Annotated in this window: 59 protein-coding genes (1 of these 59 cut by a window edge); 38 read left to right on the top strand and 21 right to left on the bottom strand. The window is 71.3% G+C overall.

Annotated features, from left to right (window positions below; genetic code table 11):
- The first annotated feature begins 45 nt into the window (after window positions 1–45).
- Both ACT4N7_RS06665 and tatB read left to right on the top strand, forming a co-directional pair.
- Window positions 46–1,575, top strand: a complete 1,530-nt coding sequence (locus ACT4N7_RS06665; protein ID WP_444827705.1) for a S1C family serine protease — start codon at window positions 46–48, stop codon at window positions 1,573–1,575.
- 45 nt (window positions 1,576–1,620) lie between these two features.
- Window positions 1,621–2,022, top strand: a complete 402-nt coding sequence (tatB, locus tag ACT4N7_RS06670) for a Sec-independent protein translocase protein TatB (RefSeq protein WP_444827706.1) — start codon at window positions 1,621–1,623, stop codon at window positions 2,020–2,022.
- Window positions 2,023–2,034: 12 nt separating this feature from the next.
- Here tatB and ACT4N7_RS06675 read toward each other — a convergent pair whose 3' ends face one another.
- Window positions 2,035–3,180 carry an Mrp/NBP35 family ATP-binding protein gene (locus ACT4N7_RS06675; protein ID WP_444827707.1) on the bottom strand — a complete coding sequence of 382 codons (1,146 nt, stop codon included), beginning with the start codon at window positions 3,178–3,180 and terminating at the stop codon, window positions 2,035–2,037.
- A 137-nt stretch (window positions 3,181–3,317) separates the two neighbouring features.
- Between ACT4N7_RS06675 and ACT4N7_RS06680 the strand changes: the two genes are divergently transcribed.
- Window positions 3,318–3,770, top strand: coding sequence for a MarR family winged helix-turn-helix transcriptional regulator (locus tag ACT4N7_RS06680; protein WP_444827708.1), 453 nt, complete (start codon window positions 3,318–3,320; stop codon window positions 3,768–3,770).
- On the opposite strand, the gene ACT4N7_RS06685 is transcribed toward ACT4N7_RS06680, so the two are convergent.
- The 4 genes from ACT4N7_RS06685 to ACT4N7_RS06700 all read right to left on the bottom strand — a co-directional run bounded on the left by ACT4N7_RS06685 (window position 3,767) and on the right by ACT4N7_RS06700 (window position 7,512).
- Window positions 3,767–4,306 (bottom strand): DUF1003 domain-containing protein, encoded by a 540-nt coding sequence (locus tag ACT4N7_RS06685; RefSeq protein WP_444827709.1) that lies wholly within the window; start codon window positions 4,304–4,306, stop codon window positions 3,767–3,769. The two genes, ACT4N7_RS06680 and ACT4N7_RS06685, sit on opposite strands and share 4 nt — an antisense overlap.
- Window positions 4,299–5,564, bottom strand: coding sequence for a magnesium transporter MgtE N-terminal domain-containing protein (locus ACT4N7_RS06690; RefSeq protein WP_444827710.1), 1,266 nt, complete (start codon window positions 5,562–5,564; stop codon window positions 4,299–4,301). Before ACT4N7_RS06690 ends, ACT4N7_RS06685 begins: the two co-directional genes overlap by 8 nt.
- 17 nt (window positions 5,565–5,581) lie before the next feature.
- On the bottom strand, window positions 5,582–6,529 hold the full coding sequence (locus ACT4N7_RS06695) for a helix-turn-helix domain-containing protein (protein WP_444827711.1): 948 nt from the start codon (window positions 6,527–6,529) through the stop codon (window positions 5,582–5,584).
- A gap of 128 nt (window positions 6,530–6,657) precedes the next feature.
- Window positions 6,658–7,512, bottom strand: coding sequence for an aminoglycoside phosphotransferase family protein (locus ACT4N7_RS06700; RefSeq protein ID WP_444827712.1), 855 nt, complete (start codon window positions 7,510–7,512; stop codon window positions 6,658–6,660).
- Between the two features lie 101 nt (window positions 7,513–7,613).
- On the opposite strand from ACT4N7_RS06700, the gene ACT4N7_RS06705 reads away from it, so the two are divergent.
- The 6 genes from ACT4N7_RS06705 (at window position 7,614) to ACT4N7_RS06730 (ending at window position 12,264) form a co-directional block, all read left to right on the top strand.
- The gene (locus ACT4N7_RS06705) at window positions 7,614–8,690 is read left to right on the top strand and encodes an HpcH/HpaI aldolase/citrate lyase family protein (RefSeq protein ID WP_444827713.1); all 1,077 of its coding nucleotides are present in this window, start codon (window positions 7,614–7,616) and stop codon (window positions 8,688–8,690) included.
- Window positions 8,683–9,552: an HpcH/HpaI aldolase/citrate lyase family protein gene (locus tag ACT4N7_RS06710; protein ID WP_444827714.1), complete on the top strand. Its 870-nt coding sequence runs from the start codon at window positions 8,683–8,685 to the stop codon at window positions 9,550–9,552. Before ACT4N7_RS06705 ends, ACT4N7_RS06710 begins: the two co-directional genes overlap by 8 nt.
- 163 nt (window positions 9,553–9,715) lie before the next feature.
- A complete protein-coding gene (locus ACT4N7_RS06715; protein ID WP_444827715.1) occupies window positions 9,716–9,904 on the top strand; it encodes a hypothetical protein in 189 nt (62 codons plus the stop codon).
- 105 nt (window positions 9,905–10,009) lie between these two features.
- A complete protein-coding gene (locus ACT4N7_RS06720) occupies window positions 10,010–11,206 on the top strand; it encodes an acyl-CoA dehydrogenase family protein (RefSeq protein WP_444827716.1) in 1,197 nt (398 codons plus the stop codon).
- 47 nt (window positions 11,207–11,253) lie between these two features.
- Window positions 11,254–11,775, top strand: coding sequence for a general stress protein (locus ACT4N7_RS06725; RefSeq protein ID WP_444827717.1), 522 nt, complete (start codon window positions 11,254–11,256; stop codon window positions 11,773–11,775).
- Between the two features lie 123 nt (window positions 11,776–11,898).
- Complete coding sequence (locus ACT4N7_RS06730) at window positions 11,899–12,264, top strand: peptidase inhibitor family I36 protein (protein WP_444827718.1); 366 nt, start codon at window positions 11,899–11,901, stop codon at window positions 12,262–12,264.
- Between the two features lie 99 nt (window positions 12,265–12,363).
- Here ACT4N7_RS06730 and ACT4N7_RS06735 read toward each other — a convergent pair whose 3' ends face one another.
- The 3 genes from ACT4N7_RS06735 to ACT4N7_RS06745 form a co-directional block, all read right to left on the bottom strand.
- Window positions 12,364–13,014, bottom strand: coding sequence for a GNAT family N-acetyltransferase (locus ACT4N7_RS06735; protein ID WP_444827719.1), 651 nt, complete (start codon window positions 13,012–13,014; stop codon window positions 12,364–12,366).
- 350 nt (window positions 13,015–13,364) lie between these two features.
- Window positions 13,365–14,204: a chromosome partitioning protein ParB gene (locus ACT4N7_RS06740; protein WP_444827720.1), complete on the bottom strand. Its 840-nt coding sequence runs from the start codon at window positions 14,202–14,204 to the stop codon at window positions 13,365–13,367.
- Window positions 14,194–14,862, bottom strand: a complete 669-nt coding sequence (locus ACT4N7_RS06745) for a metallophosphoesterase family protein (protein WP_444827721.1) — start codon at window positions 14,860–14,862, stop codon at window positions 14,194–14,196. The genes ACT4N7_RS06740 and ACT4N7_RS06745 overlap by 11 nt, the downstream gene beginning before the upstream one ends.
- Before the next feature lie 168 nt (window positions 14,863–15,030).
- Here ACT4N7_RS06745 and ACT4N7_RS06750 point away from each other — a divergent pair, with 168 nt between their 5' ends.
- The 6 genes from ACT4N7_RS06750 (at window position 15,031) to ACT4N7_RS06775 (ending at window position 20,477) form a co-directional block, all read left to right on the top strand.
- The gene (locus tag ACT4N7_RS06750) at window positions 15,031–16,116 is read left to right on the top strand and encodes a hypothetical protein (protein WP_444827722.1); all 1,086 of its coding nucleotides are present in this window, start codon (window positions 15,031–15,033) and stop codon (window positions 16,114–16,116) included.
- 18 nt (window positions 16,117–16,134) lie between these two features.
- Window positions 16,135–16,986, top strand: a complete 852-nt coding sequence (locus tag ACT4N7_RS06755) for a hypothetical protein (RefSeq protein WP_444827723.1) — start codon at window positions 16,135–16,137, stop codon at window positions 16,984–16,986.
- Window positions 16,987–16,989: 3 nt separating this feature from the next.
- Complete coding sequence (locus ACT4N7_RS06760; RefSeq protein WP_444827724.1) at window positions 16,990–17,847, top strand: ESX secretion-associated protein EspG; 858 nt, start codon at window positions 16,990–16,992, stop codon at window positions 17,845–17,847.
- A gap of 125 nt (window positions 17,848–17,972) precedes the next feature.
- A complete protein-coding gene (locus ACT4N7_RS06765; protein ID WP_444827725.1) occupies window positions 17,973–19,295 on the top strand; it encodes a WXG100 family type VII secretion target in 1,323 nt (440 codons plus the stop codon).
- Between the two features lie 16 nt (window positions 19,296–19,311).
- Complete coding sequence (locus ACT4N7_RS06770) at window positions 19,312–19,641, top strand: hypothetical protein (RefSeq protein WP_444827726.1); 330 nt, start codon at window positions 19,312–19,314, stop codon at window positions 19,639–19,641.
- Entirely contained in the window at window positions 19,641–20,477 is an 837-nt protein-coding gene (locus ACT4N7_RS06775) for an ESX secretion-associated protein EspG (RefSeq protein WP_444827727.1), read from the top strand. The genes ACT4N7_RS06770 and ACT4N7_RS06775 overlap by 1 nt, the downstream gene beginning before the upstream one ends.
- A gap of 199 nt (window positions 20,478–20,676) precedes the next feature.
- On the opposite strand, the gene corA is transcribed toward ACT4N7_RS06775, so the two are convergent.
- Complete coding sequence (corA, locus tag ACT4N7_RS06780) at window positions 20,677–21,759, bottom strand: magnesium/cobalt transporter CorA (protein ID WP_444827728.1); 1,083 nt, start codon at window positions 21,757–21,759, stop codon at window positions 20,677–20,679.
- 392 nt (window positions 21,760–22,151) lie between these two features.
- Between corA and ACT4N7_RS06785 the strand changes: the two genes are divergently transcribed.
- Together ACT4N7_RS06785 and ACT4N7_RS06790 are read left to right on the top strand one after the other, a co-directional pair.
- Window positions 22,152–22,655, top strand: coding sequence for a MaoC family dehydratase (locus ACT4N7_RS06785; protein ID WP_444827729.1), 504 nt, complete (start codon window positions 22,152–22,154; stop codon window positions 22,653–22,655).
- 19 nt (window positions 22,656–22,674) lie between these two features.
- Entirely contained in the window at window positions 22,675–23,787 is a 1,113-nt protein-coding gene (locus ACT4N7_RS06790; protein WP_444827730.1) for a DUF2332 domain-containing protein, read from the top strand.
- A 6-nt stretch (window positions 23,788–23,793) separates the two neighbouring features.
- Here ACT4N7_RS06790 and ACT4N7_RS06795 read toward each other — a convergent pair whose 3' ends face one another.
- Entirely contained in the window at window positions 23,794–24,216 is a 423-nt protein-coding gene (locus ACT4N7_RS06795; protein WP_444827731.1) for an NUDIX hydrolase, read from the bottom strand.
- Window positions 24,217–24,359: 143 nt separating this feature from the next.
- On the opposite strand from ACT4N7_RS06795, the gene ACT4N7_RS06800 reads away from it, so the two are divergent.
- The 6 genes from ACT4N7_RS06800 (at window position 24,360) to ACT4N7_RS06825 (ending at window position 28,001) form a co-directional block, all read left to right on the top strand.
- Complete coding sequence (locus ACT4N7_RS06800) at window positions 24,360–24,524, top strand: hypothetical protein (protein WP_444827732.1); 165 nt, start codon at window positions 24,360–24,362, stop codon at window positions 24,522–24,524.
- A gap of 18 nt (window positions 24,525–24,542) precedes the next feature.
- A complete protein-coding gene (locus ACT4N7_RS06805; RefSeq protein ID WP_444827733.1) occupies window positions 24,543–25,106 on the top strand; it encodes a PH domain-containing protein in 564 nt (187 codons plus the stop codon).
- A 45-nt stretch (window positions 25,107–25,151) separates the two neighbouring features.
- A complete protein-coding gene (locus tag ACT4N7_RS06810; RefSeq protein ID WP_444827734.1) occupies window positions 25,152–26,015 on the top strand; it encodes a PHP domain-containing protein in 864 nt (287 codons plus the stop codon).
- A gap of 1 nt (window position 26,016) precedes the next feature.
- On the top strand, window positions 26,017–26,643 hold the full coding sequence (locus tag ACT4N7_RS06815; RefSeq protein WP_444827735.1) for a MarC family protein: 627 nt from the start codon (window positions 26,017–26,019) through the stop codon (window positions 26,641–26,643).
- 138 nt (window positions 26,644–26,781) lie between these two features.
- Window positions 26,782–27,588: a RecB family exonuclease gene (locus ACT4N7_RS06820; RefSeq protein ID WP_444827872.1), complete on the top strand. Its 807-nt coding sequence runs from the start codon at window positions 26,782–26,784 to the stop codon at window positions 27,586–27,588.
- Window positions 27,585–28,001: a hypothetical protein gene (locus tag ACT4N7_RS06825; RefSeq protein WP_444827736.1), complete on the top strand. Its 417-nt coding sequence runs from the start codon at window positions 27,585–27,587 to the stop codon at window positions 27,999–28,001. The genes ACT4N7_RS06820 and ACT4N7_RS06825 overlap by 4 nt, the downstream gene beginning before the upstream one ends.
- A 66-nt stretch (window positions 28,002–28,067) precedes the next feature.
- Here ACT4N7_RS06825 and ACT4N7_RS06830 read toward each other — a convergent pair whose 3' ends face one another.
- From ACT4N7_RS06830 to ACT4N7_RS06840, 3 genes are read right to left on the bottom strand one after another with little or no spacing between them, the layout of a single operon-like run.
- A complete protein-coding gene (locus ACT4N7_RS06830) occupies window positions 28,068–28,946 on the bottom strand; it encodes an alpha/beta fold hydrolase (RefSeq protein ID WP_444827737.1) in 879 nt (292 codons plus the stop codon).
- Between the two features lie 34 nt (window positions 28,947–28,980).
- The gene (locus ACT4N7_RS06835; RefSeq protein WP_444827738.1) at window positions 28,981–30,312 is read right to left on the bottom strand and encodes an Rv3212 family protein; all 1,332 of its coding nucleotides are present in this window, start codon (window positions 30,310–30,312) and stop codon (window positions 28,981–28,983) included.
- A gap of 4 nt (window positions 30,313–30,316) precedes the next feature.
- A complete protein-coding gene (locus tag ACT4N7_RS06840; protein ID WP_444827739.1) occupies window positions 30,317–32,146 on the bottom strand; it encodes a DEAD/DEAH box helicase in 1,830 nt (609 codons plus the stop codon).
- A 330-nt stretch (window positions 32,147–32,476) separates the two neighbouring features.
- Here ACT4N7_RS06840 and ACT4N7_RS06845 point away from each other — a divergent pair, with 330 nt between their 5' ends.
- The gene (locus ACT4N7_RS06845) at window positions 32,477–33,148 is read left to right on the top strand and encodes a ferritin-like fold-containing protein (RefSeq protein WP_444827740.1); all 672 of its coding nucleotides are present in this window, start codon (window positions 32,477–32,479) and stop codon (window positions 33,146–33,148) included.
- A gap of 101 nt (window positions 33,149–33,249) precedes the next feature.
- Window positions 33,250–33,474: a DUF3107 domain-containing protein gene (locus ACT4N7_RS06850; protein WP_444827741.1), complete on the top strand. Its 225-nt coding sequence runs from the start codon at window positions 33,250–33,252 to the stop codon at window positions 33,472–33,474.
- 58 nt (window positions 33,475–33,532) lie between these two features.
- On the opposite strand, the gene ACT4N7_RS06855 is transcribed toward ACT4N7_RS06850, so the two are convergent.
- The gene (locus ACT4N7_RS06855) at window positions 33,533–33,853 is read right to left on the bottom strand and encodes a DUF4873 domain-containing protein (RefSeq protein ID WP_444827742.1); all 321 of its coding nucleotides are present in this window, start codon (window positions 33,851–33,853) and stop codon (window positions 33,533–33,535) included.
- 11 nt (window positions 33,854–33,864) lie between these two features.
- Window positions 33,865–34,602, bottom strand: a complete 738-nt coding sequence (locus ACT4N7_RS06860) for a TetR/AcrR family transcriptional regulator (protein WP_444827743.1) — start codon at window positions 34,600–34,602, stop codon at window positions 33,865–33,867.
- Between the two features lie 66 nt (window positions 34,603–34,668).
- Here ACT4N7_RS06860 and ACT4N7_RS06865 point away from each other — a divergent pair, with 66 nt between their 5' ends.
- The 3 genes from ACT4N7_RS06865 (at window position 34,669) to ACT4N7_RS06875 (ending at window position 37,345) form a co-directional block, all read left to right on the top strand.
- Window positions 34,669–35,580 (top strand): AurF N-oxygenase family protein, encoded by a 912-nt coding sequence (locus ACT4N7_RS06865; RefSeq protein WP_444827744.1) that lies wholly within the window; start codon window positions 34,669–34,671, stop codon window positions 35,578–35,580.
- 57 nt (window positions 35,581–35,637) lie between these two features.
- Window positions 35,638–36,537: an alpha/beta fold hydrolase gene (locus tag ACT4N7_RS06870; RefSeq protein WP_444827745.1), complete on the top strand. Its 900-nt coding sequence runs from the start codon at window positions 35,638–35,640 to the stop codon at window positions 36,535–36,537.
- A gap of 499 nt (window positions 36,538–37,036) precedes the next feature.
- The gene (locus ACT4N7_RS06875; RefSeq protein ID WP_444827746.1) at window positions 37,037–37,345 is read left to right on the top strand and encodes a hypothetical protein; all 309 of its coding nucleotides are present in this window, start codon (window positions 37,037–37,039) and stop codon (window positions 37,343–37,345) included.
- A 53-nt stretch (window positions 37,346–37,398) separates the two neighbouring features.
- Here ACT4N7_RS06875 and ACT4N7_RS06880 read toward each other — a convergent pair whose 3' ends face one another.
- A complete protein-coding gene (locus tag ACT4N7_RS06880) occupies window positions 37,399–38,901 on the bottom strand; it encodes a S8 family peptidase (protein WP_444827747.1) in 1,503 nt (500 codons plus the stop codon).
- 168 nt (window positions 38,902–39,069) lie between these two features.
- On the opposite strand from ACT4N7_RS06880, the gene trpS reads away from it, so the two are divergent.
- Window positions 39,070–40,095 carry a tryptophan--tRNA ligase gene (gene trpS, locus ACT4N7_RS06885; RefSeq protein ID WP_444827748.1) on the top strand — a complete coding sequence of 342 codons (1,026 nt, stop codon included), beginning with the start codon at window positions 39,070–39,072 and terminating at the stop codon, window positions 40,093–40,095.
- A 70-nt stretch (window positions 40,096–40,165) separates the two neighbouring features.
- On the top strand, window positions 40,166–41,176 hold the full coding sequence (gene yhjD / locus ACT4N7_RS06890) for an inner membrane protein YhjD (RefSeq protein ID WP_444827749.1): 1,011 nt from the start codon (window positions 40,166–40,168) through the stop codon (window positions 41,174–41,176).
- Here yhjD and ACT4N7_RS06895 read toward each other — a convergent pair.
- Window positions 41,173–42,468 (bottom strand): serine hydrolase, encoded by a 1,296-nt coding sequence (locus tag ACT4N7_RS06895; RefSeq protein ID WP_444827750.1) that lies wholly within the window; start codon window positions 42,466–42,468, stop codon window positions 41,173–41,175. The two genes, yhjD and ACT4N7_RS06895, sit on opposite strands and share 4 nt — an antisense overlap.
- 90 nt (window positions 42,469–42,558) lie before the next feature.
- Here ACT4N7_RS06895 and ACT4N7_RS06900 point away from each other — a divergent pair, with 90 nt between their 5' ends.
- The 3 genes from ACT4N7_RS06900 to ACT4N7_RS06910 are packed head-to-tail and all read left to right on the top strand — an operon-like array spanning window position 42,559 to window position 44,355.
- Entirely contained in the window at window positions 42,559–42,795 is a 237-nt protein-coding gene (locus ACT4N7_RS06900) for an SCO4848 family membrane protein (RefSeq protein WP_444827751.1), read from the top strand.
- 1 nt (window position 42,796) lies between these two features.
- Complete coding sequence (locus ACT4N7_RS06905) at window positions 42,797–43,135, top strand: hypothetical protein (protein ID WP_444827752.1); 339 nt, start codon at window positions 42,797–42,799, stop codon at window positions 43,133–43,135.
- 38 nt (window positions 43,136–43,173) lie between these two features.
- On the top strand, window positions 43,174–44,355 hold the full coding sequence (locus ACT4N7_RS06910) for a saccharopine dehydrogenase family protein (protein WP_444827753.1): 1,182 nt from the start codon (window positions 43,174–43,176) through the stop codon (window positions 44,353–44,355).
- Here ACT4N7_RS06910 and ACT4N7_RS06915 read toward each other — a convergent pair.
- The 4 genes from ACT4N7_RS06915 to ACT4N7_RS06930 all read right to left on the bottom strand — a co-directional run bounded on the left by ACT4N7_RS06915 (window position 44,348) and on the right by ACT4N7_RS06930 (window position 47,764).
- On the bottom strand, window positions 44,348–45,304 hold the full coding sequence (locus ACT4N7_RS06915; protein WP_444827754.1) for a ribose-phosphate diphosphokinase: 957 nt from the start codon (window positions 45,302–45,304) through the stop codon (window positions 44,348–44,350). The two genes, ACT4N7_RS06910 and ACT4N7_RS06915, sit on opposite strands and share 8 nt — an antisense overlap.
- A gap of 98 nt (window positions 45,305–45,402) precedes the next feature.
- Window positions 45,403–46,494 carry a fatty acid desaturase family protein gene (locus tag ACT4N7_RS06920; RefSeq protein WP_444827755.1) on the bottom strand — a complete coding sequence of 364 codons (1,092 nt, stop codon included), beginning with the start codon at window positions 46,492–46,494 and terminating at the stop codon, window positions 45,403–45,405.
- Window positions 46,495–46,609: 115 nt separating this feature from the next.
- Window positions 46,610–46,744 carry a hypothetical protein gene (locus tag ACT4N7_RS06925; RefSeq protein ID WP_444827756.1) on the bottom strand — a complete coding sequence of 45 codons (135 nt, stop codon included), beginning with the start codon at window positions 46,742–46,744 and terminating at the stop codon, window positions 46,610–46,612.
- 18 nt (window positions 46,745–46,762) lie between these two features.
- Entirely contained in the window at window positions 46,763–47,764 is a 1,002-nt protein-coding gene (locus ACT4N7_RS06930; protein ID WP_444827757.1) for a phosphatidylglycerol lysyltransferase domain-containing protein, read from the bottom strand.
- A 205-nt stretch (window positions 47,765–47,969) separates the two neighbouring features.
- On the opposite strand from ACT4N7_RS06930, the gene ACT4N7_RS06935 reads away from it, so the two are divergent.
- The 5 genes from ACT4N7_RS06935 to ACT4N7_RS06955 all read left to right on the top strand — a co-directional run.
- A complete protein-coding gene (locus tag ACT4N7_RS06935) occupies window positions 47,970–48,926 on the top strand; it encodes a diacylglycerol/lipid kinase family protein (protein WP_444827758.1) in 957 nt (318 codons plus the stop codon).
- A gap of 9 nt (window positions 48,927–48,935) precedes the next feature.
- Complete coding sequence (locus tag ACT4N7_RS06940; protein WP_444827759.1) at window positions 48,936–50,393, top strand: MmgE/PrpD family protein; 1,458 nt, start codon at window positions 48,936–48,938, stop codon at window positions 50,391–50,393.
- Window positions 50,394–50,512: 119 nt separating this feature from the next.
- Complete coding sequence (locus ACT4N7_RS06945; protein ID WP_444827760.1) at window positions 50,513–52,138, top strand: aldehyde dehydrogenase family protein; 1,626 nt, start codon at window positions 50,513–50,515, stop codon at window positions 52,136–52,138.
- A 26-nt stretch (window positions 52,139–52,164) separates the two neighbouring features.
- On the top strand, window positions 52,165–53,304 hold the full coding sequence (locus ACT4N7_RS06950) for an acyl-CoA dehydrogenase family protein (protein WP_444827761.1): 1,140 nt from the start codon (window positions 52,165–52,167) through the stop codon (window positions 53,302–53,304).
- A 35-nt stretch (window positions 53,305–53,339) separates the two neighbouring features.
- Window positions 53,340–54,130 carry the 5' portion of an aspartate aminotransferase family protein gene (locus ACT4N7_RS06955; RefSeq protein ID WP_444827762.1) on the top strand. Its footprint extends 493 nt past the window's final position, so 791 of the gene's 1,284 nt are visible here — the first part of the coding sequence; it begins with the start codon at window positions 53,340–53,342; the stop codon falls past the right edge of the window.

The raw sequence follows: 54,130 nt of genomic DNA on the forward strand, positions 1-54,130 counted from the left end.
GGCGCCCCCCCCCACTTCACTGTCCACCCGGCATCCTGGACCTCGATGAACCAGCAGAACACCGACCCCGGGTCCGACGCCGCGCGCAACGGCTTCGGCCCGGTCGACCGCGAGCAGCGGATCGGCCCCCGGCCACTCGACCGGCCTGCTGTCGACCCGTCGACAGCGGCGGTTTTCGGTCGGCCCGCCGGCGTCGAGGGCGCGTTCTCGCCCACCGCCGCCGCGCCGGTCTCGATCGGCGAGCTGAAGACCGCCCCGCCCACGCCGGAGTCCCTCGCTGGTGCCTTCGGCAGGCCGCCGGGACAGCGCGACGTCGTCCTGCAGCGTCCGCCCGCGGTCGCGGGTGGCGGCTCGCTGTGGTCCGACGACACCACCCCCGACCCGTGGCGCGACCCGGCGGCGGGCGCCGTCATCGGTCCGCCCGCGGTGGAACGGACCCCCGAGGGCGACGCCAAGTCCGCGAAGAGCGCCCCCGGGTCGCTGCTCAGCCTGCCCGAGGTGCTGTTCGGCAGGCGGGTCAAGCCGCTGGCGCTGGGCGTCCTCGGTCTCGTCGCCCTGCTCGTCGGCGCCGCGGGCGGCCTGGTCGGCTGGTTCGTCGCCCGGAGCAGCGACGGGCTCACCAGCGATGTCACGCTGGCTCAGGCGCAGGCTGCCAAGGAGCGCCCGGCCGGATCGGTCTCCGACATCGCCGCGCGGGTCCGGCCCGCCGTGGTGTCGATCGAGGTCAAGCTGGAACAGGGCGGCGGCACCGGCTCCGGCGTGCTGATCGACGGCGCGGGCTACATCGTCACCAACTGGCACGTCGTCACCCTGGAAGGCCGCGCCGACGCGTCGGCCAAGATCACCACGGTGTTCACCGACGGCACCCGAGCCGAGGCCAAGCTCGTCGGCACCGACCCGAAGACCGATCTCGCGGTGATCAAGGTCCAGGTCACCAACCCGACCGTGCTGCAGTTCGGCAACTCCGACGACCTCCAGGTCGGCGACTCGGTGATCGCGGTGGGTTCCCCCCTCGGCCTGACCGACACGGTCACCGAGGGCATCGTCAGCGCCCTGCACCGTCCGGTCGTCGCGGGCGGCGACAACGGCGAGGCCCCGATCACCTACGACGCCATCCAGACCGACGCGGCGGTCAACCAGGGCAATTCCGGTGGTCCGCTGGTCGACTCCACCGGGGCGCTGGTGGGCATCAACTCGGCGATCCGCAGCAGCGCGGGCAACACGGGCAGCGTCGGCCTCGGCTTCGCCATCCCCGCCAACGACGCCAAACGCATCGCCGAAGACCTCATCCGCGACGGTCAGGTCAAGCACGCCGAACTCGGCGCGAACGTCCGGTCCGTCTCGGCGGAGACGGCCGAGGGCGCCCAGGTCGTCAACGTCACCGACGGCGGCGCCGCGGCGGCGGCGGGCATCATCGAGGGTGATGTGATCCGCAAAGTCGGCAACCGTCAGGTGCGAAACGCGGCGGAGTTGACGGTCGCCGTCCGCCAGCACCAGCCTGGCGACGTGGTTCCAGTCGTGCTGGCCCGGCAGGGGCAGGAGCTGACCGTTCAGGTGACTCTGCGGTCGGACTGACCGCTACTCTGGAGTTGTCGCTGGCGTCGTTCGGAGGTACTGAGGGTGTTCGAGAGCATCGGCTGGGCTGAGATTCTCGTCCTCGGCATCGCCGGCCTGTTCATCCTCGGACCGGAGCGGTTGCCCGCCGCCGCGGCGTGGGTCGGCCGCACCATGCGCAAGGTCCGCGAATACGCGACCGGCGCCCGAGACCAACTCAAAACCGAACTGGGCCCCGAGTTCGATGAACTCCGCAAGCCCCTGCAGGACTTGCAACAACTCCGCGGCTTCGACCCGAAACAGTTGGTCGCCAACCAACTCTTCGGCGATGACGACCAGTCCAACGGCACCAAACCCAACGGTTACGCGGCCACCCAGCCCGCCATTCCCCAGCCCGCGATTCCCAAGCCCGAGGAACCCAGGCTGACCACGAACGAAAAACCCCCCTTCGACCCGGACGCAACCTGAGTGTTCGCCGCACTAGCGGTTGGCTGGTGAGACGGACAGCATTCGGCCTGCCAAGCCTCGTGCTCGCACCGACAGTGTCCCGGCGATCTCCGTCAGCACCTTTGCCGCCGCCGCGTCCGGCTGGGACCGCACCAGTGGTTCGCCGGAATCGCCGCCCTCGCGCAAGCTCGGGTCCAGCGGCACCTGCCCCAGCATCGGCACGGTCGATCCGACTGCCTTCGACAGGGAATCCGCGACCATCTGGCCACCGCCGGAGCCGAAGAGCTCCATTCGGGAACCATCCGGCATTTCCAGCCAGGACATGTTCTCGATGACGCCCGCGATCCGTTGCCGGGTCTGCAAGGCGATGGCGCCCGCGCGCTCGGCGACTTCGGCCGCCGCTTGCTGCGGTGTGGTGACGACCAGGATTTCCGCGTTCGGGATCAACTGTGCCACCGAGATGGCGATGTCTCCCGTACCCGGCGGCAGGTCCAGCAGCAGGACGTCGAGGTCGCCCCAGAAGACATCGGCGAGGAACTGTTGCAAGGCCCTGTGCAACATCGGTCCACGCCAGACGACCGGGGTGTTGCCGGGGGTGAACATGCCGATCGAAATGACCTTCACGCCGTGGGCTTCCGGCGGCAGGATCATTTTCTCGACTTTGGTGGGCTTGCCCGTCGCGCCGAGCATGCGGGGGATGGAGTGGCCGTAGATGTCGGCGTCGACGATGCCGACCTTGATGCCCCGTGCGGCCATGGCGACCGCGAGGTTGACCGTCACGCTGGACTTGCCGACGCCGCCCTTGCCGGAGGCGACGCAGTAGACGCGGGTCAGGGAGCCGGGTTCGGCGAACGGGATGCGGGGTTCCTCGGCGTCGCCGCGGAGCGACTTGCGCAAGGTGGTGCGCTGTTCATCGTTCATCACGTCGAGTTCGACGCGGACCGCGCGTACGCCGTCGAGGGCGGCGACAGCGGCTGTCACGTCCTTGGTGATCTTGTCGCGCAGGGGGCAGCCCGCGACCGTCAGGAAAATGGCCACGTCCACGCCGCCGTCGGGGTGCACCGTGATGTCCTTGACCATGCCGAGGTCGGTGATCGGCCGGTGGATCTCGGGGTCTTCGACGCCCGCCAGGGCCTTGCGTACGGCTTCGACGCTGGGAACCTGCTCGGTAGTGGTCACCACCCCATGCTACGGCCGGGTAGCACCCGCCCGACGTGCGGATGGCATGCACAATGTCCCGTTGTCAAGGGCGCCGCGTGGGGCTTTGTCAGGGTTCCGTAACATCGTCACCCCGCCGGGGCTTTCGAGGAGGAACCTTGACCGTGCCGGACCTGTCCGCCCGGCCCACCCGTGACGAACTCGCCGCGTGGCGCACGTTTCTGCGGGCCCATGCCCGCATCACCCGTTTTCTTGAGGCCGAACTGGTCGCCGAGCAGCGGCTCTCCCTCGGTGGCTACGACGTGCTGGTCCAGCTCGCCGAGGCGCCGGAGCGCAGACTGCGGATGGCCGAGCTGGCCGACGCCGTGCTGCTGTCCCGGTCCGGGGTGACCCGCCTGGTCGACCGGCTGGAACGCGCGGGCCTGGTCGCCCGCGAACGCGTGGCGGGCGACGGGCGCGGCGTGGTGGCCACGCTCACCGACCAGGGCCTCGACGTCCTGCGCACCGCGTCCCGCACCCACCTCGCGGGCATCGTGCGGCACTTCGTCGCCCGGCTCGACGGCGATCAGCTCCGCAATCTCGGCGACCTCTGCGGCAAGCTGGTCGACTAGCTCGACACCTCGTTCCAGCGCGGATCGTCGCGCAGTTCGCTCGGCGACGACCGGGGCTTGGTCTTCTTGGCGGCCTTGAGATCGACGCGCAGCTTGTCGAGTTCGCCGCGCAGGTAGTCGCGGGTGGCCACCTCGCCGATGGCGATCCGCAGCGCGGCCAGTTCGCGGGCCAGGAACTCGGTGTCGGCCTTGGTCTGTGCCGCCCGCGCGCGGTCCTCGTCCAGCGACACCCGGTCCCGGTCGTCCTGCCGGTTCTGCGCGAGCAGGATCAGCGGCGCGGCGTACGCGGCCTGGGTGGAGAACGCCAGGTTGAGCAGGATGAACGGATACGGGTCCCACCGCAGCGACAGCGCCGTCAGGTTCAGCGCGATCCACACCAGCACGAGCAGCGTCTGCCAGAACAGGAACTTCCCCGTGCCCAGGAACCGGGCCAGCCGCTCGGAGAACCGGCCGAACGCTTCGGGGTCGATCGCCAGCCGCAGCGTGCGCGGCCGGCGCGGCTGGTCGAGGCGCCTGCGGTAGGTGGGCTCAGGCATCGGCGTCCTCCGATCTGTCCCGCTCGCGCCAGCCGTCGGGCAGCAGGTGGTCCAGCACATCGTCGACGGTCACCGCGCCCAGCAGGTGCTCCTCGGCGTCCACGACCGGCGCGCACACCAGGTTGTAGGTGGCGAAGTACCGGGTGACCTCCACCAGCGAGTCGGTTGGCCGCAGGCTGGTCAACTCCTTGTCGACAGCCCCGGCGACCAGGTCGGACGGCGGTTCGCGCAGCAGCCGCTGGATGTGGACGCAGCCCAGGTAGCGCCCGGTCGGTGTGGCCGACGGCGGCCTGCTGACGAACACCATGCTGGCCAGCGCCGGGGTGATGTCCGGGTTGCGCACCCGCGCCAGCGCCTCGGCGATCGGCGCGTCCGGTGCGAGCACGATCGGCTCGGGGGTCATCAGCCCGCCCGCGGTGTCGAACGAGTACGCCAGCAGCCGCCGGACCGGCGCGGACTCCTCGGGCTCCATCAGCTCCAGGAACCGGTTCTTGTCCGGCTCGGACAGCTCGGCGAGCAGGTCGGCGGCGTCGTCGGGGTCCATCGCCTCCAGCACGTCCGCGGCCCGCTCCTCGTCGAGGTGCTTGAGGAGCTGCTTCTGGGTGTCCTCGGGAAGTTCCTGGATGACGTCGGCGAGCCGCTCGTCGTCGAGTGCGTCGGCCACCTCGTAGCGGCGCTTCATCGGCAGATCCTGCACCGCGGTGGCCACGTCGGCGGCGCGCATGGTGTCGAACACCGCGAGCAGTCGGTGCGCGGCCTGCGGCTGCTCGGTCAGCTCGGTGATCCCCGGCGCGCGGATCTCCGACCAGCTCAGCACCTGGATCGGCCCGCGCCGCGCGAGCCGCCCGGTGCGCTCGCGGATGGCGATCCGGCCGAGCACCCAGTCGCGGGTGCGGGTCGGCTCCATCGCGGTGTCCACCACCACGGCCTGCGCGCCCGTCGCGATCACCTCGACCCGCGCGTCGAGGAGCTGGCCGACGACCAGCACCTCGGTCGGCCGCTGGGTGAAATGCCGCATGTTGACCGACCCGGTGGCCAGCGTGATCGCGTTCGGGTCGATCGCGTTGACCCGCAGCATGGGCACGAAGATCCGCCTGCGCGTCGCGAGTTCGACCACGATGCCGAGTACGCGCGGCGGCTGGCCGTCCACCCGCAGCCCAGCCACCAGGTCGCGGATCTTGCCGATCGACTCGCCGTCCGGCCCGAAGACCGGCAGGCCCAGCAGTTGCGCGACGTAAACCTTGCTGATGCCCGCCACGACGGTCAGGCTAGCGCTCAGCGCAGGACGTCGCCGTTCTCCGTGCGGGAGTAGAGCACCGACCGGCGGTCGCGGAGCTTGGTGACCAGACCGGAGCCGTGCAGCACGGACAGGTGGTAGGACACGGTGGCGGGCGCCAACCGGTGGCGCCTGCTCAGGTCGGTGGTCGAGCGCGGCACGTCGAGGTCGTGCAGCAGGCTCGCCCTGGTCGAGCCGAGCAACTGGGCGACGCCGCCGCGGCGCGTCGGGTCGGCGCCGCCGAGCCCCCGCACCGGGAAGCTGAGCACCCCGTCGACGGGCTCGCAGAGCTGCGCCAGCAGCCGGGGCCAGGCCAGCACGGACGGCGCCAGCACCAGATCCTGCCCCCGGTAGTGCACGACCTCGTCGTACCCCTTGTGCACTTCGAGCACCGTGCCGGTCCAGCGCACCGACGCGTGCAGCGAGCCCAGCAGCGCGCCCACCCCCTCGGTGGCCATCACCCTGGCGCGCAGCGCGAGGTCCGCGTCGAGCCGCTCGCGCAGGCTCGACCAACCCTCGGCCATCGCCATCGTCCAGAATCGCGCCAACCCAGCCGCCGCCCGGCGCGCGAACGTGCCCGCCTCGACAGCCCGCAACACCTGCGCGTTCGGCGTCCCGGTCGCGGCTATCTGGTGCGCCACGGTCTCCGCGGTCCCCGCCGCCACGGCTTCCAACTGGGTCCCCCACACCCGGTCCGCGCGGGTCGCGGCGGGCTGCGGGGTGAACAGGTCGGGGGAGTACCCGACGCCGTGCGCGGGCAGCGTGTGCGCGATCAACCGGACATCCGGGTCGCGCAGGGCGAACCGGGCGGCGGCGCCGGGGTCGCCGAACACCGGGTGCCTGCGCCCGTCCACGGCGAGGGCCAGCAAGGACAGGGCCTCGACGGCGGGGGAGAGCGACAGGCGCACGCGGGCGAGCGTGGCGGCGTCGAGATGGGCGGCGATCACCCGTTCAGCGTAGGCGGGGTTCGACGCGGTTCGAATCGTTTGGGTGCGGCGGTGCCGATGCGGTGTGCTGGTGCGGCAAGACCGACTGGGGGTACGGCCGGGGCGGAGGGGACCGCCCCGGCCGTGCTTTATGCCAGGGCCCGCGCGATCGCGGGGCCCGCCGGGTCGCCGTCGGACCACAGCCAGAAGTCGACCGCGCGGACGAACGCCCAGCGCCGCGCCCGGTCCGCGTCGAGCCCGGCGGCGGCCACCAGCGCGTCGAGCCGGGCCGCGGGGTCGGTCTCGGCGAAGCGGTTCCACAGCAGCGGGACCAGTCCGAACTCGGGCTCGCCCGCGATCGGCTTCGGGTCGATCACCAGCCAGGGTTCGCGCTCGCCGCGCAGTACGTTCGCGTAGTGCGGGTCCTCGTTGACCAGCCGCGAGTCGGCCGGCGGCCAGAGTTCCGCGCAGTAGGCGACGGCTTGCGCCATCAGGTCGCCGGGCACCGGGTGGCCCTGCTCGGCGTTGTCGTGGGGCAGTTCGTGGCACCAGCGGGCGGCGACGTCCCGCACGGTCCGCATGCCGGGCGGCGCCGGTCGGTCGAGGCGGCGGAACAAGCGGGCGACGACCTCGATCGCCTGCTCGATCGGGGCGTCGAGCAGACTGTGGTGCGGGTCGAGGCGCTCCAGCAGCATCGCCCAGTCGGCAGGCTCGTGCGCCAGCAGCCGCACCGCGCCATCACCGTCCCAAAGGGACAGTGTGAGCGCCTCGTGCGCGCCTTCCTCGTGCGGCCACGGCAGTTTCAGCATTGCGGGCGTGCCATCCGCGCGGCGTACGGGCAGCACCACCGCGACGTGGCCGTGCAGCGGCGGGCCGTCCGGGGTCAGCGTCCAGCGATCCAGGCAGCGGGCCGCGAGATCGGGCAGGCCATCGACCCAGCGTCGCCCGGCGTCGCCCTCGCGGTCGGCGAGATCCGCGGCGAACTCGGCGGGCACGATCAGCATCGGCGGCGTCCCAACATGTCGCGGTGGCCACAATGGCGGTCCGGTTCGGCCCGTGGTCGACTACAACTCAGGCTGGTCAACCCGTAGCGAACGGAGGCTCGATGCGCTCGCCCAAGGACTTCTTCCGCCCGCTCGCGGTAGGTGCGCCCGAACCGGTGCGGGAGATCCCGTTCCGGCCGTCCAGGATGATCCATTTCTTCGACCCGAGCAACGAGAAGATGGCCGCGAAGGTTCCCGACATGGCCGCGCAGGCCGACGTCGTGCTGGGGAACCTGGAGGACGCGATCCGCGCCGACCGCAAAGAGGCGGCCCGCGCCGGGCTGGTCCGCATCGCCCGCGCCACCGACTTCGGCGACACCCAGCTCTGGACCCGGATCAACAGCCTCGACTCGCCGTGGGTGCTCGACGACCTGATCACCCTGGTCACCGAGATCGGCGACAAGCTCGACGTGATCATGGTCCCGAAGGTCGAGGGCCCCGCCGACATCCACTACGTCGACCGGCTGCTCGCCCAACTGGAGGCGCGCGCCGGGCTCGACCGGCCGCTGCTGGTGCACGCCCTGCTGGAAACCGCGAGCGGCGTCGCGAACGTCGAGGAGATCGCCACCGCCAGCCCGCGCATGCAGGGCATTTCACTCGGCCCGGCCGACCTCGCCGCGAGCCGCCGGATGAAGACCACCCGCGTCGGCGGCGGCCACCCCGGCTACCTGGTGCGCTCCGACCCGACCGGCGACGACCTCACCGAGGGCCGCACCACCTACCAGCAGGACCTGTGGCACTACACCGTGGCGCGCATGGTCGACGCCTGCGCGGGCGCCGGAATCCTGCCCTACTACGGCCCGTTCGGCGACATCGCCGACGTCGTCGCCTGCGAGGACCAGTTCCGCAACGCCTTCCTGCTCGGCTGCGTCGGCGCGTGGAGCCTGCACCCCAAGCAGATCGCCATCGCCAAGAAGGTGTTCTCGCCCGCCCCCGAGGACGTCGGCTGGGCGCGCCGGGTGATCGAGGCGATGGGCGACGGCACCGGCGCGGTCATGATCGACGGCAAGATGCAGGACGACGCCACGGTGAAGCAGTGCCGCGTCGTGGCCGAACTGGCCGATGCGCTCGCCCTGCGCGACCCGGACCTGGCCGAGGCGTACGCGGCGGCGACCAAGGAGGCCCTCGCCCATGGCTGAGGTGACTCCGCGCCGGTCCGTGCTCTACATGCCCGGCGCCAACGGGCGCGCCCTGGAGAAGGCCAAGACCCTGCCCGCCGACGCGCTGATCCTCGACCTGGAGGACTCCGTCGCCCCCGACGCCAAGGCCGAGGGCCGCAAGCGGGTCTGCGCGGCCGCCGCGTCCGGCGAGTACGGCGGCCGGGAGCTGACCATCCGGGTCAACGGCCTCGACACCGAGTGGCACGCCGACGACATCCGCGCCGCCGCCGAGGCGGGCCCGGCCGGGATCGTGGTGCCGAAGGTCGACTCGGCCGCCGATGTGCACGCCATCGAGCGCGCCATGGAGGCCGCGGGCGCCCCCGACCACACCGCGATCTGGGCGATGGTCGAGACCCCGATCGCCATGCTGCACGCGCACGCCATCGCCGCCGCGAGCGAGCGGCTGACGGTGCTGGTCATGGGCACCAACGACTTGGCCAAGGAGTTGCACGCCGAACACGTGCCCGGCCGCGCGCCGCTGCTCGGCGGGCTGTCGCTGGCCCTGCTCGCCGCCCGCGCCACCGGCAAGGTCATCCTCGACGGTGTCTACAACGACGTGCGGGACCTCGACGGATTCGCCGCGGAGTGCGTCCAGGGCAGGCAGTTCGGTTTCGACGGCAAGACGCTGATCCACCCGGGCCAGCTTGAGCTGTGCAACCGGATCTTCGCGCCGTCCGAGGCCGAGATCGCCCACTCGGAACGGGTCATCGAGGCGTTTGAGGCCGCCGCCCGCGAAGGCCGCGGCGTGGTGACCGTCGACGGCCGCATGATCGAGAACCTGCACGTCGACAACGCCCGGCGGATCCTCGCGGTCGCCGCCGCCATCGGGGACCGGGACTAGGAACCCCGGACTGAACCCGCGTCTCGTTACCTGGTCACGAGAACACGAAATGGTTACGCAGCAGGTCGGGGACGTGACAGGAGGTAGAAGGTTGCGGTGACATAACGCACAGATCACGGGATTGGCTTGCGTTGCCCCCACCCGTTCGGGTGACGCTAGGGCCATGGGCAGACACCGCGATACCTCTTCGGAGGGCCGAAGTCTCTTGGGTCTGTTCGGCGGCCGCCGCAGGCAGCCGGACGACCTGTTCGACCGCAGCTTCCGCTCCTGCCGCGGCTGCGGCGCCGATGTCTACATCCTCGCCGAGGACTGCCGGGGCTGCGGTGTCGCCCTGGAGCTGCGCGCCGGTTGACCCGCGGTGTCGTTTCCCGCAGTGGTCCTGCGCACTTCCGTGAAGCAAACGGCCGTTAACCGGTAGATACTCTCCGGTAACTCGCCGTCTCGTAAGGGAGCTCGCATGGCCCGCCTCGCCCAGACCGCCGGACTGACCGACATCCAGCGCGAGATCCTCGCCACGGTCAAGGACTTCGTGGACAAGGAGATCATTCCCCACGCCCAGGCGCTGGAGCACGCCGACGAGTACCCGACCGACATCGTCGAGGGCATGAAGGAGATGGGGCTGTTCGGCCTCACCATCCCGGAGGAGTACGGCGGCCTCGGCGAGTCCCTGCTGACCTACGCGCTGATCGTCGAGCAGATCGCGCGCGGCTGGATGAGCGTGTCCGGTGTGATCAACACCCACTTCATCGTGGCCCACATGGTCAAGCAGCACGGCACGGACGCGCAGAAGCAGCACTACCTGCCGAAGATGGCCACCGGCGAGGTCCGCGGCGCGTTCTCCATGTCCGAGCCCGACCTCGGCTCCGACGTCGCCGCGATCAAGACCCGCGCCAAGCGCGACGGCGACGACTACGTGGTCGACGGCGCCAAGATGTGGCTCACCAACGGCGGCAGCTCCAACCTGATCGCGCTGCTGGTCAAGACCGACGAGGGCGCGGACAAGGCCCACCAGAACCTCACCACGTTCCTGGTCGACAAGCCCGAGGGCTTCGGCGAGGTCGTGCCCGGCCTCACCATCCCGGGCAAGATCGACAAAATGGGCTACAAGGGCGTCGACACCACCGAAGCGGTCTTCGACGGCTTCCGCATCGGCGCCGACAAGGTGCTTGGCGAGACGCCCGGCAAGGGCTTCGCGCACATGATGGACGGCGTCGAGGTCGGCCGGGTCAACGTCGCCGCCCGCGCCTGCGGCATCGCGATCCGCGCGTTCGAACTGGCCGTCGAGTACGCCCAGCAGCGCAAGAGCTTCGGCAAGGCCATCGCCGAGCACCAGGCCGTGGCGTTCAAGCTCGCCGAGATGGCCACCAAGGTCGAGGCCGCCCACCTGATGATGGTCAACGCCGCCCGACTCAAGGACTCCGGCGAGCGCAACGACGTCGAGGCGGGCATGGCGAAACTCATCGCGTCCGAGTACTGCGCCGAAGTCACCCAGGACTCGTTCCGCATCCACGGCGGCTACGGGTACTCCAAGGAGTACGAGATCGAGCGCCTGATGCGCGAGGCGCCGTTCCTGCTCATCGGCGAGGGCACCAGCGAGATCCAGAAGACGATCATCTCCCGCGGCCTGCTGCGGGAGTACAAGTCACGCGGCTGAACCATGTCGGGTTCGCACCGGTGCGCCGAGGTTGGCAGGATGGTGCAATGACCGGTGCGTTCTCCGGCCCTGGACGAGCGAACCAGGGCCCGCCCAAGGTGCCCACCCCGCCGACGGGATGGCCCATCGGATCCTACGACACATACCAGGAGGCCCACCGCGCTGTCGAGCACTTGGCCAAGGCCGAGTTCCCGGTCGAGGAAGTGACCATCGTCGGGGTCGACCTGATGCTGGTGGAGCGCGTGATCGGGCGGTTGAGCTGGCCGAAGGTGCTCGGTACCGGCGCGCTGTCGGGGGCCTGGTTCGGCTTGTTCGTCGGCCTGCTGCTGGGGTTGTTCAGCCAGGAGCAGGCGTCGTTCGCACCGATCCTGGTGGGGCTGTCGGCCGGGGTGGTCTTCGGCCTGGTGTTCGCCGCGGTCGGTTACGCCAGCACGCGTGGGCGGGGCCGCGAGATCGCCTCGGCGACCCAGCTCGTCGCGGGCCGCTACGACGTGCTCGCCCAGCCGCGCAACGCCGAGAAGGCCCGCGACCTGCTCGCCAAGCTCGCCATGCGGTCGAGCACCGACTAACACCGTCCACTTCGGACGTCGCGGCTGCCTGTGGACAGCCGTTTGCCCGACCCCCGAATCTCCTGGAACCTGGACCCATCGGACGCCTCGACCCGCGAGGCGTCCACTGGGGACAGGAACCTCATGCGCACCACCCTTCGCGCGGCGCTGCTCGCCGTGCTCGCCATTGTCGCGCTGCTCGGCGGAACCACTGCCGCCACAGCGGATCCGGCCCGCTGCGACCGCGGCGAACTCTGCCTCTGGTCGGCCTCGGCCTATCGCGGTGATCTCATCCGCGTCAGTCTGTCCACAACCAACCCGGACGAGTGCGTGCCGGTGCCTTCTGGACTGGACGCCCGGTCCTTCGCCAACCTGCTGCGCCGCCCGGTCACGGTGTACCAGAGCGCCGAGTGCGCCACGGAAGGCGAGTTCGACACCTATCCAGGGGGCGGCACGTATGTCCCGTACGCGCCGTTCGTGGTGCGGGGCCTGCAGATCTGGCAGAGCTGACCCCGTCGGCGGCCCGGAATCGGTGATCACGGGCATTGGGCTGACCGCCGGCATCGCTGACCGCGGAATCGGTGATCGCGGAATCGGTGATCGCCTGGGTCAGCGCGGTCCCGGCCAGGAGCCCGGCGTCTCCGTCCGCATGGCCTGCTCGGCCGTGTCCGTCCGGTACGCCACCATGCCCCGCGCCTGGTAGTTGGCCAGCGCGGCGGGGCCGTCGAGGGTGCACGTGTGCACCCACACCCGCCGCACCGCGGGTGTCCCGGGCCACCGGTCCGCCATGTCCCACGCCCGAGTCAGCCCTACCCCGAGGAGGTGGCCACCCAGTCCCTGGCCGAGAAAGCCCGGCAGCAGGCCGAAGTAGGCGATCTCGACTTCCGTTCGGTCCTCAGTGGACACTCCAGCCAGCTCGACGTATCCGGCGGGCGTGCCGCGCTGGTAGGCGACCCAGGTCTCCACCATCGGCCGCGCCAGGTACTCGACCCACTGGTCCCGAGTCCACGAGAGACGGTCCGTCCAAAACCAGTCACCCCCAACGGAGGCATAGAGGAATCGACTGAACTCAGCGGTAACCACTTCGGCCCGCTCGACGGCCACACAATCGAGTACCCGCCCTGGCCGCACGTCATCGACCGCGTGCTGTTCCAGGTACGTGGTGATGACCTGCACTGCCGCCCCCATTGCGCACCGCGATGTCCGGATCGGTACCACCCTAGTGCGGCCCCGCCTTGTCCCAAGCCAGGTCCGGGACATGTCCGGCGACGTCTCTCGGAGGGTCGAAGAGTCCGGCCACGTCGGAGCTGCGGGACTGCGCCGGCTGTCAGGCTGCCGGGGCCGGCGGCGGCTGTCAGGCACCGGGCGGCTGAGCTGCTGGCGGCTGGGCTGGCGGCTGGGCGGCTGAGCTGCTGGCGGCTGGGCTGGCGGCTGGGCGGCTGGGCCGCCAGGCGGCTGGGCTGGGCGGCTGGGCGGCTGAGCTGCCGGCCGCCGGGCGGCTGGGCGGCTGGGCGGCTGGGCGGCTGAGTTGCCGGGCGGCTGTGGCTGGCTGCCGGGCGGCTTGGCTGCCAGGCGGCTGGGCTGGCTGCGGGGCTGCGGGGCGGTGAGGGTCAGCGGCGGTCGCGGATCGCGGTGATCACGTCGTCGCTCCAGCGGTGGGTGCGGATCAGTCGGTAGCGCTCGGCGATCACCCAGAGGTACGCCTCGGCCTCCGACTGGGTGTTGATCATCCCGGCCTGCCGCACCATGGCGACCACGGGGACGAACTCCTCGTCGAACCAGCGCTGGGCCACCGTTGGTCGGTCGAGGAAGGTCTGCTCGTCCTGCATCAGGCGGAACCCCCACGCCTCCACGGCCTCGCTCAGTTCGGCGTAGTCCCACGGATCGGTCAGGCTGATCGCCGCGCGGGCATCGCCGTGTAGCGGGACGCGGTCGAGGAAGATCCGGCGGTAGTCCTTGACGATCAGGTCGCCGCGGTAGCGGATGCCCTCGGCGGAGATCCGGGTGACGATCTCGGTGACGTACGCGTCGATGGTGCGCAGGCCGAGGGCGTGCGCGACGGACACCCGGTGGTGCCCGTCGACGACGAAGTGGAGATCGCCGATCCGGTAGACCTCGATCGGCGGGATCGACTCGCCGCGGCGCTGCGCCAGGGCGAGGCGTTCCCAGCGTTCGCGGGCGCGGCCGGAGGTGGGCCGGAAGCGCCGGTCGAAGTCGCGGGTGCGGTCGACGCTGCCCACGACGCAGTCCAGGTCGATCACCTGCAGGCCGAGCCGCCGCTCGCCGACGCGGCCGAGGGCGGCGACCACCTCGTCGAAGGGCAGCATGATGTTCACGTCGTCCGGCTCGTGGCGCAGCCACGCGCCGAGTCGGGAGAGCACCTGCCGTCTGCGCACGCGCAGGAAGTCGTTCTCGGCGTCGGCGTGCGGGAAACCGGTGTCACGGGGCATGGCCGGCCTCCGGGATGTCCAGGATTCGGTATCCGACAGTGTTGACGACCCGGGTGTCGCCCAGGGTCCGGTCGGGCACCTGTTCGCCGTGCGGATGGATGTGGCCGTGCAGCAGCAGCGCTGGCCGCAGCCTGCGCACGGTGTCGTGCAGGCACTCGAAACCGCGGTGCGGCGGATCCTCCCGGTCGCCGACGCCGCGCGGCGGCGCGTGGGTCAGCAGCACATCGATCCCGCGCCCGTCGCGCAGTCTGCGGACCGCGGCGCGGCGGCGCAGCCGGTGCGCGCGCCACGTCATCTGCCGCTCGGTCCACTGGTTGGGGCCCTGGTTGTAGCGGATCGAGCCGCCGAGTCCGGCGATCCGCAGCCCGGCGACGTCGGCGACCCGCGTGTCGACGTTCACCGCGCCCGCCGGGCCGGGCCACTCGGTGGGCAGCCCGTCCTTCATCCACAGGCCGTGCCGAGAGGCGTAGCCATCGAGGCTCACGTCGTGGTTGCCTGGTACGAACACACACGGCCGATCGAGCGCGTCGGAGAGGAACTCCAGGTAGTCGAAGGGAAGGTCGCCCGCGGCGAGCACGAGGTCCACCTGGTGCTCGCGGACCTTGTCGGTCCACAGCCGCTCGACCACCTCGTCGGCTACCGCGAGCACCTTGGGCATCGCCCGAGCCTACGGCCGATCGGGTATCGATGCGGCCGCGGCGAACGAGGAGCAGTGGGCAGGGAACGGGTCATGTCGGCCGCGCGTCCGAGCGGCTAGCGTGATCGCCGGAAGCGATCGTCCGCGGGTCCGGTGGGGTGCGGCGGGTCACCGAGGGGAGTTCGTGCAATGGGAACCGGACAGGAGGCGGAGGACCGGTACGTCACGGGTGGCGTGAACTGGGACTCCTACTCACTGGAGGCGTTGGTCGCGATGGTGGCCGACAACGCGAGCGCGCCGCAGCTCGAACGGCTCGCCGACGACTGGCGCGCCGCGGGCAAGGAGGTCACCGACGCCGCCCAGGTGCTGGCGCTGGCCCTGGAAGACCTCATGCACTACTGGTCCGGTGTCGCCGCCGAGCAGGCCCGCGCCGACGTGGCCCGCAACGCGCAGTGGGTCGCGGACCTGGGGGAGACCGCGCACGAGATCGGCAACCCGGTCGAGGAGGCCGCCGGCGCGCTCAAGGCCGCCCAGGACGCCATGCCCGAGGTCCCGGCCGAGCCCGCCGCACCGCCCGCGCTCGCCGTCGACAGCGCCGAGCGGGGCCTCGCCGCGGGCGGGCCGCTGGCGTCGGCGATCAACGGCACGGCCGCGGGCGCGGAGAGCGCCTTCGCCGCCCGACAGGAGCAGACCCAGCTCAAGGCGCGGGCCGTCGAGGCGATGAAGCGCTTCGAGGGCGCCGCCATGACGATCGACCGCACCACCCCACAGTTCACCGAACGCGACGCCCAGCCGCGCCCGCGCGAGGACGTTGCCCCGCCCCGCCTCCCGACGCCCGGCGACTGGCTCGACTCCCTGGCCTCGTACACGAGCGATCTGGAGACGCGCTGGACCGCCCTCACGGGCGGCGAGCCGGGCACCACCGCCCAGGGCCACGACGAGGCCGTCCGCTCCGGCGCGGGCGGCGGCTACACGAGCGGCGGCGGCTACCCGGCTGGCGGCGGCGCGGATTCCGCGAGCCGCGGCCCGCTTGGCCCCGGCGTCGCGACCGGCGTCAACGACGCCGTGACAGCCAGACCCGCCGGCATCCCCGGCGGTGCCCTCGCGGCGGCAGCAGGCGCGGCCGGTGCGGCCGGTGCGGGCATGGGTATGGGCGGAATGCCCATGGGCGGGGGTGGCCAGGGCAACGAGGAGCACCGACGGCGCTTCCCGTTCGACGGCGAGGACCCGTTCGCGCTGGACCAGAAGGCGTCGCCGCCGGTGATCGGGCTCTAGGGGCAGGGGACCACGAGGATGCGAGAACAGTTCGACCAGGCGTACTTCGCCGACCGGCTCCAGGGTGTGGAGCGGGTGGGGATCACCGCGGACCAGCAGCCGCCACCGCCGATGCCCATGCCCGCCCCACCCACCCCGGCGCCCGCGCCCTGGGAACCGATTCCGGTGCCCGGCTCCGGTTTCGCGCCCGGCGGACCGATTCCGGTGCCCGGTGGGCCCGGTGTGCCGCCGCCCGGTTGGGCGCCCGGTGGGTCGGTTCCGGCGCCGGGTGCCGGTCCGGTGCCTGGTGGGCCGATTCCGGTTCCTGAGTCCGGCTTTCCCTCAGGCGAGCCGATTCCCGTGCCACTGCCGGTGCCGCCACCCGCACCTGCGCCGAGGCCCACGCCCGCCCCGACTCCACCCGTCGCGGGCGGTCCTGGGGCGATTCCACCAGCGACGTCCCAGCCGGAGCCGGACCCCGACCTCCCCCGACCCTTCGCGGGCCCGGTCACCCTCCCCGCGACGGCCACCCCCGCCAAAGACCACGCGACGCCGGGGTACTGGGATGTCGATCTGGACAAGCTCAGCGGGTTCGGCCTCTCGGTGTCCTCGGCGCGGTTCGGGCTGGCGGCGGTGCAGGCGCGGGTCGAGCGGATGCAGGGCGAGGAGTACATCCCGAAGCTCGGCACCAGCCCGGCCGGACAGCAGCTCGCCAAGAAGTTCGACGACCGGCTCAACGGCGACGACGGCCTGCGCGGCCTGCTGACCGAGGCGATGCGCCGGATGGACCAGTTCATCGAGAGCGCCGAGCGGGTCCGCGACACCTACCGCGAGACCGAGGCGACCGCGCAGGACTCGATCAAGCGGACCGACGAGACCCAGGGCGGCTGAGCGATGTCCGAGATGCCGACCGGGCTGGAGCCCGACGCGGGCTACCGGGAGGCCGCGAGCGCGTGGCTGCACCCGTCGGAGGTGGATCTGCTCTGTACGTTCGCGGAGATCGCGCCGCCGTTCCCGCTGACCGTGCACCCGCACGGCGCCACCGCTGCCGAGCGGCGCGCGCTGTTCCGCACCGCGCGCGCCGAGTTGGCCGCCAAGGGGCTGGCCGATCAGCGCGGCCCGCGCGGGGTCGCCGCGGACTTCGTCCACCTGCTGCGGGACAGCGTCGGCGCGCTGGACATCGTCGTGGCCCGCCGCGACCACGTGCGGGGTGCGCTGGTGCTGGCCCAGCGCGGCGAGGCGCTGCTCGTCAGCCAGGACACGAGCGGGCCGGACGGGCACGTGCACCTGCTCGCGGTGTCCGTGCGCGACGCGATCGAGCACCTGCTGCACCTGGTGCCCGCGCTGGACGCGGCGCTGGCGGCGCCGTTCAGCGTGCCCAGGAGCGCGCTCGACCGGATCCACCGCGACGTGCTGGCCGCCACCGGACCGGACGGGTCGCCGCGCAGGCTCACTGGCGACGAGTTCGAACGGCTGCTGCGCGCGCACGGCCTCGACGACCAGCTCGCCCGGCGCATGGTCACCCACCTGCAGCCCGTCCTCGGCAACGGCCAGGCGGGGGTCGCCGTGCGCCGCGGGTACGCCGACGAGTGGACGCGCTCCGGGGAGGAACTGCGCTGGCTGGACACCGCGCGCGGCCGGTTCCGGCTCGCGGGCGGCACGTTGACCGACTGGATGAGCGTCAACCCGATGGCGGCCGACGAACTGCGGGGCGAACTGCACGCGCTGGCAGGCGAACTTTGGTATCAGTGAGCGCCGAACGCTCCCGCCGCGTCGGTGCGATCCGCTACCGTGACGATCGGAAACGATGATGCTCGGCAACTGGGGAATGGCCACCCGGCGCGCGGCGCCCGGGCCGACGGACAGGGGCGTTGGCGATGATCGCGAATCTTGAGCAGTTGATTCGCCGGGTGCAGGAGCAGGCGCAGCAGGCCGCCGCCGCGCGGGCTGCCGCCGACCAGGACCGCAGGCGCCGCCGCCAGGAGAACGATTCCTACGTCAACGGCGGCGTGCACTGGGACGGCTACGGCCTCAAGTCCCTGCAGCGGATGGTCGGCGACCAGGCCAACCCCAACCAGCTCGACATGCTGGCCGCCGAGTGGAGCCGCTACGGCGACAAGGTCGCCCAGGCCGCTGGCGACATGTCGCGCTCGCTCGACAAGCTGATGCAGTTCTGGTCCGGCAGCGCCTCGCAGGACGCCTCGCGCACGGTCGTCAGCAACGCCGCGTGGATCTCCGAGCTGGGCGCCACCGCCCGCCGGATGGCCGACCCGATCGAGGACGCGGGCGGCGCGCTGCGCTCGGCGCAGAGCACCATGCCCGGCGGCTCGCCGAGCAGCCCGTTCCTGGCCACCGCGGGCGGCGGCGCGGCGGCGGGCTTCGCCATCGGCGGACCGATCGGTGCCGCGTTCGGTGCCGCGATCGGCGGCATCGCCAGCGCGTTCGGCTTCGGCAGCAACAAGAGGAAGATGAAGCGCAAGGCCGTGCAGACCATGCAGCGGTTCGAGACCGCGGTACTCGGGATCGACGGCACGACACCGCAGTTCGGGCTGCCCGCGGACGGGGTCAACCCCGGGACGAACCCGGGCTGGACGCGCCCGCCGAGCACCGGCTTGCCCGGCCCCGGCGTCACCGTCCCTGGCGGACCCTCGTTCGGCGGCACCACCCCGTCCTTCGCCCCGGGCTTCGGCTCCGGCTGGGAGGGTCGCTGGCAGGGCCTCACCGGCGGCCCGAGCGGCGGCGCGGGCGGTGTCAACGGCGGCGCGCCCGGCTTCGGCGGGTTCGGCGGCGTGCCCGGCGGCGGCCTGGGCGCGGGCCGCGGCGGGTTCGGCGGCGGTGCGGGCGGCCTCGGTCGCGGCGGCGCCAACGGTGTCCGCGGTGGCGGGCTGGGCGGGGCCAACGGCGCCCGTGGCGGCGCCTTGGGCGGTGCCGGTGCCGGTGGTGCCCGCGGCGGCGCGGGCAGCGGACCGCTGGGCCGCGGCGCGAACGGCACCCGCGGCGGCGGTGGCGGCGCGGGCCGCTTCGGCCGGGCCAGCGGGTTCGCCGACGCGCACGGGCGCGGCGCGGGCGGCTACGGCATGGGTTCGGGCGCCGGTGGACGCCAGGAGGAGGACGGCGAGCACCGCAGGCGCGTGCCGCTGGAGGAGGACCCGTTCACGGCCGCGGACCTCAAGGCCGCGCCGCCGGTCATCGGCCTGTAGGACGAAGGGGAGCCCCATGAACGAGTCGAGCGGCTGGCAGGTGGAGCCGGAGCGGGTGCGCGAGTTCGCGGCCGCGGTCGAGGAGGTCCGCGGGGACCTCGACGCGATCTTCGCCGAGGTCGCCGAGCTGGCCACGCCCGCGTACCAGCCGATGCTGGGCACCAGCCCGGTCGGCCAGGAGCTGGCCGAGAAGTTCAACGACCGGCTCGGCGGCGAGACCGGGCTGCGCGGGCAGCTCGACACGGCGCTCAAGCGGATGGAGGAGTTCGTCGCGAGCGCGGAGAAGTCCGCCGCCAACTACCAGCAGAGCGACGACCACGCCGCGGCGCGCTTCACCAACCCCTGATGGAGCTGAGCACCAGGGCCGGGGTGGCGCTGCACCCGGTCGAGGTCGAGCTGCTGTGCACGTTCGCCGAGGTCGAGGCGCCGTTCCCGATCGAGGTCCCGGCCTGCGCCGAGACCGACATCGAGCGCGGCGTGCTCTTCCGCGGCGCCGCCGAGCAGCTCATGGAACGCGGTCTCGCCGACGAGCAGGGCCCGCTCGACGTCGCCGAAGAGTTCGTCTACCTGCTGCGCGCCTGCACTGGCGTGATCGACCTGATGCTCGCGCGCGAGGACGGCACGCTGAACGTCGCGGTCCTCGCCTCGCGCGAGGACGCCCTGGTGGTCACCCAGGACACCGCGGACCCGTTCGGCGTGATCCGGCTGCAGGCCGCCACCCTGGACGACGCGCTGTCGCGGCTGGTGCGCCTGGTGCCCAAGCTCGACGCGCCGCTGACGGCGCCGTTCAGCCTGCCCAAGCGCGCGCTGGAGAACGCCTTCGAGGTCATGCTGGCCCGGATGCCCGAGCCGGACGCCCCCGGCGAGCCGAAGCCGATGTCCCAGCAGGAGATCGACGACCTGCTGCGCTCGCACGGCATCGACGACCGCGTCGCCCGCCGGATGGTGTCGCACCTGCAGCCGGTGCTCGGCAACGGCCAGGCGGGCGTGGCGCGGCGCGACGACACCGAGGACCAGTGGCGCCGCACGGGCGAGGAGGTGCGCTGGCTCGACACCGCGCGCGGCCGGTTCCGGCTCGCGGGCGGCGCGGGTGAGGACGCGGACTGGATGAGCGTCAACCCGTTCGGGATGGACGACCTGCGCTCGGCCCTGCGCTCGCTGGCGACGCTCGCCCGGCGGTGAGCCTTAGGCCGTGTCCCACGGGACACGACCTAGCCAACCGGGGTTTGGGCGATGATGACGGTCACCACCGTGATCCAGGTGACGACGATCGCGAGGAGCCAGAACTTCAGGTTGGTGAGCAGCCGGGCCATGGTGAGACCTCCCATCGGGGGATGAACGGGGAACTCGGCGTAGCTGGGAAGCCGGAGCGGCCACCCAGCTACAGCCATCGGTTCCGCCGGAAGACCCGGTAGAGCACCAGACAGGCCGCGAAGATCACGAGCATCACCAGCGGGTACCCGAACCGCCAGTGCAGCTCGGGCATGTTGTCGAAGTTCATCCCGTAGACGCCGACGACCATGGTCGGCACCGCGATGATCGCCGCCCACGAGGTGATCTTGCGCATGTCGGTGTTCTGCTGCAGCGTGATCTTGGCCAGGGTCGCGTCGACCAGCGTGGTGAGCAGCTCGTCGAAGCTGGTGACCCGCTCGGAGACCGTGGTGAGGTGGTCGTCGACGTCGCGGAAGTAGGAGCGGACCTGTTCGGGGATGAGCGGCGAGCAGCCCTCGGCGAGCTTGCGCAGGGGCAGCGCCAGCGGCATCACGGCGCGGCGCAGCTCCAGGATCTCCCGCTTCATCAGGTACATCTGCTCGGCGCTGACCGGGCTGCGCGGGGCGAACACGGCCTTCTCGATCAGGTCGATGTCGTTCTCGAAGGCGTCGGTCACCGCCAGGTAGCTGTCCACGACCCGGTCGGCGATGCCGTGCAGCACGGCGGCCGAGCCCGCGCGCAGCCGCTCGGGGGCGGCCTCCAGTTCCTCGCGCAGCTCGTGCAGGCCGGAATGCTTGCCGTGGCGGACCGTGACGATGTAATCGGCGCCGAGGAAGACCATGATCTCGCCGGTCTCCACGATCTCGTTCGCTGTCGTCGGCGACTCGTGCTCGACGTAGCGGACCGTCTTGAGCACGACGAACAGGTTGTCGTCGTAGCGCTCCAGCTTCGGCCGCTGGTGGGCGTTCACCGCGTCCTCGACGGCCAGTTCGTGCAGGCCGAAGGTCTCGGCGACACCCTGGATCTGGCGCTCGTCCGGCTCGTGCAGGCCGATCCAGACGAACCCCGCGCCGCGGCGGCGGACCTCGGCGACGGCGTCGGTGTGCGTCCAGCGGCCGGGCAGGCGCTCGCCGTCGACGTACACGGCGCAGTCCACGACGTAGGCGGACAGCGGCACCGGGACGGGCGGGTGCGGCGCGGCGACCCGGTTGGTGCGACCTCTCAGCCCACCGAGCGAGGGAATGGACGGCATCGGGACCTCCAGGGGCGCGCGTCGCGACGACACGACGGACCGGAGGGCACGGCTGCCGCCCCGGAAACGGAGCGTCCCTGCCGGAACCACTGGAGCTGGCGGCTAGTGCCGGGCTCCGCCGGAGGAGACGCGGGTACTACTGCATCCGGTCGCGTTGTCATGACCATGCGGGTCGCCCATGCGTCCTCACCTCCTCTGGCCGGTGGCAGCCCGGGCACGGCGCCCTGCTCACCAGAGCGACAGCCTACCCCGTCACGATCGATTGCCAGTGTCGAGGCGGCCGAACCCGAACCCGATTCACCCCGCGGTGCGGTCCCTCACAGACCGGTTGCACCCCGCGCGCGGGCCGGTCAGAGTTCTCCCACTCGCCAGTGGAGTTACTTGGAGGAACAGTGCGGTTCGGTCGGTACTACGAGGAGTTCGAGGTCGGCGCCGTCTACAAGCACTGGCCGGGCAAAACGGTAACCGAGTACGACGACCACCTGTTCTGCCTGCTCACGATGAACCACCACCCGCTGCACCTGGACGCGAACTACGCCGAGAACACCACCGACTTCGGCAAGAACGTCGTGGTGGGCAACTACATCTACTCGCTGCTGCTGGGCATGTCGGTGCCGGACGTGTCCGGCAAGGCGATCGCGAATCTGGAGGTCGAGTCGCTGCGGCACGTGAAGCCGACCTTCCACGGTGACACCATCTACGGTGACACCGAGGTGCTCGACAAGACCCCGTCGAAGTCCAAGGACGACCGGGGCGTGGTCTATGTCGAGACCCGCGGCTACAAGCAGGACGGAACGGTGGTCTGCGTCTTCCGTCGCAAGGTGATGGTGCCCAAGCGCTCCTACGGTGAGGCGCGCGGGGGCGAGCAGCCGGGCAGGCCGGAGCCGCAGGCTTAGCCGAACGGAAGGAAGCGCCGTGACCGTGTCTCTCGCGGAGGTCAAGCAGCGGCTGCGGCGCTTCGCCGAGGAGGAGGCCGCCGGGGTCTCCCCGCTCTACGAGCACCTGGCGACCCGCGCGGCCGACGACGACGAGGTCGCCGTGCTGCTGACGGTCGCGCGGTCCGGCTTCGCCAAGGCGACTCTGCTGCTGGCCGCCGTGCACCGCGCGCTGCAGGCCGAGCCGTTCCACGAGTTGGTCAACTACTACCCGTCGATGGGCGGCAGCTACGGCCTCGACGGGGGGACGTGGCCGCTGTTCCGCCGGTTCGTCGTCGAGCGGGCGGACAAGATCGGCAAGCTTGTGGCCGCGCACACCACGCAGACCAACGAGGTGCGCCGGGCCGCGCTGCTCTACCCGGCGGTCGCGCTGGCCGCCAAGCAGGCGCAGGCCCCGGTCGGGCTGCTGGAGGTCGGGTGCAGCGCGGGGCTGCTGCTCGGCCTCGACCGCTACGGCTACCGCTACCAGACCGAGCAGTCCGGCCAGGTCGTCGGCGGGCCGACCAAGACCCCGCTCGGCCTGCACTGCGCGCTGGAGCTGGGGCCCGGCGCCACCCTGCCCTCGGTGCCCAAGAAGCTCGCCGTCGCCGCGCGCGTGGGCCTCGACCGCGACCCGGTGGACCTGGCCGACGAGGACGCGACCGCGTGGCTGGAGGCGTGTATCTGGGCCGACCAGCCTGAGCGCCAGCGGCTGTTCACCGCCGCCGCCGCGTTCCAGCGCGGCAGCCCGCCCGAGCTGCTGACCGGCGACGCCGTGGCCGACCTGCCCGCCGCCGCGGCCCGGGTGCCCGCCGACCTGCCGCTGGTCCTGCTCACCAGCAACGTGCTGACCTACCTGCCCGACGAGCAGCGGTCGGCGTTCGTCGCGGCCGTGCGCGCGCTCGCCGCCGAGCGGCCGGTGTGGTGGGTGAGTCACGAGGTGTACGCCGCCGCGCTCGCCTGGGTGCTTCCGGGGCGTGCCGACCTGGTGCCGAGCGCGGGCGGGCCCGGCTTCGGCGTGCTCGGGCTCACCAGGTGGGACGACGGTGTCCCGGACGCGGTCGCGCTGGCCCGCACGGCGATGCACGGCGAACGCCTGGTCTGGCTGGTCTGAACTGGGCTAACCGGGCAGCGACCGCCATGCGCGCAGGGTGTCGGCGAGTTTGTCCACCAATCGGTTACTTCGCTCCAGTGTGGTGAAGGTCGCAAGATCGACCCAGGCCGCCTCGGTGGCGTCGTCACCTGCCCGAAGGTCACCGCTGGTAACTGCGCAGGCGTAGTCGTGGATCTCGTACACCCCGGTCGGGGCAAGTCGCTCGACCTGCCCGACGCGCGCGCCGACGGCAACTGCCAGGCCGGTCTCCTCGCGGAGTTCGCGGATCACGGCTGCCGCGTCCGACTCCCCGGATTCGACCTTTCCACCAGGCAGCGACCACTGGCCGCGGCCGGGGTCGTGGGCTCGCCGGACCAGCAGGAGGCGGCCCGAACTGTCACGGACGATCGCCCCGACACACCTGATTCTCCGAACCTCGCCTGCCACCATGGGCACGCAGAGTAGTCGTAGCCCCGTAGTGACGCTCCGGGTTGCCCCATGCGCGGGACTAGGCTGCCGCCGCGCCGCCGAGTGCGGTACAACGGTTTTCAACAGCGGCGCCACACGGGTGTGAAGGAACGGGGTAGATCGCAGTGAACGTCAAGAAGGTCTTGATCTTGACTGGGGCAGCGTTGCTGGTCTTCTTCCTGGTGACGCAGCCGGTTCAGTCGGCGGGCATCGTCAACTCCCTGATCACCACCCTGCGGGAAGGTGCCGAAGCGGTTATCACCTTCATGCGCACTGTTTTCCAGGTCTGAGACGAGTAGCGTCGAACCATGTTCGCGCCCAGGGATCCAGACGAGTACCTACTCGACTCCGAGCGTCGGGTCATCCGGGTGCGCAGGCACTGGGCCTTCCTCGCCTGGCAGGTCTTCGAGGCGGCCGCGCTGCTCGCGGTCTGCGTGATGGTCTCCTACCTGCTGCCGCCCGCCATGTGGCTGGGGCAGAACATCCTCTGGTACATCGCGCTCGGCGTGGTGCTGCGGTTCACCTACCAGGTGATCGAGTGGTGGGTCGAGCGCATCGTGGTCACCGACAAGCGGTTCATGATGACCACGGGCGTGTTCACGACCAGGGTGCTGATGATGCCGATCAGCAAGGTCACCGACCTCACCTACAAGCGCACGGTCATGGGCCGGGCGCTCGGCTACGGCACGATGGTGGTCGAGTCCGCGGGCCAGATCCAGGCGCTGAACAACATCGAGTACCTGCCGCGGCCCGAGCAGGTCTACGACGCCATCTCGGAGCTGGTGTTCGGCGACAAGAAGGCGCAGGCCGAGCGGTTCTCGATGATCAAGGCGCAGCGGGTGGCCCGCTCCACCCGCAAGGTCGCGCGCTGACGCCCAGGTACGCGGTGACCCGCGTCATCGTTCACACTGGCTGACGTGCGGATCGACCTCCACTGCCACTCCACCGCGTCCGACGGTACGGACAGCCCGGCCGAACTCGTCGTCGCCGCGCACCTCGCCGGGCTCGACGCGGTGGCCATCACCGACCACGACACCACCGCGGGCTGGGCCGAGGCCGCCGCCGCGCTGCCCCCGGGTCTGCGGCTGGTCCGCGGCGCGGAGCTGACCTGCGTGTCGCCGGACGGCCGCGGCGGGCAGGCCACGGTGCACCTGCTGGCTTACCTGTTCGATCCGCACGCGGCCGAGGTCGTCGCCGAGTACGCCCGCACCCGGGCCGAGCGGCGCTCCCGGCTGCACGCCATGGCCGGTCGGATGGCCGCGGACGGCTACCCGGTCGACGCCGACACGCTGCTGGCCGACCTGCCCGACGACGTGCCCGCGGGGCGTCCGCACCTGGCGCAGGCGCTGGTGCGGGCGGGTGTGGCGGCGTCAGTGAACGAGGCGTTCGCCAAGCATCTGCACGGCCGCAACGGCTACTCGGTGCCGAGCAGGCGGACCCCGCTGGTCGCCGCGATCGAGATGATCAAGGCGGCGGGTGGGGTGACGGTGCTGGCGCACGGCTTCGCCCACCGCCGCGGGCCGACGATCTCCGCGGGCGTCATCGCCGACCTGGTGCCCGTCGGGCTCGACGGCCTGGAGATCGACCACCCGGACCACGACGAGGCGGCGCGGGCCGGGCTGCGGGCGCTCGCCGCCCGCCACGGCCTGGTCACCACCGGCTCCAGCGACTACCACGGCACCAACAAGACCATCCGGCTCGGCGCGGAGACGACGCCGCCGGAGATGCTGTCGGCCATCGCCGAACTGGCCACCGGCGCCGAGTTGCTGGTCGGGTCTTGACGTGGCCCTAGCCGACTACTTCGACGCGGGCCTGTTCGCCGAGGCCGCCATCACCCTCGTGGTGATCATGGACCCGCCGGGCACGGTGCCCGTGTTCCTCAGCCTCACCGGCCGCAAGACGAAGCCCACCCGGCTGCGCGCGGCCCGGCAGGCGGTGCTGGTCTCGCTCGGGGTGATCAGCCTGTTCGCCATCGGCGGTGAGGCGATCCTGCGGTATCTGGGCATCGGCATCCCGGCGTTGCAGGGCGCGGGCGGCCTGCTGCTCCTGCTGATCGCGCTCGACCTGCTCACCGGGCGCGGCGCGACCGAGCCGGAGGCCGTCGAGGACGTCAACGTGGCCCTGGTGCCGCTGGGGACGCCGCTGCTCGCCGGGCCGGGGGCGATCGCGGCGACCATCGTGTTCGTCCGCCAGGCCGACGGGCGCACGGCCTCGTATGTCGCGTTGGGCCTGGCGATCCTCGCGGTGCACCTGTTCCTGTGGCTGTGCCTGCGCTACTCGGGCGCGGTGATCCGGCTCGTCAAGGACAGCGGCATCACCCTGCTCGCCAAGATCGCGGGCCTGCTGCTCGCGGCCATCGCGGTGCAGTTGGTCGCCGACTCGGTGCGCGGCTTCATCACCGGCGCGTAGGGCGCCTCGGCGGCGCGGGACTTCGAGCGGCCTGGGCGGTGCCAGGTCTCCACGGGTCGATTGTGCCCGGCGCGGGGAGTGTCGGTGTCACTGCGTACGGTGTGGGTCGTGCAGCAGGGGCAACTCGGTTTCGACAGCATGCCGCGTAAGTTGATCAAGGTCACGCCGTCGCGGCTCGGGGTGTGGGCGGACTGCCCGCGCCGCTTCAGGATGGCCTACCTCGACCGGCCGACCCCGCCCCGGGGCGGGCCGTGGGCGCACAGCACGCTCGGCGCGGTGGTGCACAACGCGCTCAAGGCGCTGTTCGACCTGCCGGTGGCCAAGCGCACCCCGGACGCGGCCGCCGCGCTGGTCACGACGCACTGGAAGGACGACGGCTTCGCGGGCCCGGAGCAGGCCGGGGTGTTCCGCGAGCGCGCGGCGGGCTGGGTGCACGACTACGTCACCGACCTCGACGTCTCCCACGAGCCGGTCGGCCTGGAGCGGTGGGTGTCGGCCCCGGTGGGCAAGCTCGTCGCCGAGGGCCGGGTCGACCGGATCGACCAGCGCGGCGACGAAGTGGTCATCGTCGACTACAAGACCGGCCGCCACGGCCTCACCACCGACGACGCCCGCGGCTCCCAGGCGCTCGCCCTCTACGTCCTGGCCGCCCGCCGCACGCTGCGCCGCCCGTGCACCAAGGTCGAGCTGCACCACCTGCCCTCGGGCACCGTGGCCGCCTGGGAACACACCGACGCGTCCCTGGCCCGCCACCTGTCCCGCGCCGAGGAAAGCGCCGACGAATTCCAGTTGGCCACCGACACCCTGCGCGCGGGCGGCGACGAGGACGTGCTGTTTCCCGCCACCACCGGTCGCCAGTGCGGTTGGTGCGACTTCCGGCGCAGTTGCCCAGAGGGTCAGGCCGCTGGACCTGCCCTGGACCCATGGGCGATGCTGACGCCGTGACCGGGCCGACCGAACGCTTGCCTGGACCCCAGGGCGATGCCGTCCCGGGGCCGACCGAACGCCTGCCTGTCGGCGACCGGTCGATCGAGGATCTGACCACGGTGGAGCTGCCGCGCCCGGAGCCGATACCTGCCGCCCCCCGCCGGTCCGGCTTCTGGCGGGAGCTGTCGGGGGCGCTGGCCATCGGGCTGTGCGTGCTGGCGCTGGTGGTGTTGGGGATGCAGGTCTTCGCGGGGGCGCAGGGCATGCCCGGCCCGGGGATCGGGGTGGTGCTCGGCCACTTCGGCGCGGCGGTCGCGGCGGTGGTGGCCCAGCGCTTCGCCGACCGGCGGCGGGGGCCGGAGGCGGCGTTGGCGATCGTGCTGGTCGGCATCGCCACGGGCATCGCCATCTGGTTCTTCTGGTGGGCCTAGCCCGCGGTTGGTGGATCGGCGGGGATGGTTCGGCTGTGGGGCCGGGGAAGCCGTGGCGGTGGTCGGCTAGCGGTTCAGCCAGGTCTGCCAGGTCGGCAGCAGCACCGACAGCAGGCCGTCCGGGTTCTCCACGGCGGGTGAGTGCGCCGCGGCCTCGATCATGCTGAAGTCCGCGTCCAGCCGGTCGGCCATGTCCCGCTGCACCGACGGCGGCCACGCGTCGTCGTTGGCGCCGCAGGCGACCAGGCAGCCGATCCCGGACGAGCGCAGCGTGCGGTGCAGGTCGGCCACCAGGTCCGGCTCCTCGCGCAGGCCGTGGCCCATGCCGAGCAGCGCGGGCGCGGTGTTGCGCAGGAACCGCGCGCGGAAGAACTCGCGCAGGGTCTCCGGCATGGCGAGCCAGCGCGGGTTGCCCGCGTTCACCAGCTCCAGCGCCTGGTGCGCCGCGGCCACGCCGCCGTGCCGGATCATCGGGTCGCCCAGGTCGAGGATCTGCCTGCGCGGGCCCGCGGGCAGCTCGCTGGGGCCGGTGCTCAACAGGGTCAGCCCCACGACCGGCGCGCCCGCGAGCACCGCGCGCCGCGAGACCAGGCCGCCGTACGAATGGCCGACGAGCACCACGGGGCGGCCTTCGGCGGCCAGCTTCCCGATCAGGTCGGCCAGCACCAGGCCCAGCGTGGCGGGGCGGAACGCGTTCTCGTCGGCCGGGCCGGGGGAGTCCTGCTGGCCGGGCAGGTCGATGGCGACGACCTCGAACCCCGCGTCGGCGATCGGGTCGAGCACCGGGACGAAGTCCTCCTTGGACCCGGTGTAGCCCGGCACCAGCAGCACGATCGGGCCGGGTGCCTGCACGTGCAGGGCGCCGATCGGGCCGAAGCGGCCGGGGAGATCCGCCCGGACCGCGCGGTGCGGGCCGAGTTGGGAGGACGCCGGGACAGCGGACATGGCACCGAGTGTGCCCTATGACCCGCGGGCGCTGTCAGTGCAGAGCGACCAGCGTCATGCCGCGTTGTTCGAGCACCATGGGCCCGATCGAGTTCATGGTGACCACGCCCGAGTAGCCCTCGCGGTCGACCGGGATCTCGCCGACCCGGCTGCCGTCGGCCTGGCTGTGCACCGCGATGCCGTCGCGCACGGGGAGCAGCGCGCGGCCCGCGAAGACCGTGCCCGGCCCGAGCGTGTCCTGGATGGTCCACAGTGGACGAAGCTCGGTGGCGGACAGCACCACCGTGCGCGACCCGGTGAACCAGTAGAAGGCGCCTGTCGCGGCCGTGGTGAGCGGTGTGCGGCCTTCGGGATCGGTGCGCAGGTCGCCCAAGCCCAGGTCGACCTCGTAGTTCATGGTCTGGCTGCCGTCCTCGCTGTAGACGACGATGCGCCCCGGGTCGGGTATGGCAACGGCGGTGAGCTTGTCGTTCATCGCGACGATGCGGGCGGACTCGGAGCCCAGCACCACGCTGGTGACGACCTCGGGCTTGTCGGCGTCCTTGCCGCTGGCCTTGTAGACGGTCAGCCGGTCGGCCTGGTCCTCGGCGCAGCGCTCGATGACGCCGACCTTGCCCGGTGTCATCGCGACCGAGCCGTACACACAGTCGGTGCGCGGCTGGCGCTGCGGGTTCACGATGGCCGGGACGACGCCGTACTCCACCGTCTCCACCAGGTCCGAACGCACGGTGGTGAGCAGCCGCGCGCCGGTCGCGGTCACATACGTGCCGTCGCCGATCAGGCGGGTGCCGGACTCGGCGTCGGAGTTGCGTTGCGCGTCCCGCTTGCCGCTGGTCGGGTCGAGCGCGGTGATCTCGCTGCACCCGCCCTCGTGCCGGGGATCGGACTCCGGCAGGTCGTTGTCTGGCGTGCGGTGAGCCGCGATGACCTTCGAGAACGCCCCGGTCACCGTGCACAGCGGGATGTCGCGGCCGTAGCTCCACCGGACGTCGCCGGTCTCCGGGTCGCGGCCGACGACCTCGCCGCCCTCCCCGGTGACCACGGCCGGGCCCACGGCCACCGGTTCCCAGGTGGCCGGGCTGTTCGCCCGCCACACCTCGCCCAGTGACGGCGGGAAGAACTCGGGCGCGGGCGGGGCCGCGTAGGAGACCTCGGTCGTGGTCGACGTGGTGGCCCGGATGTCGCTGGTGCGCCACGCGGCGACGCCTGCCGCCACCAGCGCGACCACGATCACGCCGAGGACGGCGTAGTCGCGCTTGCGGTTGAAGCGGGTGCGGGGCCCGGGGGTGGGGGCCTGCGGGACGTGCCCGTCGAGCACGTCCTCGCCGCCCACCGCCGCCCGGGTGGAGTCGTCCCCTTGAGTCACGCGCCTAGTCTGCCGTGCCCGATGTGTCGCCCGCGTTGGTGGCCGGGTCGCCCGCGAGTTCGCCCCCCGAGCGGCGCCGCCGCCTGCGGGAGCGGGCCGGCTTGTCCGACGGCGTCTCGGCCGAGGTCTCGGCCGCCGCGGGCGCGCTCTCGCCGCCCGCTTCCACGCCTGCCCGCCTGCGCCTGCGGTTGCGCGGCCCGCGCTCGCCCGCCGCGGACTCCTCGCTCGACGCGCGGCCCGCGCTGGGTTCGCGCTCGCCGCCCGCCCGGCTGGGGCCGCCCGAGCGGGTGGTGCCGCGCTTGGGCCTGCCGCCGCGCTTCTTGCCGCCGAAGTCCTCCTCCGGCTCCGCGTCCAGCCCGGCGCGGGTGCGCTGGGCCATCGGCAGCCTGCCGGTCGAGCCCTCGGGGATGCCGAGTTCGGCGAACAGGTGCGCCGAGGTGGAGTACGTCTCCGCGGGCGCGGGCATGTTCAGGCCGAGGATGTCGCTGATGGACTTCCAGCGGGCCTCCTCGTCCCAGTCGACCAGCGTGATCGCCACGCCGGTCTTGCCCGCGCGGCCGGTGCGGCCGATCCGGTGGACGTAGGTCTTCTCGTCCTCGGGGCACTGGTAGTTCAGCACGTGCGTGACATCGGTCACGTCGATGCCGCGCGCGGCGACATCGGTGCAGACCAGCACGTCGACCTTGCCGGAGCGGAACGCGCGCAACGCCTGCTCGCGGGCGCCCTGGCCGAGGTCGCCGTGCACCGCGCCCGCGGCGAACCCGCGCTCGGTCAGCTCGTCGGCGACCTTCTGCGCGGTGCGCTTGGTCCGGGTGAAGATCATCGTCAGGCCGCGGCCTGCGGCCTGCAGCGAGCGCGCCACGACCTCGATCTTGTCCAGCGAGTGCGCGCGGTAGACGAACTGCTCGGTGCGCTCGTGGATGGCGCTGGCGTCGTTCTCCTCGGCCCGGATGTGCGTGGGCTGGGTGAGGAACGTGCGGGCCAGGGTGATGATCGGGCCGGGCATCGTGGCCGAGAACAGCATGGTCTGGCGCTGGTCGGGGACCATGCGCAGGATGCGCTCGATGTCGGGCAGGAAGCCCAGGTCGAGCATCTCGTCGGCCTCGTCGAGCACCAGGCCGCGGACCTTGCCCAGCACCAGGTGCTTCTGCTCGGCCAGGTCGAGCAGCCGCCCAGGAGTGCCGACGACGATGTCGACGCCCTTGCGCAGGCTCGCGACCTGAGGCTCGTACGGGCGGCCGCCGTAGATGGCCAGCACGCGCGCGCCGAGGTGCTTGCCCGCGTCCCGGATGTCCGCGGTGACCTGCAGACACAGCTCGCGGGTCGGGACCACGACCAGGGCCTGCGGGGTGCCGTCGCCGGGCGAGATGAGCCGCTGCAGCAGGGGCACGCCGAAGCCCAGCGTCTTGCCCATGCCGGTGCGGGCCTGCCCGATCAGGTCGTCGCCCGCGAGCGCCAGCGGGAGGGTGAGCTCCTGGATGGCGAACGTGCGCACGATGTCCGCCTCGCCCAGCGCGCGCACGATCTCCTCGCGCACGCCCAGCTCGGCGAAGGTCGGCGCCAGCTCGCTCACGGGCGCGCCCGCGGTCAGCGGATGGGAGGTGTCGGTCTCGGGGAGCCCGGCCTCGCTGTGTTCCAGCGCGACCGGGTCCAATTCGTCTGCCTGCGGGGCGGTGGTGCCCGCGCCTGCGGTGGTGTCCTGCGTCAGGGTGATCAGCCTCTCTCGTACCAGCGCGCACTGCCCTGGACGGGCCGCTCGACCGCGCCGCCGCGGTCGGATTCCCAGGTCCAGGCGTGGCGCGGGAGGGCCTGCGAGGTATGCGCGCACCCTCATCACTCGGTCCGCGGCGTGCTTCGCCACGAGGTTCCCGAGGTCCTCCGAGCCCGGCGCCGCCGTTTCGGGCCGTGTCGACCGCCTAGGTCGATTGCACTGGCCACGCGGCAGCGAGGCCGGGCGTCCTGCCGAGTCTACCTGTGCCGATCCCGTCGTTGGTGTCAAGCACGGCCGAGCTGACCCGCGGTTCGGCGTTCAGGTCCGTTTCGAGCACCGAGTTGATCACTGCTGTCCCCGCCGTGATAGTGGCGGTACCCCCCGTCCACCGGTGCCGCGCGCGGCAACCGCGGGCAGGCCCGCCGGACCCGGTCGCCGGATACGCTGCCGACCATGGAGAACGCTGAGGCCGGGGTGTCCGCTGGCGTGTTGTCGGCCGGTGTGGTGGACCTGCTCGGTGTGCTGGCCTACGGCGAGTTGTCGGCGTTCGACCGGATGTCGGAGGACGCCAGGTCGGCGCCCACGGTGTCCGGCCGGGCCGCGCTGTCGGAGATGGCCGCCGCCGAGATGGGGCACTACGCCAAGATCGAGAAGTACCTCGGCGCGCACGGGGTGGACATCGAGGACGCCATCCGGCCGTTCATCGGCCACATCGACACCTGGCACGCCTCGACCGCACCCCGCTCCTGGCTGGAGTCGCTGGTCAAGGCGTATGTCGGCGACGGTCTGGCGGCCGACCTGTACCGCGAGATCGGCTCGTGGCTCGACGAGGAGACCAAGACGCTGGTGCTCGGCGTGCTGGCCGACACGGGGCACTCGGCGTTCGCCGAGCGGGAGGTGCGCAGCGCCATCGACCGTGACCGCACGGTGCGCGACCGGCTCGCCCTGTGGGGCAGGCGGCTGCTCGGCGAGGCACTGACCCAGGCGCAGTACGTGGTGGCCGAGCGCGACGGGCTGGCCGAGCTGATCGTGGCGGGTACCGGGGACCTGGCGGGCATCGCCGCGTTGTTCCGCAGGCTCCAGCAGCAGCACGGCAAGCGGATGACGGCGCTGGGTCTCGGCTGAGTTACGCGTCTGGTGAACGCGGGCGCCCCTGGGCGGTCCCGGACTCGGCGCTCGACTAGCCTTCGAGCAGGAAAACTGTCGTTCGATGCCCGGAGGTCGGCGTGGAGGTCAAGATCGGTGTCGCGGACACCCCGCGGGAGCTCGTGCTGAACTGCGCCCTGTCTCCTGACGAGGTCGAGGTACTGGTCGGTGACGCCTTGAAGAACCCGCAGGGGCAGCTCGTGCTGGTCGACGACAAGGGCAAGCGCTACGTCGTGCCGTCCGCGCGGGTCGCCTACATCGAGATCGGCGGGGTGGACGCGCGCAAGGTCGGCTTCGCGCCCTGAGTCGTATTGTCGCGAAAGGCCACCGCCCGAGTCGGCGGTGGCCTTTCGCGTGTTCGGGTCAGCTGTCGGCGGCGTCCAGTGTGGTCTGCACGACGAACGGCGGCGTGCTGGTGCCCATGATCCGGTAGCGGTCCCAGGTGTCTGGATCGGACAGTTCGCCCGGAGCCTCGCCGCCCGGGGTGCGCAGCACCGCCGGGATTCGGCGGCCCGCGACCACTGTGGACACCTCGGCGTTCGCGCCGATCCGGCCGTACCAGCGGTAGTAGCCGTCGATGGGCTGGAAGTGGCCGCGCAGTTCCACGGTCACGGCGAACTCCCGCTCGCCGACGACCAGCGTCGCGGGGCCCTGGTAGCCGTCGTCCTCGGGGTGTTCGTCCATGGTGGTTGCTCCTAGCCCGCGGCGGTGTCGCCGTTGGTGAGTTGGACGATCTTGTTGATCTCCAGGCGTTTGTGCGGGTCGATGGTGACGCCGTAGCCGCGCATGGTGCCGTCGATGGCGGCCCAGATGGTCATGGTCAGGTACTCCACCACCGCGTCGCGGCTCATCGTGCGCCGCTCCAGCCACCACTCGCCGACGTTCTGGACCATGCCGACGATGCCGTGGCCCCAGACCTCCGCGCCGCCGGAGTCGATCTGGTAGGCCCGCAGGTAGTCGCCGAGCAGGGCGGACAGCGCGTTGGCGATGACCTCCTTGTCCTCGGCCACGATGTCGGCGTCGATCTGCCGGTCGGCGAAGGTGCTGCGCACCAGCAGCCGGTAGAGGTTCGGGTACTCCTCGATGATCGAGAAGAACGCGTCGAGGCTCTTGCGGATGCGCGGCAGCGGCGCCTCCTCGCGGTTCATCGCCGGGATGAGCCGCTCGAAGAGGATCTCGGTGCCCCGGTGGCCGAGCGCGAGGAACAGGTCGGCCTTGTCGGTGAAGTGCCGATAGAGCACCGGTTTGGTGACGCCGGCCTCGGCGGCGACGTGCTCCATGCCGAGGTCCGGCCCGTGCTCGGCCAGTGCGCGCAGCGCGGCCTCCACGAACTCTTCGCGCCGGGCCGCGCGGTGGGACTTCCACCGGTCGCGCCGGGCGTCGCCGGAATCCGCGGTCCTGGGTCGCTTGACACGATCCGCCATGGGATTCATGCTACCAGAAGTAACTGTTACCCGAAGTTACGCATAACGAAGAACGCCGTAAGGAGTGCCTCGACGATGAGCCGCGCGCTGCAAGTGGCAACGGTAGCCGATCGCGAGAAGACCGCGGGCCGGTTGCTGAAGTCCTCCGCCGACAAGTTCTACGACCCCGAGGTCGACATCGACTGGGGCGCCCCGATCCCCGCCGACAAGCACTTCCACCCCGAGCGCCGGATCTCGCTCTACGGCACCGACCTGTGGGCGAAGATGACCCCTGAGCAGCGGATCGAGCTCGGCAAGCACGAGATCGCCAGCATCTCCAGCACCGGCATCTTCTTCGAGGTGCTGCTCATGCAGATGCTGCTCAAGCAGGTCTACCGGCACGATCCGACGACCGACCACGTGCACTACCTGCTCGCCGAGGTCGCCGACGAGTGTCGGCACTCGACCATGTTCGGCAAGGCGTGCAAGCGCTTCGACGTGCCCGCCTACGGCCCGCGGCGCTGGGTCAGGCAGCTCGCGAAGATCCTGCCGGTGATCGGCAGGGGTCCGTCGGCGTACGCCGCGATCCTGGTCGCCGAGGAGGTCCTCGACCGGATGCAGCGGGAGAACATGGTGGACGAGACCCTGCAGCCGCTGGTGCGCATGGTCAACCGCATTCACGTGCTGGAGGAGGCCCGGCACGTCACCTTCGCCCGCCAGGAGGTCGCGCAGGGCATGGCGAAGGCGGGTCGGGCCGCGAAGGCGTACCACCGGCTGCTCGCCGCGTTCGTCTCGTACTTCGTGTCGCTGAGCCTGATCAACCCGGAGGTCTACCGCGCGGTCGGGCTCGACCCGAAGCAGGCGTGGAAGGCGGCCAGGAGCAACCCGCACTTCCAGGAGACCCTGCGCTTCTGGGGCGAGCGGATCATGAAGTTCCTCGACGAGGCCGATCTGGTCGGCGGCCCGGGCATGGTGCTGTGGCGCCGGTCGATGCTCCTGCCGAAATGACCGCCTTCGGCACCTCGGACGGTGTCGACGAAGGTTACCGCCGGGTAGGTTAGGGGGGTGGCCGACTACTTCCGCACCTCCGACGGCGTCGCGCTCGCCGTGGTCGACACCGGGACGCCCGACGCGCCGGTGACCGTTCTGTTGACCCACGGCTGGACCAGCGACCTGCGGGTCTGGGACGAGGTCGCGGGCGCGCTCCGCGACCGGGTCCGCGTCCTGCGCTACGACCACCGCGGGCACGGCGGTTCCGACAAGGCGCCGCGCGACACGGCGACGCTGGGCAGACTCGCCGACGACTTGGCCGAGCTGATCGCCGACCGGGTGCCGACCGGGCGGCTCGTGCTCGTCGGCCACTCCATGGGCGGCATGACGATGATGGCGCTGGCCGAGCGCCACCCCGACCTCGTCGAGCGGCGCGTAGCGGCCGCGGTGTTCACCGCGACGTCGTCCGGTCGGATGGGCGAGGTGACCTTCGGGCTGCCCAAGGTGCTGGTCAAGGCCGCCGCCCGCCGCCAGTCGAAGGCGCGTCGCCCGAGTCCGGGTGTGCCGCGTCCGGCTCGCCCGGTCGTGCCGCCGTCGCGGTTGCGGATCGTGGCGACGCGGGCGTTCCTGCGGTGGCTGGTGTTCGGCACCCGGTTCAGGATGGTCGACGTGCGGTCCGTCGCCGACCAGGCCGCCCAGGTACACCGGGGCAGCGCGGCCGCGCTGCGTCGCGACATCGGCAAACACGCCCGGGTGGCCGCGCTCGCGCACTACGCGCACGCCGACACCCAGGTGCTCGTCGGCGAACTCGACCGGCTCACCCCGCTTGACCACGGGCGCGCGATCGCCGCGGCCATGCCGCACGCCGAGTTCGTGCTCTACCCGGCGGCGGGTCACATGCTGCCCTACGAGCGCGTCCCCGAACTGGCCGCGCGCATCCTGCGGGCCGCGCGGACACCGGCAGCCGCGCGCTGATCAGCGCTACTTTGCGCTGAAGGAAGGGCTGGAGCGGATCTTCGATCGCCCGGTTGATCTGGTGAGCGGTCCAAGCATCCGCAACCCGTACTTCCGCCGTCGCGTGATGGATACCAGGGAACAGATATATGCGGCCTGAGCCGCGCGCGTACCTTTGGGACGCGTTGCACGCAGTTGAGTCGGTACGCCTGGGCTCACTGCTCAGGTGTCCTCGGTGGTCGTGGCACGCCCCGCGGCCGACGACGAGCGGTGGTTCGATCACGCCCCCGTGCAGGCGACGGTTGACCGGCCCGCTCCGTAGTCGGTCCCACCAGCGGTGATGCGATGATCCACTACCCCAAGATCGGGCGGGTTTTCCCGGGGGATACGCTCGCTGCCGTTACTCGATCGTGCGGTCCTGGGGCTGCCCGGTTGACACGTTCGGTAGCTTTTCAGGGTCCACGCAGTGGTGCTTAGTCCAATCGAGGGACGGTACACCCGTGTCAGACGGAGTCAGTTCGTGAAGGCGCAAACTGTGCGCAACCGGAGCCGCTTCGCGGTGTCGGGCGCGTTCTCCGCGATTCTGCTGGTCGTCACGGCCGAGTCCGCCGCGGCGCAGACCTCCGTCGAGAGCAGTATCCCGTTCACCCTGGACGGCCCGGTCGGCATCGCAGCCGTGATCCTGGGCGCTGGCGGACTGGTCATCGGCCTGTTCCGCCACCGCAGGCCTGCTGCGGCGGCCGAGGTGCCGCCGGTCGAGTTGGAGGAGCCCACCGAGGTGGTTCTCCCGCACCCGCGTCAGCCCGCGCCGCAGCACGACCACTCCTGAGCGCGAAGCGACGAGCCCCGCAGGGACAACCCTGCGGGGCTCGCCGGTAAGTCCTAGCGCACGGCGTCCAGTGCGTCGATCAGGCCTGCGCCGTAGAAGCCGCGGCCGCTGGCCCCGCCCTCACAGACCGCCGTCCACACGCCGGTGCCGTCCGGGTCGTACACGCCCGGGGGGCACGCCAGTTTGTCCGCGTCCCGCTGCAGTTCGATGATCACGCGCTGCGCCGACCAGTTGGGGTGCGTCGAGCGGATCAGCGCGACCACGCCCGCGGCGTGCGGGGAGGCCATCGAGGTGCCCTGCTTGTAGCCCCACGCACCGTTGACGATGGTGGACAGGACGCGGCCGTTGGCGTCCGGCGTGCCGGGGATCTGCATCCGGTCGCCGCCGGGGGCGGTCACCTCGGTCTCGGTGCGGCCGTAGTTGGAGAAGAACGACTTGGCCAGGTTCACCCCGACCGACGACACCCCGACGACCCCGTTGACCTCCGCGGGCAGCTTGGTGCAGTTCGCGCCGGTCTCGCGGGTGATCGGGGTGGTGTTGTTCGGGCTGCCCGAGTCGACGATGTCGTGCGAGAGGTCCCAGTTGCTGTTGCCGAGCGCGGCCACGTTGACCACGCCGCGGCGGGCCGAGTAGTCGATGGCGCGGGTGACGGCGGCGGCGGCGGCCTTCTGGTCCGGGTCGTCGTCGCACCACAGGTACCACGGGTCGATGAAGTACGAGTTGTTGGTGACCTCGACGCCGTGCTCGGCGGCCCAGATGAAGCCGCAGATCGCGTACTCGGGGTAGATGAACCCGTCGTCGTTGACGACCTTGATCGAGGCCAGCTTCACGTTCGGCGCGACGCCGACGATGCCGACGCCGTTGCGTGCCGCGGCGATGGTGCCCGCGACGTGCGTGCCGTGGTCGCTGGTGGTCGGCGCCCACGCGGCGGGCGAGGTGTCCGGCACGCCCTGGTTGGTGCAGCCCACCGAGTTCGCGGCGTCCACATTTGCCGCGAGGTCGGGGTGGGTGGCCTCGATGCCCGAGTCCAGCACGCCGACGAGCACGTCCGGGCTGCCGCCGCTGATCGCGTTGGCCTGGTCGGCCTTGATGGCCTTCATGTCCCACTGGTTGACGCTCAGCGGGTCGCCCGCCGCGGCGGGCGCCTGCTTGGCGTTCGCGGCGATGACGGTCTCGGTGGCCTCCAGCGCGCGCTGGTCGGCGCCCGCCGCGGACAGCGCCGGAACGGCCAACTCGGCGAGGTTCTGGGTGGCGCCCGCGCCCTGGACACCGGGCTTGGTGCGGATGACGGCGGCGAAGTTGGCGTTGGTGGAGGTCGCGACCACGACCCCGATCTGCGGCCAGCTCTTGAGAATGGTGCCGCCCGCGTCGACCACCGACCGCTCGGTCCTGGCCAGGCCCGCACCGTGCGGGCCGAGCACCACGAAGTGCGCGGCGGCCGCGTTGACGGTGGCGGGCTCCGCCGCGGCCGACTGGACTGTCGCCGTGGCGAGTCCCGTGGCGGATGCGATCACCACCGCGGCGCCGAGCAGGCGGAGTCGGGAACGTGTGTGCACTGTCGAACCTCCAGATGTGACTGTGTCACCGGGCCGCGCGCCGGTCGGGCGCATGGGGCGACTCGGCTCGCCGAACCTGCCACTGCGTGACCCTAGGGGCAATCCGCCGGATGGGGCAGCGGCTCACCCGACCGGGGCGTGGCGCGGGCGGGCTGGGAGAATCGTCGGGTGTCGACCGAGCAGACCAGCGCCGCCGCCGCGGCCAAGCCGCGCGTGCTGTCGGGCATCCAGCCCACCGCCGATTCCTTCCACCTCGGCAACTACCTCGGCGCGGTCCGCCAGTGGGTTGCCCTGCAGGAGACCCACGACGCGTTCTACTTCATCGCCGACCTGCACGCGATCACCGTCGAGCACGACCCGAAGCTGCTGCGCAGGCGCACCCGGGTGTCCGCCGCGCAGTTGCTCGCGCTCGGCCTCGACGCCGACCGCACCACGCTGTTCGTGCAGAGCCAGGTGCCCGAGCACGTCGAGCTTGGCTGGGTGCTGCAGTGCCTCACCGGGTTCGGCGAGGCGAGCCGGATGACGCAGTTCAAGGACAAGTCGGCCAAGCAGGGCGTGGTCAGCGTCGGCCTGTTCACCTATCCGGTGTTGCAGGCGGCGGACATCCTGCTGTATCGGCCGCAGTACGTGCCGGTCGGCGAGGACCAGCGCCAGCACCTGGAGCTGACCCGCGACCTGGCGCAGCGGTTCAACTCCCGCTTCGGTAAGACTTTCGTGCCGCCGGAGCCCTACATCCTCAAGGGCACCGCCAAGATATTCGACCTGCAGGAGCCCTCGGCGAAGATGAGCAAGTCGGCGTCCAGCCCGGGCGGCATCGTCGAACTGCTCGACGACCCGAAGGTGTCGGCGAAGAAGATCCGCTCCGCGGTGACCGACACCGGCCGCGAGATCGTGTTCGACCAGGAGAACAAGCCCGGGGTGAGCAACCTGCTCGGCATCTACTCCGCGCTCACCGGCCGCGGCATCGAGGATCTGCAGGAGTCCTTTGCCGGCAAGGGTTACGGCGACTTGAAGAAGGAGCTGAGCGAGGTCGTCGCGGACTTCGTCGCCCCGGTCCGCGACCAGGTGAAGTCCTATTTGGACGATCCGGCCGAGCTGGACAAAGTGCTTGCCCGGGGTGCCGAGCGGGCGCGCGAAGTGGCGTCGGCGACGCTGACCCGGGTCTACGACAAGGTCGGCTTCCTGCGCGCCTGACGACCATCGGTCCACTGTGGACAGATGGGTTCAGGATGCGGGCCGTCGCCGGGCAGCATAGTTTTCACCGGTGACGGAAACCGAATCGAAGATCGCGCGGCTGCGCAGGCGGCGGCCCGGGATCGACCACCTGATCAGGGCATTCGACGCGTTCACCGAGCGCTACGGCAACCACTTCGCCGCCTCGATCACCTATTTCAGCGTGCTGTCGCTGTTTCCGTTGCTGCTGATCGGCTTCGCCGTGCTCGGCTTCGTGCTCGCGGGCCAGCCCGAGACGCTGGAGAGCCTGCGGAACAGCATCACCTCGGCCGCGCCGGGGAACCTGCGGGACCTGCTCAACGACCTGGTGAACACCGCCGTCGAGGAGCGCGGCAAGGTCGGCGTCATCGGCCTGATCGCCGCCCTCTACACCGGCCTCGGCTGGATGAGCAACCTGCGCGACGCGCTGACCGCGCAGTGGGGCCAGAAGTTCGAGCAGCAGCCGTTCCTGCGCGGCCTGGCGGTCGACCTGCTGGCACTGCTCGGCCTCGGCGCCGCGCTGGCCGTGTCGTTCGGCCTGAGCACCGTGGGCACCGGCGCCGCCGACGCCCTGCTCGACCTGGTCGGCCTCGGCGGCTACGGCTGGGCGAAGGTGCTGCTGTTCCTGATCACCACGGCGCTGTCGCTCGGCGCGAACTGGTTGGTGTTCCTCTGGGTCATCGCCCGGCTGCCCCGCACACCGGTCAGCGTCCGCAGCGCCGTGCGCGGTGCCCTGGCGGCGGCCGTGGGCTTCGAGCTGCTCAAGGTCGTCGGCACGCTGTACCTGAACACGGTCCTCGGCGGCCCGCTGGGCGCGCTGGTCGGCCCGATCGCGGGTCTGCTGGTATTCGCGAACCTGGTGTCGCGGTTCCTGCTGTTCATCACCGCGTGGACGGCGACGGCGAAGGAGAACGTCATCGCCGAGCCGATCGCGGCGCCGCCGCCCGCGGTGATCCGCCCGACCGTCGAGGTGTCCCGGACGCCGCGGCTCAAGGAGGCCGCCGCGCTGGTGGGCGCGGGTGCCGCGCTGGCGTTGACGCTGCGTCCCCGCCGCAGGCGCTAGCGGGCCGCCCGGACGGCCTGGGCGCGCTTGCGGCGTAGCCACAACACCAGCGAGGCCACGACCGCGACGCCCGCCAGCCCCACCAGCGGCGCGCCGTACGAGCCGAACGCCGAGCGCTCGGTGTCGGCGGCCGCCGCGGTGGCCGGGTCGCTCGGCGCCGGGGCGCTGCCCTGGTTGAGGTCCTGCTTGCGCTGCACCTCCGGCGCGCCCTCGACCAGCTGGCCCACCGGCTTGACCCCCGACTTCGCCAGCGTGAAGCCGTAGTCGAGCAGCGTGCGGGCCTGTTCGCCCAGCGGCGCCGGGTTCAGCTCACCGCGCAGCAGCACGACCGAGATCCGGCGCTCGCCCTGCTTCGCGCCGCCGACGTAGGTGTGCCGCGCGTCGTCGGTGAAGCCGGTCTTGCCGCCGGTGAAGCCGGGGTAGCGGCCGAGCAAGCGATTGTCGTTGACCACCTTGTAGCCGGGTTTGGTGCCGTAGCCGGGGAAATCGATCGACTTGGTCGACACCGCCTCGGCGAACTCCTTGTGCTTCATCGCGGTGCGGAAGAGCAGGCTCAGGTCGTAGGCCGACGTGCTCATGCCCGGGCCGTCGAGGCCGGACGGGGTGGCCGCGCGGGTGTCGAGCGCGCCCAGCTCCCTGGCCAGCGTGTTCATCTTCGCCAGCGCCGCGGGCACCCCGCCGAGGTGGCCCGCCAGCGCGTGCGCCGCGTCGTTGCCGGAGCGCATGACCAGCGCGAACAGCAGTTGCCGCACGGTGTACTCGCCGCCGGGGCCGACGCCGACCTTGGTGCCCTCCTGGTTGGCGTCCTGCTGGGTGCCGACCACCGTCTCGTCCAGGCGCAGCTCGCGGATGGCGACGATGGCGAGCAGCACCTTGATCAGCGACGCGGGCCGCTCCCGGGCGTGCGGGTCCTTCGCGGCCAGCACCTCGCCGGAGTCGATGTCGGCGATCACCCAGGACGCCGCGGCGACCTCGCCGGGCGGTGTCGCGGTCGCGGGCAGCACCAGGCCGCACTCACCCATCCGGGTGCCACCGACGGGCTCCTCGGGCACGGGCAGCGGCTGCGGGCTCGGCTCGCCCGGCTTGGGCTCCTCCGAGGTGTCGATCGGCGGCGGCGGCCGGTCGTGGTTCTGACACTGCGCGCTGTTCTGGGTCGGCGGCTGCCCCTCGGAGGTCGGCTGGGCCTGGCGGGGAGTCGCGGTGGCACCCGGCGCCGCGGCCAAGGCCGCGACGATCAGGGCACACAGCGAGAGGAGGAGGGCGGGCACGGACCTGCGGGCTGCGGAGCGCACGCCCCCAGATTAGGGCCTGTCACGATCAGGCCACGATCCGCCCTGTCACCCACTGGTGGCTGTGGGGCATCGGCGCTGGATACCGCGGGTGTGCCGCTTTCCCGCCGGGCCTGCCTGTTCCTGCTCGCCTTCGCGCTGTGGTCGTGGGTCAGCTGGCCGATGTTCCTGCGCGACAGCTGGGCGGACGACCACTCGTGGGCCGCGGGCGGTGGTCCGACTACCTTCGTCGTCGTGCACGCGGTGCTGACGGCCGCGTCACTGGTGTTCGGCACTGTCATCGGGGTGATCGGCTGGCGCGGCCTCGCCGCGGCGCGAGGGAGGACCTGACGTGGAGTTCGTTCGGCTGCTGCTGGTGTTCCTGCACCTGCTGGGCATGGGTGTGCTGGTGGGCACGTTCCTGGTGCAGCTCAAGTCGGCCGAGGTGAGCAAGGGCTGGCTGCACGGTGCCGGGCTCCAACTCGTCACCGGCCTCGCGCTGATGTCCCTGGCGCCGCTGACCGACGCCGAGTACAACCACGTCAAGCTGGGCATCAAGCTGATGGTGCTCGTCGTGATCGGCGGACTCGCGGTGGGGTTCACCGCGAAGCGGACTAACCCGAAGTGGCTGACGCCGACGCTGGGCGGGCTCGTGGTGCTCAACGTGGGTCTCGCCGTCTTCTGGACGTGACGTTCGCCCGCGGAGTTACCGGCGAGTAATGTCAGGGCATGCCTACCGGCCGCAAGTACGACATCGTCCTGTTCGGCGCCACCGGGTTCACCGGGGAGCTGACCGCGGAGTACCTCGCCCGCACCGCCCCCGCGGCGACCAGGTGGGCGCTCGCGGGCCGCAACGAGGCGAAACTCACCGCGGTCCGGTCGAAGTTGGCCGCCATCGACCCCGCGCTGGCCGAGCTGGACCTGCTCACCGCCGATGTGACGGACCCGGCGTCGCTGCGGGCGGTCGCCGAGGCCGCGCGGGTCGTGATCACGACCGTCGGCCCGTACATCAACTTCGGCGACCCGCTGGTCGCGGCGTGCGCCGAGGCCGGGACGGACTATGTGGACCTGACCGGCGAACCGGAGTTCGTCGACCAGACCTACCTGCGCCACCACGCCAGAGCCGTCGAGACCGGCGCGCGGATCGTGCACTGCTGCGGCTTCGAGTCCATCCCGTACGACCTGGGCGCGTACTTCACCGTGCAGCAGCTCCCCGAGGGCGTGCCGATCACGATGGAGGGTTTCGTCAGCGCGTCCGGCATCTTCTCCGGCGGCACGTTCCACTCGGCGGTCACCGCGTTCTCGCGCCTGCGGTCGAGCGCGAAGGCCGCGAGCGATCGGCGTAAAGCGGAGGGCAGGCCCGTCGGGCGGAAGGTGCGCGGCGTGGCGGGCAAGCCGCGCCACGAGAGCGCGGTCGAGGCGTGGGCGCTGCCCGCCCCGACGGTCGACCCGCAGATCGTGCTGCGGTCCGCGCGGGCGCTGGATCGCTACGGCCCGGAGTTCAGCTACGGGCACTACCTGGCGATCAAGAAGCTGCCGGTGGCACTGGGACTCGCGGGCGGCGTGGCCGGGCTGGTGGCGCTCGCGCAGGTGCCGTTCGCGCGGAACTGGTTGCTGGGCCGCAAGAAGGCGGGCGATGGCCCGACGGCGGAGCGGCGCGCGAAGTCGTGGTTCCGGGTGCGCTTCATCGCCGAGGGCGGCGGAAAGCGAGTGGTCACCGAGGTTTCCGGCGGCGACCCGGGGTACGGGGAGACGGCGAAGATGCTGGGTGAGTCCGCGCTGTGTCTGGCATTCGACAAGCTGCCGAAGACCTCGGGTCAGGTCACCACCGCCATGGCGATGGGCGATGCGTTGACCGACCGGGTGATCGCGGCCGGAATCAAGTTCAGCGTGCTCGAAGGACCTAGCTGATCACGGTCGGGGCGTCGAACAGGGCGCTGACAGACTCTCCATTGTGGATTCGGCGCATCGCCTCGGACAGTGCCGGGGCGATCGAGAGGACCTTGAGTTTCGGCGTGCGTTCCTCGTGTGGGACCGGGACTGTGTTGGTGCACACGATTTCCAGGACGTCTGGCTGGTCGCCGATGCGGGTCAGTGCGCCGCCCGCGAACAAGCCGTGGGTGCACGCGACGCGGATGGTGCGGGCGCCCAGTCCGCGTAGGCGGGTCAGGAGTTCCAGAACGGTGGAGCCCTTGGCGATCTCGTCGTCCAGGATGATGATGTCTCGATCGGCCACGTCACCGATGATGGAGCTGATGCTGACCCGGTCGTCGGCGAAGCGCTGTTTGGCGCCCGCCGCCACCCGAACACCCAGCAGCCGGGCGAAGTGCGCCGCTTCCTTGGCGTTGCCGAGGTCCGGCGACACCACCGTGGTGTTGCCGAGGTCGTACTGTCGGAAGTGGCCCGCGAGTTCGCGCAGCGCGTGCAGGTGATCGACCGGAATGCCGAAGAAACCGTGTACCTGCGGGGAGTGCAGCGTCATGGCGAGCACCCGGTCGGCGCCCGCGGCCACCAGCAGATCGGCCACCAGCCTGCCGCCGATGGAGATGCGGGGCTCGTCCTTCTTGTCCGAGCGGGCATAGGAATAGTGCGGCATCACCACGGTCGTGCGCGCGGCGGACGCGCCCCGGGCGGCGTCGAGCATCAGCAGCAGTTCGACCAGGTTCTCCTGCACCGGGCGGACCAGCGGCTGGATCAGGAACACGTCGCGCTCGCGGCAGTTGGCCTGCAACTGGACTTCCAGGCAGTCGTTGGCGAAGCGCTGGATGCGCACCGGGTGCAGGGGCACGCTCAGGTGGTCGCAGATCTCGGTCGCCAGTTCCGGGTGGGCACTTCCGCTGAAGACCGCGATATCGCGCACGAATCACTCCTCGTCGATCCGACCGAACGGGCTGACGAGGGGGAATGCTACGGAGGCTCCCGCCACGACGTGGCGGGAGCCTCCGGGGCGACGCGGGTTCAGGCGGCCTGGCGGACCGTGAGATCGACCTCACCGCGACGGGCCGGGGCGGACACGTCGTGCAGGAACGTGGCCACCTCCTTGTAGGACGCCCAGAAACCGAGCTCGTGGTAGGGAATCCCCTTCTCCGCGCAGTATTCGATGGTGAGCTGCCGCGCCCTGGCAAGGCTCTTCTGCGGCATGGCGGGGAACAGGTGGTGCTCGATCTGGTAGTTGAGCCCGCCGTACATGAAGTCCATCAGCCACGACGGGTTGATGTTGCGGGAGGTGAGCACCTGGCGCTCCAACCAGTCCAGGGTCTCCTCCTCGCCGTCGCGGATTTCCATGCCCTTGTGGTTGGGCGCGAAGATCATTCCGAAGTAGACACCCATGACCGCCTGCTGGATCAGCAGGAAAGCCACCGCCAGCACCGGGTTCAGCACCAGGAACAGACACGTCAGGTAGATCGCCAACCGCACGATGATCAGACCGGCCTCCAGCACGGGCTGCTTCAGCTCGCCCCGCGTGGCGATCATCTTCACCGCGGTCTTCTGCATCTTGTACGACTCCAGCGTGAGCAGGAGGAAGAACAGCACCGACTGGTAGCGGACGATGAACCGCTGCACCGGGGTGCGGGTCGCGTAGTGCTTGATGTGGAAGATCGCCGTGCGGCGGGCGATGTCCGGGTCGAGCGAGAGGTGGTTGGGGTGGCTGTGGTGGCGGTTGTGGTGGTTGACCCACCAGCCGTAACTGAAGCCGTTGATCAGGTTGGCGTGGGTGTAGCCCACGACCGTGGCCGAGGTCCTGGCCCGGAACATCGACTTGTGGCCCGCGTCGTGGAACATGAACGACGCCTGCGCGCACCACACACCGAGCCAGACCGCGACCGGGAGCTGCCACCAGGAGTCGCCGATGACGAAGAACGCGGCGATGCCCAGGACGAACATGCCGAGGTTCAGCGCGATCCGGCGGTAATACCAGCCCGCCTGGAGGTCGAGCAGACCCTCTTTCTTCACCCGCCGGAGCAGTTCGGAGAAGGTCGCCGACTGCGCGGTCGCCTGCCCCGGCCCGGCGGGATCAGGCGCGATGGTACTGACTTGCGGGGACTGCATGCCATGATCTCCTTAGTTGCGGCGCCCGGTAACCGCGGGCGCGTGGGGAGGCAGGACCAAGGGTCAGGGACCGGACTGATTCGGCTCTGATCGTGGGCTGACTCCGGCTCGGGCGTCAGCCCGCCGCGAGGCTGTCGTGCAGCGCGGCCAGGGTGTCGTCGGCCTGCTCGGCCACGGCCGGGTCGTCCGGGGCGCCGAAGATGCCGAACAGCGCGCCGACGGTGGCCTGCATCAATTCCTCAGTGGACATTGCTGGCTCCTAATAGGACTAGAACGCGCCGCAGGCGCGGAAGATGTGGGCGAAACCGGCCAGCGAGGCCCGGTCCTGGAAGGCGATGTACTCCGGGATCACCAGGTTCGGCGCCCACTTCTGCTTGTAGGCGAGCTGCGACTGCGCCGGGTACAGGTCGGCGCCCTGGGCGAACAGCGCGTGCATCAGCCACTGGAAGCCGAGGCTGTGCCCGGGGATCTCCTGGGCGGAGTCCAGGCCGGTGAACGGGGTGAAGCCGAAGTGCAGCCACGGCACGCCCTCGCCCCGGAACACCTCGATGGCGGTGCTGTTGATGGCCTCCATCAGCCCGGGGGACTCGTGCGGGATGCGGCGGCTCAGGTCGTGCATCCAGCCGTGCCGGGTGCCGTAGACCGGGGAGTAGGAGATATAGCCGACCGGCGCGCCCTCGATCGTGCCGAGGAACAGCCTGCGGTAGGGCTGGCCCTCGCCGCCGATCTCGCCGACGAGGAACTCCAGCTTGTGCGCGTCCTCGCCCTTGGAACCCAGCCACTGCCGGTCGATGTCGGCGATCGCGTCCGCGTAGTCCGCCGCCGCCACCTCCCGCACGACCAGGCCGTTGCGGAAGGCGCGCGAGATCTTGTTTCGGAGCTGCATGAACCTGGTGCCGCGCAACGAGAACTCGGGCAGCGACACCGCCCACGACGCGCCGATCTGGTTGACCACGAAGCCGTGCCGGGCATAGACCTCGGCGTCGTGGCGCTGCAACTGCCCGGCGACGACCCGCAGGCCCTGCTCCTTGGCGTGGTCGAGGAACGCGTCGAGCAGGCGCTCGTAGTCGCCCGCCGGCGCGAACGCGCCGCCGAGCTGCACGAGGTAGCCCCCCGCGCGGCGGTAGGCGATGGCCCCCTGGGCCACCGGGCTGGTGAAGGTCTCGGTTCGGGCGTTGAGCGCGAGGAAAGCCGAGGCGTTCTCGGCTTGGGTGAACTCCCGGATGGCGTCGAGTGCCGGGATTTCGGTCCTGCTGACTGTGGTCGTCACCGTTGCACCCTTTCTGGAGAAGTCTGCGGCTGGGGGTCAGTAGAACACCGGAACAATTGCCGCCGAAACCCCGAATGGCCGAATTCAGGCTCGTTGTCAGGGTGCCATCAGGTGCATGTCAGATCGGCCCGCCATTGTTCTTTACAGCACCGATTCACCGGGGAATCGGGCAATTTCGCGTGTCCCGCGAACGTCAGGAGTGCCGATGACCGGGCCAGTGGCCGACCAGGACCCGACGCGGGTGCTGGTGATCGCCAACCCGACGGCGGGCAGCGCGACCAACGCCCTGCTCAACCGCGTGCGCGAACAGTGCGCCGCGCACGCGCCGACGACGCTGCACGTCACCATCGCCAAGGGCGAGGCCACCGAGAGCGTGCAGCGCGCACTGGCCGAGCTGCACCCGCCGACGCTGGTCGTGGTGATCGGCGGGGACGGCACGGTCCGCGAGGTCGTCGAGGGCATGGCGGGCACCCCCACCGCGACACTCATGATCATTCCCGGCGGTACCGGGAACTCCGCATACCGCATGCTCTGGGCCGAACGCCCCTGGTCGGAGTCGCTGGCCGCTGTGTTCACCGCGCCGGGGGTCGGCGCGATCCGGCGCAGGCTCGACCTCGGCAGGCTGGAGGAGACCTCCGACCTGGTCTTCCTCGGCGCCTGCTCGGGCGTGGTCGCCGAGGCCCTGGTCTACGCGAAGGCCACCACGCTGACCGGCCGCGCGCGCTACGCCAAGGCACTCGCCGACGCGGCTGCCGCCTACACCCCGTACCCCGGTCGGGTGACGGTGGACGGAAAGACGCTCCACGAGGGCGGCACCGTGCTGGCCAACGTCGGCGGCGGGCGCTACCGCGGCGGGCAGTACCTGCTGCTGCCCATGTCGGAGCTGGCGGACGGGCTGCTCGACGTGGTCGTGATCGGCGACGAGGTGCCGATCGCCAAGGTGCCCGACCTGGTCCGCAACGGCGACCACCTTGGCGAACCCGGGGTGTTCTACGGCCGGGGGAGCCGCATCGAGGTGTGGCGCACCGACGGCGAGGCGCTGGTGTTCGAGCACGACGGCGAACTGCGCCAGGACGTGGCCACGAGCATGACCCTGCAGGTCTCGCCCGGCGCCCTGCCCGTCTGGTGCGACCCGGTCGTCGTCCCCGCCACCGTCTGCTGACCACCCGCCGTGACCACTCGACTGGAGCGTCTGTCCACCTGGGCCGCCGCGCTGCGCCCCGAGGATGTGCCCGGCCGGGTCCGTGAGCTGGCCGTCAGCCAGATCCTGTCCCAGCTCGGCTCGATCCGCGCGGGCGCCGCGCACCCGCTCGGCGCCAAGCTGATCGACGCGTTCGGCGCGCCGACGCAGAACGATCCCAAGGCCGCGGCGGCCGTGCTGGCCGGGCTCGGCTCGTGGCTGAACCTCGACGACACCGCCTACGCGGGGCACCTGTCCAACTCGACCGTCGCGGTGCCGCTGGCGTTCGCCCGTGCCCGCGGGCTGGACGGCGCGAGCCTGGTCACGGCGGTCGTCGCGGCCAACGAGTGCGCCGCCCGGATCACGGCCGCGGCCACGCTGGGCCCGCTGCGCGGCCAGAGCGCTGTGCACACCCACCTCGCAGGCGCGGTCGCGGGCAGGCTCAAGTGCGAAGGCGCCCCGGCCGAGCTGTGGACAAACGCTTTCGCGCTGGCCTTCGCCATGCCGAACTGGCCGCTCATGCGGGCCTTCCTGGCCAGCGACGCGCGGCTGCTGTGCACGGTGACGCCGGTGCGGACGGCCTTCGACGCGTGCGACGCCGCGTACGCCGGACTGTCGGGTGCGGCCGACCTCATGGAGCACCCCGACGGCTTCCTCGCCCGGTTCGCCACCGTCCCGCTGCCCGATCTGGTCGACCACCGGCTCGGCGACCGGTGGCACACCGAGACGCTGTCGTTCAAGCTGCACCCCGGCGGACCCGGCATCGACGCGGCCGTCGACTGCGCCGCCGAGCTGGGCCCGCTGCGGTCGGACGAGATCGAGGACGTGCTGGTCGAGGCGTCGGCGTACACCCTGATGGCGGACAAGACAGCCCGCCGCTACATCGACGGCGCCGACTCGCCGCTGGGCGCGCTCGTGCTCACCGTGGCTTACCCCGTGGCGACCGCACTGCTCACCGGCCACCTGACGGCCGCCGACCTCGACCCGCCCGCGTCGGCCGATCCGACGCGCTGGGCGGTCGCGGACCGGGTGCGGCTCGAACACGACCCGGCGATGACCCGGGAGCTGTTCGCCGCCGAGGCACCGTTCGGCGAGGCGCTCCGGCACGCGGGCGCGGCAGCCCAGCCGTGGCTGCACGGGTTCGGCGGGGCCGAGCTGGCCGCCGCCGCGGCCGCCGCCGGCCCGGGTGCGGGCGGTGACTTCGCCCACGCGACCAAGGCCACCCCCGCCCGGGTCACCGTCCGGTTGACCGACGGGCGCACCCTCATCGGCGAGCGGTCGATCCCCGTGGGCGCCGCGGGCGCCGACACCCGCGCCCGGCACCCGGAGCTGATGCGGGCGAAGTTCGTCGCCCTCGGCGGCTCGGCCGAGGTCGCCGAGGCCGCGGTGAAACTCGATTCCATGACCGCGGTCGAGCTGGCCGAATGGGTCGTCGCGGCGCTTTCCTGAGGCTGGCGAATCAAGCGTGCGTCAGGGCTCGGTCAGATGATTCTGCGAGAGTCGAATCCGTACCGCGCGGGCCAGAATGCGCGTCGGCGAATTGTGACGTACCCGCCACCGGGAAGGGCATGATCATGCTTGTAGAGGGAAATCCGAGGGAAAAGCCGCTGCGCAGCTACGACCTGTTCATCGGCGGCAAGGACGTCCCCGGAGACGGCTGGGTCTACACCACCAGTGCCAGCTCCCTGCTGGAGGACGTGTTCACCAGCATCAGCCTCAAGCGGGCCCTGGAGAAGGACCCGGACGACGAGGCCTCGCAGCACCGGTACGTGGTCGGCCGCTGCGGCGTCGCGACCAACGAGCACATCGATGAGGCCCTGCAGGCCGCCGCCGACGCCGTCCGGGAATGGGCGGCCGTGCCGCTGACGCGCCGGATGCGCCTCGGCGAACTGTTCCGCCAGCAGCTCATAACCCACCAGGAGGAGTTCCTGGAGCTGCTCGTCGCCGAGTCGCACCCGGTCACGCTGGCCCGCTGGGAGCTGAGCTGCCTGCACCAGGTGTACGGCCCGGAGAGCCTGGACTGGTACGCGCAGCGCATGCACACCGAGTTCCAGCACGGCGGCAACCGCAGGCTGATCGTGCGCAGACAGCCCGACGGCGTCGTGTGCTTCAACCCGCCGCAGAACGCCGCGGGCCCGTCCGCCGCGCTCGCCGTGCTGCCGCTGATGGCGGGCAACGCCGTCGTCGTGCGCGCGCCGCGCAGCATCCCGCTGAGCACCATGTACCTGTGCCGCGAGCTGGTCGCGCCGGTGCTGGAAGAACTCGGCGCCCCGCCCGGCGTGCTGAACGTGATCTGCAGCAACCCCAAGCAGACCATGGACCGCTGGGTCGAGAGCCCGCTGGTGAACGACATTTTCTTCATCGGCGGCTCCGAGGAGGGCTTCAAACTCCAGGAACGCTGCATCGCCAACGGGAAGAAGCCGATCCTGGAGTTGGCGGGCAACGACTCCATCGTCATCTGGAAGGACGCCGACCTCGACGCGGCCACCGAGGCGATCCTGGAGTGCTTCTACGGCTCCGGCCAGATTTGCATGGTCCCCAACTGCGTCGTGGTGCACCCGGAGATCGCCGACCAGCTCATCGCCAAGATCAAAGAGCAGATCGTCGACGTCCGCCCGGGCTACCCGCACGAGGAGGGCGTGCTGCTGACCCCGGTGCGCCGCGCGGAGAAGTTCTTCGCCCTGCAGCGCCAGGCCATCGACAACGGCGCCACGCTGGTCACCGGCGGCGGCCGGATGGAGATCGACGGCACACCGTCGGAGACCGGCGTCTTCCTGCAGCCGACCGTGCTGCGCGTCGACGGCCTGAACACCGCGCGTGAGCTGGAGATGGTCAAGCACGAGACGTTCTTCCCGCTGCTGCCGGTGATCGTGCCCGCCGTCGCCGGGGACACCGAGCTGCTCGACGCGTTCATCGATTACGTCAACACCAACGACTACGGCCTGCGCAACTCGCTGTGGGCCGGATCGGACGAGGTCATCGACCAGTTCGTGCTGCGGATCGTCAACGGCGGTCTGCTCAAGGTCAACGACTCGCACATCGGCTTCCTGCCGTACCTGCCCAGCCACGGCGGCACCGGTCTGACCGGCGGCGTCTTCGGCGAGGCCAACTACCCGATGCTCAAGACCTCGCACGTGCAGGGCGTGAGCGTCGCCACCGGAATCCGCCCGCGCCAGGCCGTCTTCGGTGCCTGAAACGCCACCTAGCTGGAGGTAGTACCGTGCGTTCCCTCGAATCCGCCCGCGAGGTCTGCGAGCAATTCCACCCCGGACTGGTCAAGGCGCTGAGCGAGCTGACGTTCGCCGAGCGCGAGGCCCCCGGCAGCCCTGTCATCGACCAGTTCCGCACCCACGGCGGCGTCGGCCTGCTCGTGCCGACCGAGCACGGCGGCCACGGCGCCGACCTGGTGCAGGCCGTGCAGGTGATGCGCGCGATCGGCTCGCTGTCGCCGTCGCTGGCCGCCGCCGCGACCATGCACCACTTCACCGCGGCCACGCTGTACGCGTTGGCGCCCACCGAGGGCAGGCTCACGGCCGCGCAGATCGACCTGCTCAAGAGCGTCGTGCCCGAGCGCAAGATCATGGCTTCGGGCTGGGCCGAGGGCCGCACCGAGCAGAACATCCTGATGCCCGCGGTCGCCGCGGTTGCCGTCGATGGCGGCTACCGGCTCAGCGGCACCAAGAAGCCGTGCAGCCTGTCGAAGTCGATGGACCTGCTCACCGCGAGCATCGCGGTGCCCGGCGCGTCCGGCGAGCCGGAACTGGCGATGGCGCTCATCCCCGCCGACACCCCCGGCATCTCGGTGCACCCGTTCTGGGGCAACGACGTGCTGGCCGCCGCAGAGAGCGACGAGATCCGGCTCGACGACGTCTTCGTCCCCGAGGACCTGGTGCTGCGCACCACCGAGGAGGACCCGGAGCGGATGGAGGCCCTGCAGCTCGCGGGCTTCGTCTGGTTCGAGCTGCTGATCTCCTCGGGCTACGCGGGTGCCGCCGCCGCGCTGGTGGAGAAGGTGTTGCAGCGCAACCGGGGCAGCGCCACCGACCAGGTGCAGTTGACCATCAAGGTCGAGTCGGCCTTCGCGGTGCTCGAAGGCGCCGCGCGCGCCGTGCTCGACGGGGTCGACGGCGAGGAGGCGGTCGCGCAGGCGCTGGTCGCCAGGTTCGCCGCGCAGCAGGCCATCGCCGAGTCCACCAACACCGCGCTTGAACTGTTGGGGGGCTTGGACTTCATCACTTCCTCCGACAGCGCCCGGCTCGCCTCCGGGGTGCGTCCGCTGGCCTTCCATCCGCCCTCGCGCAACAGCGTCGCCGAGGCGCTGGTCGCCTACTACAACGGCGAAGACCTCGTCCTGTCCTGAGTGGACCCGAGATCGACTAGGAAGGGAGCAGTCCGGTGACCGCTTTGGCCGACGCGCCGGTCAACACCGACGAACGAATCCTCGACCTCTATCGGGCGCACCTGAGCCGGGGCCGGGTGACGCTCGCGGAGTTGCTGGGCAGCCACGTCGAGCACCTCTCCGACGGTGCCTGGATCACCACCAGCGACGGCGAGCGGTTCCTCAACTGCGGCGGCTACGGGGTGTTCATCCTCGGCGCCCGGCACCCGATCGTCATGTCCGAAGTGGAGCGTCAGCTCCGCACCAACCCGATGGGCACCCGCATCCTGCTGGAGCCGACCGCGGCGGAGGCCGCCGAGGCGCTGTGCGCGGTCGTGCCCAAGGGGCTGGACCGGGTGCACTTCTCGCTCTCCGGCGCCGAGGCGGTGGAGACCGCGCTGAAACTGGCCCGCGCCAACGGGTTCAAGCGCACGGTGTCGATGGTGAACGGCTACCACGGCAAGTCGCTCGGCGCGCTGTCGGCGACCGCCAAGGATGTCTACCAGAACCCGTTCCGCCCGCTGATCCCCGACTTCGTACACCTGCCCTACGGCGACCTCGACGCGCTTTCCGCCGAGCTGTCGGCACATCCCGGTCAGGTCGCGGTGATCCTGGAGCCCGTGCAGGGCGAGGCGGGCGTCATCATCCCGCCCGCAGGCTACCTGCGCGGGGTCGAGGCGCTGGTCCGCGAGCACGGCGGCTTCCTGATCCTCGACGAGGTGCAGACCGGCATGGGTCGGCTCGGCGAGTGGTGGGGTGCCGACCTGGACGGCATCACCCCGGACGTCCTGTTGGCGGGCAAGGCTTT

This window comes from Actinokineospora sp., assembly GCF_052390155.1.
Lineage (GTDB): Bacteria > Actinomycetota > Actinomycetes > Mycobacteriales > Pseudonocardiaceae > Actinokineospora.

Bases quoted from the DNA above. Each gene is read 5' to 3' on its own strand.
- ACT4N7_RS06770 (WP_444827726.1), top strand. From the start codon at position 19,312: ATGAACGAGTCGAGCGGCTGGCAGGTGGAGCCGGAGCGGGTGCGCGAG.
- ACT4N7_RS06745 (WP_444827721.1), bottom strand. From the start codon at position 14,862: ATGCCCAAGGTGCTCGCGGTAGCCGACGAGGTGGTCGAGCGGCTGTGG.
- ACT4N7_RS06865 (WP_444827744.1), top strand. From the start codon at position 34,669: ATGAGCCGCGCGCTGCAAGTGGCAACGGTAGCCGATCGCGAGAAGACC.
- ACT4N7_RS06705 (WP_444827713.1), top strand. From the start codon at position 7,614: ATGCGCTCGCCCAAGGACTTCTTCCGCCCGCTCGCGGTAGGTGCGCCC.
- ACT4N7_RS06715 (WP_444827715.1), top strand. From the start codon at position 9,716: ATGGGCAGACACCGCGATACCTCTTCGGAGGGCCGAAGTCTCTTGGGT.
- ACT4N7_RS06700 (WP_444827712.1), bottom strand. From the start codon at position 7,512: ATGCTGATCGTGCCCGCCGAGTTCGCCGCGGATCTCGCCGACCGCGAG.
- ACT4N7_RS06920 (WP_444827755.1), bottom strand. From the start codon at position 46,494: ATGCAGTCCCCGCAAGTCAGTACCATCGCGCCTGATCCCGCCGGGCCG.
- ACT4N7_RS06730 (WP_444827718.1), top strand. From the start codon at position 11,899: ATGCGCACCACCCTTCGCGCGGCGCTGCTCGCCGTGCTCGCCATTGTC.
- ACT4N7_RS06710 (WP_444827714.1), top strand. From the start codon at position 8,683: ATGGCTGAGGTGACTCCGCGCCGGTCCGTGCTCTACATGCCCGGCGCC.
- ACT4N7_RS06720 (WP_444827716.1), top strand. From the start codon at position 10,010: ATGGCCCGCCTCGCCCAGACCGCCGGACTGACCGACATCCAGCGCGAG.
- ACT4N7_RS06845 (WP_444827740.1), top strand. From the start codon at position 32,477: ATGGAGAACGCTGAGGCCGGGGTGTCCGCTGGCGTGTTGTCGGCCGGT.
- ACT4N7_RS06750 (WP_444827722.1), top strand. From the start codon at position 15,031: ATGGGAACCGGACAGGAGGCGGAGGACCGGTACGTCACGGGTGGCGTG.
- ACT4N7_RS06740 (WP_444827720.1), bottom strand. From the start codon at position 14,204: ATGCCCCGTGACACCGGTTTCCCGCACGCCGACGCCGAGAACGACTTC.
- ACT4N7_RS06685 (WP_444827709.1), bottom strand. From the start codon at position 4,306: ATGCCTGAGCCCACCTACCGCAGGCGCCTCGACCAGCCGCGCCGGCCG.
- ACT4N7_RS06840 (WP_444827739.1), bottom strand. From the start codon at position 32,146: ATGAGGGTGCGCGCATACCTCGCAGGCCCTCCCGCGCCACGCCTGGAC.
- ACT4N7_RS06795 (WP_444827731.1), bottom strand. From the start codon at position 24,216: ATGGTGGCAGGCGAGGTTCGGAGAATCAGGTGTGTCGGGGCGATCGTC.
- ACT4N7_RS06760 (WP_444827724.1), top strand. From the start codon at position 16,990: ATGTCCGAGATGCCGACCGGGCTGGAGCCCGACGCGGGCTACCGGGAG.
- ACT4N7_RS06765 (WP_444827725.1), top strand. From the start codon at position 17,973: ATGATCGCGAATCTTGAGCAGTTGATTCGCCGGGTGCAGGAGCAGGCG.
- ACT4N7_RS06735 (WP_444827719.1), bottom strand. From the start codon at position 13,014: ATGTCCCGGACCTGGCTTGGGACAAGGCGGGGCCGCACTAGGGTGGTA.
- ACT4N7_RS06665 (WP_444827705.1), top strand. From the start codon at position 46: ATGAACCAGCAGAACACCGACCCCGGGTCCGACGCCGCGCGCAACGGC.
- ACT4N7_RS06855 (WP_444827742.1), bottom strand. From the start codon at position 33,853: ATGGACGAACACCCCGAGGACGACGGCTACCAGGGCCCCGCGACGCTG.
- ACT4N7_RS06775 (WP_444827727.1), top strand. From the start codon at position 19,641: ATGGAGCTGAGCACCAGGGCCGGGGTGGCGCTGCACCCGGTCGAGGTC.
- corA (WP_444827728.1), bottom strand. From the start codon at position 21,759: ATGCCGTCCATTCCCTCGCTCGGTGGGCTGAGAGGTCGCACCAACCGG.
- ACT4N7_RS06925 (WP_444827756.1), bottom strand. From the start codon at position 46,744: ATGTCCACTGAGGAATTGATGCAGGCCACCGTCGGCGCGCTGTTCGGC.
- ACT4N7_RS06935 (WP_444827758.1), top strand. From the start codon at position 47,970: ATGACCGGGCCAGTGGCCGACCAGGACCCGACGCGGGTGCTGGTGATC.
- ACT4N7_RS06910 (WP_444827753.1), top strand. From the start codon at position 43,174: ATGCCTACCGGCCGCAAGTACGACATCGTCCTGTTCGGCGCCACCGGG.
- ACT4N7_RS06805 (WP_444827733.1), top strand. From the start codon at position 24,543: ATGTTCGCGCCCAGGGATCCAGACGAGTACCTACTCGACTCCGAGCGT.
- ACT4N7_RS06820 (WP_444827872.1), top strand. From the start codon at position 26,782: ATGCCGCGTAAGTTGATCAAGGTCACGCCGTCGCGGCTCGGGGTGTGG.
- ACT4N7_RS06945 (WP_444827760.1), top strand. From the start codon at position 50,513: ATGATCATGCTTGTAGAGGGAAATCCGAGGGAAAAGCCGCTGCGCAGC.
- ACT4N7_RS06755 (WP_444827723.1), top strand. From the start codon at position 16,135: ATGCGAGAACAGTTCGACCAGGCGTACTTCGCCGACCGGCTCCAGGGT.
- ACT4N7_RS06830 (WP_444827737.1), bottom strand. From the start codon at position 28,946: ATGTCCGCTGTCCCGGCGTCCTCCCAACTCGGCCCGCACCGCGCGGTC.
- ACT4N7_RS06725 (WP_444827717.1), top strand. From the start codon at position 11,254: ATGACCGGTGCGTTCTCCGGCCCTGGACGAGCGAACCAGGGCCCGCCC.
- ACT4N7_RS06860 (WP_444827743.1), bottom strand. From the start codon at position 34,602: ATGAATCCCATGGCGGATCGTGTCAAGCGACCCAGGACCGCGGATTCC.